The 49,178-nt window shown below is 42.1% G+C and carries 40 protein-coding genes and 1 tRNA gene; 25 read left to right on the top strand and 16 right to left on the bottom strand.

Annotated elements, in window-relative coordinates; genetic code table 11:
* Positions 1 to 124 precede the first annotated feature (124 nt).
* Positions 125 to 775, top strand: a complete 651-nt coding sequence (locus tag CHA01nite_RS17070; RefSeq protein ID WP_146943583.1) for a J domain-containing protein — start codon at positions 125 to 127, stop codon at positions 773 to 775.
* Positions 776 to 1,467: 692 nt separating this feature from the next.
* A complete protein-coding gene (gene gcvP / locus CHA01nite_RS17065) occupies positions 1,468 to 4,326 on the top strand; it encodes an aminomethyl-transferring glycine dehydrogenase (RefSeq protein WP_146943581.1) in 2,859 nt (952 codons plus the stop codon).
* 191 nt (positions 4,327 to 4,517) lie between these two features.
* Here the strand turns inward: gcvP and CHA01nite_RS17060 are convergent, their stop codons facing one another.
* From CHA01nite_RS17060 to CHA01nite_RS17030, 7 genes are all read right to left on the bottom strand, one after another.
* The gene (locus CHA01nite_RS17060; protein WP_146943579.1) at positions 4,518 to 5,159 is read right to left on the bottom strand and encodes a tetratricopeptide repeat protein; all 642 of its coding nucleotides are present in this window, start codon (positions 5,157 to 5,159) and stop codon (positions 4,518 to 4,520) included.
* 195 nt (positions 5,160 to 5,354) lie between these two features.
* Entirely contained in the window at positions 5,355 to 5,945 is a 591-nt protein-coding gene (locus CHA01nite_RS17055; RefSeq protein ID WP_307726000.1) for a contractile injection system tape measure protein, read from the bottom strand.
* Between the two features lie 45 nt (positions 5,946 to 5,990).
* A complete protein-coding gene (locus CHA01nite_RS17050; protein WP_146943575.1) occupies positions 5,991 to 6,398 on the bottom strand; it encodes a helix-turn-helix domain-containing protein in 408 nt (135 codons plus the stop codon).
* Between the two features lie 304 nt (positions 6,399 to 6,702).
* The gene (locus tag CHA01nite_RS17045) at positions 6,703 to 7,410 is read right to left on the bottom strand and encodes an AAA family ATPase (RefSeq protein WP_146943573.1); all 708 of its coding nucleotides are present in this window, start codon (positions 7,408 to 7,410) and stop codon (positions 6,703 to 6,705) included.
* Between the two features lie 1,043 nt (positions 7,411 to 8,453).
* Positions 8,454 to 9,536, bottom strand: coding sequence for a hypothetical protein (locus CHA01nite_RS17040; protein ID WP_146943571.1), 1,083 nt, complete (start codon positions 9,534 to 9,536; stop codon positions 8,454 to 8,456).
* A 13-nt stretch (positions 9,537 to 9,549) separates the two neighbouring features.
* Positions 9,550 to 10,284, bottom strand: a complete 735-nt coding sequence (locus tag CHA01nite_RS17035) for a DNA-formamidopyrimidine glycosylase family protein (RefSeq protein ID WP_146943569.1) — start codon at positions 10,282 to 10,284, stop codon at positions 9,550 to 9,552.
* 4 nt (positions 10,285 to 10,288) lie between these two features.
* Positions 10,289 to 11,347: a hypothetical protein gene (locus CHA01nite_RS17030; protein ID WP_146943567.1), complete on the bottom strand. Its 1,059-nt coding sequence runs from the start codon at positions 11,345 to 11,347 to the stop codon at positions 10,289 to 10,291.
* Positions 11,348 to 11,714: 367 nt separating this feature from the next.
* Here CHA01nite_RS17030 and dgt point away from each other — a divergent pair, with 367 nt between their 5' ends.
* The 3 genes from dgt (at position 11,715) to CHA01nite_RS17015 (ending at position 17,443) form a co-directional block, all read left to right on the top strand.
* Complete coding sequence (dgt, locus tag CHA01nite_RS17025) at positions 11,715 to 13,070, top strand: dGTP triphosphohydrolase (protein WP_146943589.1); 1,356 nt, start codon at positions 11,715 to 11,717, stop codon at positions 13,068 to 13,070.
* A 393-nt stretch (positions 13,071 to 13,463) separates the two neighbouring features.
* On the top strand, positions 13,464 to 14,390 hold the full coding sequence (locus tag CHA01nite_RS17020; protein ID WP_146943565.1) for an SPFH domain-containing protein: 927 nt from the start codon (positions 13,464 to 13,466) through the stop codon (positions 14,388 to 14,390).
* Positions 14,391 to 15,421: 1,031 nt separating this feature from the next.
* The gene (locus CHA01nite_RS17015; protein WP_146943563.1) at positions 15,422 to 17,443 is read left to right on the top strand and encodes a DUF3857 domain-containing protein; all 2,022 of its coding nucleotides are present in this window, start codon (positions 15,422 to 15,424) and stop codon (positions 17,441 to 17,443) included.
* A gap of 587 nt (positions 17,444 to 18,030) precedes the next feature.
* On the opposite strand, the gene CHA01nite_RS17010 is transcribed toward CHA01nite_RS17015, so the two are convergent.
* The 4 genes from CHA01nite_RS17010 to CHA01nite_RS16995 form a co-directional block, all read right to left on the bottom strand.
* Complete coding sequence (locus CHA01nite_RS17010) at positions 18,031 to 18,366, bottom strand: Mpo1-like protein (RefSeq protein WP_146943562.1); 336 nt, start codon at positions 18,364 to 18,366, stop codon at positions 18,031 to 18,033.
* Positions 18,367 to 18,368: 2 nt separating this feature from the next.
* The gene (locus CHA01nite_RS17005; protein WP_146943560.1) at positions 18,369 to 18,620 is read right to left on the bottom strand and encodes a hypothetical protein; all 252 of its coding nucleotides are present in this window, start codon (positions 18,618 to 18,620) and stop codon (positions 18,369 to 18,371) included.
* Positions 18,621 to 18,725: 105 nt separating this feature from the next.
* The gene (locus CHA01nite_RS17000; RefSeq protein ID WP_146943558.1) at positions 18,726 to 18,959 is read right to left on the bottom strand and encodes a hypothetical protein; all 234 of its coding nucleotides are present in this window, start codon (positions 18,957 to 18,959) and stop codon (positions 18,726 to 18,728) included.
* 5 nt (positions 18,960 to 18,964) lie between these two features.
* Positions 18,965 to 20,635 (bottom strand): APC family permease, encoded by a 1,671-nt coding sequence (locus tag CHA01nite_RS16995; RefSeq protein WP_146943556.1) that lies wholly within the window; start codon positions 20,633 to 20,635, stop codon positions 18,965 to 18,967.
* 251 nt (positions 20,636 to 20,886) lie between these two features.
* On the opposite strand from CHA01nite_RS16995, the gene CHA01nite_RS16990 reads away from it, so the two are divergent.
* From CHA01nite_RS16990 to CHA01nite_RS16980, 3 genes are all read left to right on the top strand, one after another.
* The gene (locus tag CHA01nite_RS16990) at positions 20,887 to 23,850 is read left to right on the top strand and encodes a tetratricopeptide repeat protein (protein WP_146943554.1); all 2,964 of its coding nucleotides are present in this window, start codon (positions 20,887 to 20,889) and stop codon (positions 23,848 to 23,850) included.
* A gap of 88 nt (positions 23,851 to 23,938) precedes the next feature.
* Positions 23,939 to 25,702: a TonB-dependent receptor gene (locus tag CHA01nite_RS16985; RefSeq protein ID WP_146943553.1), complete on the top strand. Its 1,764-nt coding sequence runs from the start codon at positions 23,939 to 23,941 to the stop codon at positions 25,700 to 25,702.
* A 71-nt stretch (positions 25,703 to 25,773) separates the two neighbouring features.
* A tRNA-Arg gene (locus CHA01nite_RS16980) sits at positions 25,774 to 25,847 on the top strand.
* Between the two features lie 256 nt (positions 25,848 to 26,103).
* Here the strand turns inward: CHA01nite_RS16980 and uraH are convergent.
* Positions 26,104 to 26,517, bottom strand: coding sequence for a hydroxyisourate hydrolase (uraH, locus tag CHA01nite_RS16975; protein WP_146943551.1), 414 nt, complete (start codon positions 26,515 to 26,517; stop codon positions 26,104 to 26,106).
* A gap of 255 nt (positions 26,518 to 26,772) precedes the next feature.
* Between uraH and CHA01nite_RS16970 the strand changes: the two genes are divergently transcribed.
* From CHA01nite_RS16970 to CHA01nite_RS16945, 6 genes are all read left to right on the top strand, one after another.
* Complete coding sequence (locus CHA01nite_RS16970; protein ID WP_146943549.1) at positions 26,773 to 27,537, top strand: TspO-related membrane protein; 765 nt, start codon at positions 26,773 to 26,775, stop codon at positions 27,535 to 27,537.
* Positions 27,538 to 27,603: 66 nt separating this feature from the next.
* Positions 27,604 to 28,230 carry a flavin reductase family protein gene (locus CHA01nite_RS16965; protein WP_146943547.1) on the top strand — a complete coding sequence of 209 codons (627 nt, stop codon included), beginning with the start codon at positions 27,604 to 27,606 and terminating at the stop codon, positions 28,228 to 28,230.
* 241 nt (positions 28,231 to 28,471) lie between these two features.
* A complete protein-coding gene (locus CHA01nite_RS16960; RefSeq protein ID WP_146943545.1) occupies positions 28,472 to 28,921 on the top strand; it encodes a hypothetical protein in 450 nt (149 codons plus the stop codon).
* Between the two features lie 10 nt (positions 28,922 to 28,931).
* Positions 28,932 to 29,339: a 5-fold beta-flower protein gene (locus tag CHA01nite_RS16955; RefSeq protein WP_146943544.1), complete on the top strand. Its 408-nt coding sequence runs from the start codon at positions 28,932 to 28,934 to the stop codon at positions 29,337 to 29,339.
* 429 nt (positions 29,340 to 29,768) lie between these two features.
* On the top strand, positions 29,769 to 32,252 hold the full coding sequence (locus CHA01nite_RS16950) for an AsmA family protein (protein WP_146943542.1): 2,484 nt from the start codon (positions 29,769 to 29,771) through the stop codon (positions 32,250 to 32,252).
* A 101-nt stretch (positions 32,253 to 32,353) separates the two neighbouring features.
* Positions 32,354 to 34,795 (top strand): DUF5686 family protein, encoded by a 2,442-nt coding sequence (locus CHA01nite_RS16945; protein WP_146943540.1) that lies wholly within the window; start codon positions 32,354 to 32,356, stop codon positions 34,793 to 34,795.
* A 667-nt stretch (positions 34,796 to 35,462) separates the two neighbouring features.
* Here CHA01nite_RS16945 and CHA01nite_RS16940 read toward each other — a convergent pair.
* Together CHA01nite_RS16940 and CHA01nite_RS16935 are read right to left on the bottom strand one after the other, a co-directional pair.
* Positions 35,463 to 36,710 carry an arsenic transporter gene (locus CHA01nite_RS16940; protein ID WP_146943538.1) on the bottom strand — a complete coding sequence of 416 codons (1,248 nt, stop codon included), beginning with the start codon at positions 36,708 to 36,710 and terminating at the stop codon, positions 35,463 to 35,465.
* Between the two features lie 396 nt (positions 36,711 to 37,106).
* Positions 37,107 to 38,348: an MFS transporter gene (locus CHA01nite_RS16935; RefSeq protein WP_146943536.1), complete on the bottom strand. Its 1,242-nt coding sequence runs from the start codon at positions 38,346 to 38,348 to the stop codon at positions 37,107 to 37,109.
* 341 nt (positions 38,349 to 38,689) lie between these two features.
* Here CHA01nite_RS16935 and CHA01nite_RS16930 point away from each other — a divergent pair, with 341 nt between their 5' ends.
* The 10 genes from CHA01nite_RS16930 (at position 38,690) to CHA01nite_RS16885 (ending at position 46,835) form a co-directional block, all read left to right on the top strand.
* Positions 38,690 to 39,097 (top strand): hypothetical protein, encoded by a 408-nt coding sequence (locus CHA01nite_RS16930; RefSeq protein ID WP_146943534.1) that lies wholly within the window; start codon positions 38,690 to 38,692, stop codon positions 39,095 to 39,097.
* 58 nt (positions 39,098 to 39,155) lie between these two features.
* Entirely contained in the window at positions 39,156 to 39,602 is a 447-nt protein-coding gene (locus tag CHA01nite_RS16925; protein ID WP_146943532.1) for a thioredoxin family protein, read from the top strand.
* Between the two features lie 3 nt (positions 39,603 to 39,605).
* Positions 39,606 to 40,532 carry an FAD:protein FMN transferase gene (locus tag CHA01nite_RS16920; protein WP_146943530.1) on the top strand — a complete coding sequence of 309 codons (927 nt, stop codon included), beginning with the start codon at positions 39,606 to 39,608 and terminating at the stop codon, positions 40,530 to 40,532.
* Positions 40,529 to 40,915, top strand: a complete 387-nt coding sequence (locus CHA01nite_RS21135) for a DUF4266 domain-containing protein (protein ID WP_444979416.1) — start codon at positions 40,529 to 40,531, stop codon at positions 40,913 to 40,915. Before CHA01nite_RS16920 ends, CHA01nite_RS21135 begins: the two co-directional genes overlap by 4 nt.
* Before the next feature lie 35 nt (positions 40,916 to 40,950).
* A complete protein-coding gene (locus tag CHA01nite_RS16910) occupies positions 40,951 to 42,141 on the top strand; it encodes a DUF3570 domain-containing protein (RefSeq protein WP_146943528.1) in 1,191 nt (396 codons plus the stop codon).
* 6 nt (positions 42,142 to 42,147) lie between these two features.
* Complete coding sequence (locus CHA01nite_RS16905) at positions 42,148 to 42,912, top strand: phosphatase PAP2 family protein (RefSeq protein WP_146943526.1); 765 nt, start codon at positions 42,148 to 42,150, stop codon at positions 42,910 to 42,912.
* A gap of 160 nt (positions 42,913 to 43,072) precedes the next feature.
* Positions 43,073 to 43,768, top strand: a complete 696-nt coding sequence (locus CHA01nite_RS16900; RefSeq protein ID WP_146943524.1) for a VIT1/CCC1 transporter family protein — start codon at positions 43,073 to 43,075, stop codon at positions 43,766 to 43,768.
* A 757-nt stretch (positions 43,769 to 44,525) separates the two neighbouring features.
* Positions 44,526 to 46,037, top strand: coding sequence for a PAS domain-containing sensor histidine kinase (locus CHA01nite_RS16895; protein ID WP_146943522.1), 1,512 nt, complete (start codon positions 44,526 to 44,528; stop codon positions 46,035 to 46,037).
* Complete coding sequence (locus CHA01nite_RS16890; RefSeq protein WP_146943520.1) at positions 46,034 to 46,396, top strand: response regulator; 363 nt, start codon at positions 46,034 to 46,036, stop codon at positions 46,394 to 46,396. Before CHA01nite_RS16895 ends, CHA01nite_RS16890 begins: the two co-directional genes overlap by 4 nt.
* Before the next feature lie 58 nt (positions 46,397 to 46,454).
* The gene (locus CHA01nite_RS16885) at positions 46,455 to 46,835 is read left to right on the top strand and encodes a response regulator (RefSeq protein ID WP_146943518.1); all 381 of its coding nucleotides are present in this window, start codon (positions 46,455 to 46,457) and stop codon (positions 46,833 to 46,835) included.
* A 17-nt stretch (positions 46,836 to 46,852) separates the two neighbouring features.
* Here CHA01nite_RS16885 and CHA01nite_RS16880 read toward each other — a convergent pair whose 3' ends face one another.
* Positions 46,853 to 47,338, bottom strand: coding sequence for a DUF4385 domain-containing protein (locus CHA01nite_RS16880; protein WP_146943516.1), 486 nt, complete (start codon positions 47,336 to 47,338; stop codon positions 46,853 to 46,855).
* Positions 47,339 to 47,606: 268 nt separating this feature from the next.
* On the opposite strand from CHA01nite_RS16880, the gene CHA01nite_RS16875 reads away from it, so the two are divergent.
* Positions 47,607 to 47,867: a SemiSWEET family transporter gene (locus CHA01nite_RS16875; protein ID WP_146943514.1), complete on the top strand. Its 261-nt coding sequence runs from the start codon at positions 47,607 to 47,609 to the stop codon at positions 47,865 to 47,867.
* A gap of 125 nt (positions 47,868 to 47,992) precedes the next feature.
* On the opposite strand, the gene CHA01nite_RS20865 is transcribed toward CHA01nite_RS16875, so the two are convergent.
* A complete protein-coding gene (locus CHA01nite_RS20865; protein ID WP_228458441.1) occupies positions 47,993 to 48,943 on the bottom strand; it encodes a ferritin-like domain-containing protein in 951 nt (316 codons plus the stop codon).
* Positions 48,944 to 49,178 lie beyond the last annotated feature (235 nt).

Raw genomic sequence — 49,178 nt, 5'->3', positions numbered from 1 at the left:
AAATACCTTTACCAACGAAAAATATGCTCAATGTTTTAAACAAAGCTCTTTGCGGACGTCGCGTTAAAAATACAACATCCCATTACCGGCAAAGAAAATAAATTCCTTATTTTTGTAAGGTTCAATGAAAGATTACTACTATTTTCTCGGGATTTCAAACGATGCTTCGGATGAGGACATCAAAAAGGCGTATCGGAAGCTGTCTTTAAAATACCATCCGGACAAAAATGAAAATGACTCCTTCTTTGCCGACCGGTTCCGGGAAATCCAGGAAGCCTATGAAACATTGAGTGACAAAAGCAGCCGGTACACCTACGACCAGAATCTGGAGAGCCATCAGAAAAGCTTCCGGTATACGGTTCCGCCTTCCATCAAGAACTTTTCGGCCAATAAGATCCACGCGAAAAAAGGGGAGGAGATCATCATCACCTGGCAGACCCAGAATGCGGATGTGGTAAAGGTATTGCCTTTCGGGCTTGAAAAGGCGTATGGAGAAAGGACTTTCAGGATTACAGAATTCAGGGACGGAAAATTCCAGATCCTGCTTCATGCGACCAATTCGCTGCTGCACAAAACGGCGGTTCAGGGCATTACCATCACTGAGGTTTTTGAGAATAATACGGAAAAATTCAAAGACAAAGCGGAAGAACTATTCAAATCCCAGCCGCGGACGGCAGCCAATCCGGCCGGGCAGTCCAAAATAGCGAGACTCATCATAGGGATTGTAATGCTGATTATAGCGGTTTACTTCCTCATTAAAAATTTCGGACATTAACAGAAGCCTGATTTTATTTTCAGTCAGTTAATATAAAATCAAACAATAGGATAGATCACTGTCCAGATAAAAACAGTAGATTTTATTATTCAGCACCACTGGTATTATTTGGACTAAAAACATCCAGCCTCCAGCTTCCTTCTTCCAGCCTGTAACTAAGCTAGCTTCTTATTTCCCGGGCACTTTTTGCATCTTTTGCCTTTTTTGAATTTCTTGCAGCAGGATTTCTTTTCGCCACAATACATTTCTTCAGTATTTACTGTAAAAGCAGGAGCCAATGGCGGTACTTTGAAAGGAACGATCATATTCATGATGCAAATATATTAATTTAGAATAAATACAGATAATAAAAGCCGGAAATATTTATCCTTTTAACACTTAATGGCTTATGTCATCATTTTTTAATGATCTTTTGAACGGTTATAAAGTCTTAACCGTTTTTAGTATTCTCCGGAATAGAAAAAATGAATGGCTGATTTTGTGAAATTTTCAACAGCTGGTTGTGAATTATTTTTGATGATATAATTCATTTCAGGCTATTTCTTATTCAAAAAAGCAATAAAAACGGGTTAATTTTAAATAAGATAGAATACTTTGCGTTATTTATTTATGATTCCGATTTAGTTGTACAATTTTCCAAAAAATCGTAATTTTACCCATCTTTTTTTACAAACAAAATCTAATAAATAAAAATGAATACAGAACAGTTTGTGAGCCGTCACATTTCCATGAATGAAGCCGATAAACAGGCCATGCTGGAAAAAATTGGCGTTTCAAGTGTCGAAGAGCTTATCTCTCAAACCATCCCTTCCTCGATCCGTTTAGAAAAGGATCTCAACATCTCGGCCCCGCTTTCCGAGTATGAGATGATGAACCACTCCAAGGAATTGGCGTCTAAAAATACGGATTACACCAGCTACATCGGTTTCGGATATCACAATACCCTGTTGCCGTCGGCTATTCAGAGAAACATTTTCGAAAACCCGAGCTGGTACACGGCTTATACGCCTTACCAGGCGGAGATTGCCCAGGGAAGACTGGAGGCACTTCTTAATTTCCAGACGGTGGTGTGCGACCTTACCGGTTTTGCACTGGCCAACGCTTCATTGCTTGATGAATCCACGGCAGCAGCTGAAGCGATGCACATGTTCTTCAACAACCGGACAAAAGACCAGAAGAAAGGCGGAGCGAACAAGTTCTTCGTTTCGGACCTGGTACTGCCTCAGACGATTTCCGTTTTGAAAACAAAAGCGGAAGGTCTTGAAATTGAGATTGTGGAAGGCGATCACAAAACGCATGAGCTTGACGGTTCCTACTTCGGGGTACTGTTGCAGTATCCGGGGAAAAATGGGATTGTTCTGGATTATACGGAAGATATTACCGAATATAAGAAATCAGACCTTCAGGTGGTGGTTGCCTGCGACCCGATGGCTTTGGTGAAGCTGAAGTCTCCTGCATCAATGGGTGCCGACTGTGCCGTAGGAACGACGCAGAGATTCGGGATTCCTTTGGGTTACGGAGGGCCTCACGCTGCCTTTTTTTCCTGTAAGGAAGATTACAAAAGGGATATTCCGGGAAGAATCATCGGGGTTTCCCAGGATGCTTACGGAAAGCGTGCCCTGAGAATGGCATTGCAGACCAGGGAGCAGCACATCAAAAGAGAGAGAGCAACGTCCAACATCTGTACCGCTCAGGTTTTACTGGCGGTAATGGCCGGAATGTATGCCGTTTACCACGGTCCGAAAGGATTGAATTATATTGCCGACCAGATCCACTTCAAAGCCAATGCCTTAAAAGGCGGACTGAAAGCATTAGGATACGACATCGTTGAAGAACCGATTTTCGATACGGTAAAAATCACGATCAATGAAGACGACAAGAAAAGGCTGATGAGAATGATGCTGGACCACAAGCTGAACCTGAATTATTTCACGGAAGGGGTGGTAAGCATCGCGATCAACGAAAGTACGACTCTGGAGAAGCTGAATTACCTGATGGCTTCGTTCGCCCAGTTCAAAGACAAGCAGACTTTCAAACTGGAAATTAAAGAAGGATACAGCATCCCGGAAGAGAATTTAAGAAAAGACGAAATCCTTACCGAAGAAGTATTCAACAGATACCATACGGAAACGGAACTGATGCGTTATATCAAGCGTCTGGAAAGAAAAGATTTATCGCTGACGCATTCCATGATTTCTCTGGGATCATGTACAATGAAGCTGAATGCGGCTACCCAGATGCTTCCGCTTTCATGGGACAACTGGGGAGCGATCCACCCGTTTGTACCGGTAGACCAGGCAGGAGGATATCAGGAAATGATCCGTGAGCTGGAAAAAGACTTGGCGGAAATTACCGGTTTTGCAGGAACTTCCCTTCAGCCGAATTCAGGAGCCCAGGGGGAATATGCAGGACTGATGGTAATCAGGGAATATCATATTTCAAGAAACGAAGGCCACAGAAACGTTGTATTGATCCCGCAGTCGGCACACGGAACCAACCCGGCTTCTGCTGCCATGGCGGGAATGAAGATCGTTGTCGTGAAAAATATGGAAAACGGGGAAATCGATTTCGAAGACCTGAAAGCCAAAGCCGAACAGCATTCCGAAAATCTTTCGTGTGTAATGATTACCTATCCGTCCACTTACGGATTCTTCGATGCGAACATTAAAGAAATTACGTCTCTGATCCACGAACATGGCGGTCAGGTCTATATGGACGGAGCCAACATGAACGCTCAGGTTGGTTACACCAGCCCGGGGAACATCGGGGCAGACGTTTGTCACCTGAACCTTCACAAGACTTTCGCGATTCCTCACGGTGGAGGAGGTCCTGGAGTTGGTCCGATCTGTGTGGCGAAACACCTGGTTCCTTTCTTACCTTCCAACGCAAACATCAAAGTAGGAGGGAATGAATCCATCGACGGGATTTCGGCAGCGCCTTACGGTTCCGGGCTGATCCTGAACATTTCTTATGCGTACATCAAGATGCTGGGAACTTCAGGATTGAAAAAAGCAACAGAACACGCGATCTTAAACGCGAACTATTTAAAGGAAATCTTAGCGGAACATTTCCCGATCTTATATTCCAACGAAAACGGAAAAGTAGCCCACGAATGTATCGTGGATTTCAGACAGTTCAAGTCTTTAGGCATTGAAGTAGCTGATGTTGCGAAAAGATTGATGGACTATGGATTCCACGCACCGACGGTTTCTTTCCCGGTAGCCGGAACCCTGATGATCGAGCCGACCGAATCCGAAAGCAAAGCAGAAATCGACCGTTTTGCGGAGGCCTTAATCGCCATCAAACACGAGATCGATGAAATCGCCAACGGGGAAGCCGATGCTGCCAACAACGTATTGAAAAATGCACCGCACACCGAGCAGATCGTGATCTCCGATTCATGGGATAAACCATACAGCAGAGAAAAAGCCGCTTATCCATTAGAGTGGGTAAGAGACCACAAATTCTTCGCTACCGTTTCCAGAGTAGACGAAGCCTACGGAGACCGGAACCTGGTTTGTACCTGCGAGCCGATTGAAGCCTATATGTAATTCAATCTGATCTATAAAATAAATCCCTCCCGTGACTGAGAGGGATTTTTTTGTTTTTAGATTTTATTTTATCAATAAATAATCAGACAATCTTATTCGTTTATTCAATTTGGCAAAATACATCAGATTGATTCCTGGAGTTTTTAATGATTCAGGTTAAATACGACTTAAAAGGATTTAATTGATTCATTTCATGAGATCGATTTTAAGGTAAATTTTGCCATTTCAACAGTAGCTGTAGTGGCATCTGCTGAAAAAATAAGATTTCCTAAAAGATTTTTAGCTTCTTCACTTTTCCCGGCATTGTTCAGGAGTATCGCTTTATTTATTTTTAGCATTCCGGCTGTATCGGCATCAGGATTTTTTAAAAGACCTTGTTCGATAGCTTTCAGCCTTTCTGCATCACCATTTAAAAGATTAGAAAGTTCTTTCCAGGCAGGCGCAAAATCGGGAACCTTATCCGTTAAAGTTTTTGCGATCTCTAACTTCTGTTCTTTATTATCTGTCCATTCAATTTGTAAATAGGCAAGATATAAACCTTTTGGAAATTTCCCAGACTGTTCTCCTTCTAAAGTATATAAAGCAGCTTTAGTTGTAAAAAATCCTTTTGGAGCTAATTCATCTGTTCTTTTATAAAACTTTAAAGCACTTTCGAAATCTCCTTTCAATAGATACGTAAATGCTAAATCATAGGTAGGATATGCCCAATCCGGTTGGATTTTTATAGCTTCTTGGAGTTTAGCAATTGCCAAATCATATTTTCCCGACTGGCCCAACTGTCTGGCTTCCTTGTGTAACTGGTCAGCAGTTGCATTTATATTTTGATTGTCCATAATTTACTTTTCCCGTTATATTTAGCAGATCTTTCTTTGATAGGCTATGGCCCAATTTGTCTCTAAAGACAATAACATTTTCTGGAGATCTGTTTTGTTATGATTTTTTCTGGCAAGAGTTGAAGATTGAAAAGATATATAGTAAAATAAGTTCAGGTTTCTTTATCATGATTGAAGTAGTGTTATATGTTGTTTTTATTGAGAACTCCACTCCACCACAAGCGTTTTCTCCATCCACGGATATTTAATCATAGAAAAAGAAAAAGGGCATCTGTCGAGGAGTATATCAAAAGGTCCAGGCTTTACCGTAAGTTTCCATTGTTCAGGAGATTCAGAAAGTACGCCTTCTCTCATCAGGAAAGTTTCCCGGAGTGCTGGTATGGAAATGCTGCCGAGCGCAGGCCAATTAGAAATTAAGGCATTTAAAACCTGATCGCTGAAGGTTGCATCTTCGGCTGTGATTTTGATATGTTCGGATAATATGACTTCGGGAGAAAGACCGCAAATGATCTTGTTTAACGCTAAATCATTATTTGGTGTATCTTGCTTTCCGGTTACTACAAATTGCAGCAATAAGGCTGCCGTTTCCCTGTTTTGCTGACTGGTAAAGTGATCGTCAGCGGTGAAGTTCAGGCGTTCCAGCAGTCGGGGAATGAATGGACTTAACAGGACTATTCCGGCATTCCGGACGGGGATATTTTGTTGGTCTGTCATTTTTATGGTATTAGTTTTTATTTTCATCGTATTCCTCTCAGCGCTGCCGCGGGCATCACGCTCGTCGCTCACCAGAGTAGAAATACCCTGAATTTAATAAAAGTTTTATCTGAGCTTTTATTTGGACCTGATCAGGTTCTCCAGTCTTACCATCATGTCATCCTTTTCCTTCAGCATTCTTTCGTAAAGCGCAATTTTTTCTTCGTGAAGCTTAATTAATTGATCTAATTGATTGACTGTGGAATTATAAAATACAGATGCCGGCTGCTGACAATTGTCAAAGGTATTAGAGATAATATTAATAGCCTGTTCCTCATCAAAATTCTGAAAAGCTTCTACCGGGATTTTCAGGACTTCGGATATTTTCTGCAACAAAGCTTCTTCTACGACTGCTTTCTGTTCCAGTATCGAAATTTTCTTCTGGTTCCAGTCTTCGCCGAGATCAAAGGCCAGGGCTTCCTGCTTGATGCCGAGCATTTCCCTGAACCGTTTTACATTCCGTCCCTGATGTATTTTCTGTTCCATTTGTTGTTTTTACGTTTTGTATAAGAAAAATTGAAAGTAAAGATAAAAAAATATGGATGAGGATGAAAATTTCTTTGGGAATAAAACATCCTTCTCGTATTAATGATTCAGGAGTACATAATATTACCGTTAAATTGCAAAGGTCGGCACAGATAGGAGCGTGGCTTCGGCTCCGCTCAGCCACCGGGATTTTAAGTTGAGCGCCAGCCAAAAATCTCAGATTTTTGAGAACTTAGGTGACCTTATTCAAATTCCGGCATTTAACTTTATTATCCGGCATGAATATCTTTTGATCCTTTTGTGGTTAAACATTCATCTCCAGCTTCCTGATTAAATTCCCCTTCACCACCGTAAACGCATGGTCTTTTGCTTCGGCAAAGGAGATGCCGTATTGCCGTTCGATGTTGCGGAGATCTTCCGGGAATGCCGCCAGGATACGGTCGTAGAAGGTGTCGAGAAATTCTTTGGAAGGCATTTCATATCGGACTTTCAGCTGGAACCGTCTGATCAAAGCCGTGTCGATGATTTCCGGGTGGTTGGTGGCACAGAGCAGCAGGGCGTTTTCGGGATAATAGTCGATAAGCTGGAGCAGGGTATTCACCAGCCTTCTCATTTCGCCCACATCTTTATCGTCGCTGCCTCTGGCTTTCCCGATCTGGTCGAGCTCATCCAGGAAAAGGACCGACCGTTCCCGTGCGGCTTTGTCGAAAATCATTTTGATGTTCTGTGAAGTTTCGCCGATCCGTGAGGAGACGATGTTGCTGAGATTAAGGATGATGATGTTTTTCCCCAGGGCATGGGCAACCGCTTTGGCCGTCATGGTTTTCCCGCAGCCGGAACTTCCTTCCAGAAGCACCTTGTTGTTCACCGGAAGCCCGTATTCCTGCAGTTCCTTCGCGTAGGTATTTTCTTTGATGAGCTGTACAAACTGTTCTTTGTTTTGGGGTGACAGGAATACGTCGTCAAGCGTTATTTCTTCCCTGTCCTGGATGATGAGGTTGTACAGATTCATTGCTACAAATTTATGGCAGCAAAGATAAAGCTTATCCAGCAAAAAAGCCGAACAATCAATGTTCGACTCTATCGGCTATTATAAAAATTAAAAGTTGTCTTCCTTAGTGTAAAATCTTTGCCCTGCATTCGGTGCCCTTTCACCCGGGCCGGGCAAAAGAGCGGTCAATCTTTCTGACGGATTGAAAACATAGGCAATATCATTCATTTGTGTTTTCCAAAACTGGCAGCCAGTTCCGGAAAATCTGATTAGTTTCTCTCTTCTCTCTTAACAGTTGCAAAATAAGAAGCAAAAACTACTAAACATGTTGCGATTCCGATGTAAGTGATCATATTGTTGAATTTTTAATTATTTGATTTATTATTGTCGATTTTACATTTGCAATATTACGACTTTCAAATCAGGTTCCAAAACAAATAATCATGATGTATATCAGTGTTTTAAGTGGTTTTTGTTTACGATTTAGATAAAAATAGTTTACATTAATTTAATATAAAATTAGAAATTTACAAAGGCTTTTATTGTGTTTTGTGTAAAAAATTATTGATCTGTTAATTATTTCGACGCTTGCATTTAAAAGTTGATAATCCAAAAAAGAAAAAATGCCATACATAATAACATTTTTTGAGACAATATTATATCACTTATTTTGGACTTGTATTGATATGTAGTATTACAAAAACTTATTATTGGGATATTTTAAGATGCGGCTTTTGCGGTCCTGTTTTCAGCAGCAGCATCAGAAGATCCGGATAATTTTGATGGAAGACTTATTTTAAAGGATGATTTTTGGTCTGTTAATCAGATGTTTAAGAGTATGTTTTTATTGAATGCATCTTGAAAGACTGAAGATCTTTATTTTAGGCAGAAGTAAAATGAATTGAGAAAAATCGGATTTCCATCAATGAAGATCTTCTTATTGATCGGGGATCAATGATTTTTACTGCTTTAAAAACTGTACATGATCAGACCCGGCGGATGGATGCCGGAAACGGCAATACAGATCGGATGCTGTATGGAAAGCTGAGAGGAAAAGAAAATGTTTATATGTCGTAAGTGGATTGCTTTGTTAAGTTCCACTTCCCGTTTTTGAAAAGCGCTTCGATATAACCGCCACCGGATCCGCTTCCGTAATCGATATAAAATCTGTTTTTGTCTTTGTCTTTCCTGATTTTCCCGATGTGTTCCGGAAACATACCCAGCCGGTAATCGGATTGAAGCTCGGAACTTTTGTTCTCAGGATAAATGAGGACTTTTACCTGGGTAGGATTAATGTGATGGAAATAATCACAGTCTGAAAAATAGCCGGTAAAAAAATAAGAGCCCTTTGAAAAACCGGATTGCTCATATTCACGATCGATAATCAGGGTGTACAAATCCGTGAATTTTGATTTTTCAGAGCGGTACAGCGGATTGCTGTCGGTAAAATCAGGAATACCGTCTTTATCGGTGTCTGCTGAATCCGGATTCAATAAAACCAGCTTTTCAAACAGGTCGTTGAACCGGTCCTTATCCGAATCCTTTTTTACGGTTTGAAGATCGATTTCAAAAACCAGACGGTCTTTAACAGCTTCTTTTTGCGGACCGAACGGATAACCCCAGCTTTTACTGATCCGGACGAAACTGCCGTAAGCCAACAGTTTGTTGCCTGAGATAAAATGTTCCGGTTGCTTTTTGCTGAAATGCGTAAATTGGCTTAATCCTAAATAATAGGCAGCAACAGTATTATTTTTCGTTTCAAGCAGCCAGTAGCCGAACATATTCTGCCCGATGCCATATACAATGCCATCTACCTTTTCCGTATTGATATAATAAAACTGGTTACCGAAATTTTTGATGAGTTCCGCATACTTATCGTCATATACTTTGAAGCGTTTCTTATCTTCTGCTTCCGAATAAGATTTCCGGGCATCTTCTGTTTCTTCTTTATAAGTCTTTAGTTTATTATCGACAGTAAATTTTACATGAGAAGGGTTGGCCCGCAGAATTTCCTGTGGGGTATCGATCCTGAATTCCTGGTACGCTGTTTTTTCTTTTTTATCATTTTCAAAACAGGCATCTTCTTTACGGTCGGTGATACAGGAAATCAGAATAAAAACAGACAATGGTAAATAAATAAGTTTCATGGTTAGGGTAGTTTCAGTATAGTTTCTGGTCGTTTTTGCAGAAGAAACTGGTACGTTTCCCGTGTCCGGTTTCTTTCTTGATGATTTCTTCACCGCAGTTCGGGCATTTTTTCTGTTGATAAACTTCAAAACGTTTCCGTAATACATTTTCCTTTCGCCATTTCTTGAAATCAAAGCTGTAGATGCGGGCTTCATTAATCATCGCTTTCAGCCTGGCCGGCGGAAGATGGCCGATCAATGTTTCCGGATGGATGCCCACCCTGAAAAGGGCTTCATTTTTAATGATATTGCCGACTCCGGGGAAAATCTCCTGGTCCATCAATGCATCGCAGACCATCATTTCAGGATTGGCCTTCAGTTTCTTTTCCGCTTTTTCAGGATCCCATGCATCGCTCATCACATCGGCCTCCCAGTCGAGGCCGGATATAAATTCAGGCTTCACAGGCTTTACGTTGCAGGTGTAAAAATACATGCCTCCGTCTTTGAATTCCAGTCCGAGTTTCAGGGTATGGGCCTGGGCTTTATTCTCCGTCAGGCTGTAGGAACCGAACATCAATAAGTGGATCCGGATGTTGGCTTTGTCGAAAATAAGGAAGGTCTGTTTCCCGTGGGTCCTTATTTCCCTCAAAATATGGCCTTTGATCTGAGAGATTTCCGTGATGGAGCTTCCTTTCACATCAACTACTTTTTCACCTGCAAACTTCTGCAGGTCTTCTTTCATCAGAACAACCGGTGGACCTTCGGGCATAGCTTTATGTTTTATATTCCTGGTCTTCAAGAACAGACCATTTTCCGTCCTTATATTCAGCAATTATTCTGCCACCACTCGAACTTTTGAAGTAAGGGATGTAAAAGGTTGTTTCATCCGGACCTTTTTTGATCCTTCCGTAAAAAGTACCGAACGGCGAAGACCGGGAATTATTTTCCAGCTGATAAGCCTGCGAACCGGAGAGCACCAGTATTCTTGTATCCTTAGGGTGGATTCGCTGAAAAAAATTACAGTCGGACTCATAGATTTTAAAGGAATAATAATCCCGGGTTGCATCTTCATTTTCGCCCAAGTCTGATTCGATAATGCTTTCAAAGAGTTCGGTGAACCTGTTTCTTTCCGAAGCATGAAGCGGATTTAAATCCTCAAAGTCTGAAATGCCGTCCCCATCGGTATCGCGGGAATCAGAATTCAGGAAAATAAGGTGTTCAAAGAGATCATTGTATCCGTCACCGTCGGAATCCTTTTTTATATCATCAAGACTGATTTCAAAGGTCAGGAAATCTTTTACGGCTGTCCATTCATCAAACCGTATTCCCTTTTTGATGCTGATAAAACTGCCGTCGAGGAACAGGGTATTATTCCTGATAAATCCGTTCTTTTGCCTTCTGTTGACATAGGTATTTTTACTGAATCCGATATAATAGGCCTTCGGCTTCCGTCCCTTTATTTCCAGCAGCCAGTGTCCGAATTGATTTTCAGCAACTGCATACAAGGATTTTCCTGCTTTTTGAAGTCTGATATAATGGAATTGGTGATTAAAATATTTGTAGAAAATTTCAAACCTTTTATAATCCTCCGACATCCTCTGTTCATAAGGCATGCCTGAATATTCATCCATCCTTTCATCTTCTTCATAACTCAGGTTTGCCCTGTTTTCTTTGTACTTAATATGTTTCGGATTATTCAGCAGGATAAATTCTGTCATTTGGGTGTAATGGGAGAGTTTTCCTTTAGCGGAATAATGTTTCTGGCCATCATCGAAACAATTTTCCTGGGAAAACAGGTATACCGGAAACAGCAATACGAGAAGACTTTTCATATTTGAAATTTGTAACAATACTACTGAAATTTTTTTAAGCTGTAAATTTTTTTATTTATAATGAATGACAATTGGAACTAATAATTTTTGTTATCTCTAATAAATGAAATGGCTTTGTGAACCTGGAAGCGACGAGTAAAAAAATCTCTGTGCCTTTCGTGTTCAACAATATGTCCAATAATTTTAATCTTTGATAATTATTACTGACAGTCTCTGTTGTCTTTTATAAATGAAATGGCTTGGTGAACCTTAAAACAGCTGGTATTTTAAAAAACTCCGTGCGCTTAGTGTTCCAACACCAACAATTCACTCCATATTGCAATATTTTATCAGAAAGAAATAAAAATTAAAGTATTTTTGAAGCATGATGAACTTAAACCAGATTTTCACGAACCAGCGTACAGGCAACAACCCGCACACCAAAGCGTCGCGAACGGATTTCCAGAGGGATTTCGACCGGATTATTTTCTCCTCGGCTTTCCGTAGACTGCAGAACAAGACGCAGGTGTTTCCACTGCCAGGAAGCGTTTTCGTGCATAACCGCCTGACGCATTCGCTGGAAGTTTCATCCGTAGGCAGAAGCCTCGGGAGCGTGATGGGAGAGTTTATCTATGACGAATTTAAAAGTGACCTGACCGAAGAGGCAAAAAGCTTTTACCTTCACAGCCTTGGAAACGTCATAGCCGCGGGATGCCTGTGCCATGACGTTGGAAATCCGGCTTTCGGACATTCGGGTGAAGATGCCATTGCCAGCTACTTTGAAAGGAATGAATCGGATCTGAAGCCGAAATTCAATGAAAAGGAATGGGCCGACCTTGTAAACTTTGAAGGAAATGCCAATGCGATCCGCGTGTTGGCGCAACAGCAACAGGGAAAAGATGCAGGAGGGATCCAGCTTACTTTTTCTACTTTAGCCAGTATTGCAAAATATCCCTGTGAGGCTATCGCCAAAACAAAGGGGGTGGTACACCGGAAAAAATTCGGTTTCTTCCAGAATGAAAAAGAGATTTTCCTTGAGATTGCCAGCAAAACACAACTGATCTGCGAAAACGAGGAACCGTATATCTTCAAAAGACATCCTTTCGTATGGCTGGTGGAAGCAGCGGATGATATCTGCTACAACATCATCGATATGGAAGATGCGCACCGCCTGGGCATTGTTTCCACGGCCGACTGTAAAAACCTGTTTTTTGAACTGGTAAAATCCGAAACGGATGATGTGAAAAGAATCGAAAGCAAGCTCAGTTCCATCTCCAACGAAAACGAGCAGATTTCGTATCTGCGGGCCAAGGTCATCAATGCCCTCATCAACACCTCAATGGAAAGATACAAACAGGATTTTGAAAAGATCCTGAACGGCAATCTCGATAAAGCCCTGCTGGATCTTTACAAAGATAAAAACAAAGCCCTGCAGGACATCGAAAGCTTTTCCATCGAAAAAATATACAACCACAAGGCCGTGGTAGAAATCGAAAATGCCGGCTATAATGTCATGTACGAATTGCTTGACCACTTTATTCCTTCCATTCTTAAACCTGAAGAAAAAAGAAAATCCTACGATACCAAAGCGCTGAAGCTGATTCCGAAACAGTTCATTTACAACAGCGGAACCGATTACCAGAAAGTACTGGGCGTCATCGATTTTGTTTCCGGCATGACGGACAATTACGCCACCGATCTGTATCGTAAAATCAAAGGAATCGATATCGGAATGACCGTGTAGGATGGTGAATTTTACTCTGCAGGTGAATAGTGAATTGTCATTCGTTATTACAGCTCGTGCTTGTTGGAATGCGTAAAGGCCTTTAAATGCTTTGCGTGGAAAAATACGCTGGAATTTTATCTTTGATAAAATTGTATACCGCTTATTTGATAACAAAGCAATCATTGTTAATTTAAATATCCATTGCTGTCATTTGCTGAGTGAAACACCTTTGCGCCCGGAAAATATTCTCAAGGTCATCAAAAAATCCTTGCGGTCATAGCGTTAATAAAACCAATAGTCCAAAAAATTAACAGGCACAGCGAATTCACCATTCACCTTTGAAACCCGCCTTTCATTTGATTTTTCAGGTAAAAATCCCTATCTTACAGCAAATCACTAAAATAAAACATTATGGCGTATGCAGGAATACTGGCCTTTATCGGTCTTATTATTTTATTTGCTTCATTCTTTACCGTTAAACAGGAATCTGCTGCAATCGTAGAGCGGTTAGGGAAATTTTTAAAAGTAAGCCATGCAGGGCTGCACCTGAAAATCCCGTTTCTGGACCAGATTGCCAAACGGCTGAACCTCAGGATCCAGCAGCTGGATGTCATTATTGATACCAAAACCCTCGATAATGTATTTATCAAAATGAAAGTTTCCGTACAGTACCAGGTGATCAGGGAAAATGTAAAGGATGCCTATTACCGGCTGGAAAATCCGGAAAACCAGATCACGTCTTATGTATTTGACGTCGTGCGTGCCGAAGTGCCGAAAACAAAACTGGATGACGTATTCGTACGCAAAGATGACATTGCCATTGCCGTAAAAAGCGAGCTTCAGGAGGCCATGCAGAGTTACGGGTATGATATCATCAAAGCGCTGGTCACCGATATCGATCCCGATGAGCAGGTGAAGCATGCGATGAACCGGATCAATGCCGCCGAAAGGGAAAAAACGGCTGCCGAATACGAATCGGAAGCCCAGAGAATACGGATCGTAGCCGTAGCCAAAGCCGAAGCGGAATCCAAAAAGCTGCAGGGACAGGGGATTGCCGACCAGAGAAGGGAAATCGCGAAAGGACTGGAAGAATCGGTGAAAATGCTGAATGCCGCCAACATCAACGCGCAGGAAGCTTCAGCACTGATTGTGGTTACCCAGCATTACGATACCCTGAGTTCCATTGGCGGAAACAACCGGAGCAATCTCGTGCTTCTTCCCAATTCGCCTACCGCGGCCAGTACCATGCTGAATGACCTGGTGGTTTCCATGGCGGCGACCCAGAAAATGGACGAATATGTGCCGGCAACGGATCCCGCAAAGAAAAAAGATCTCTAAATTGCTTCGGTGATAAAACCGACTTGGAGATCATCGGATGATTATGATAAAAAAGAATGATATCCCATAAAACAATAGGGAAATGATTGTTTTTAAAGAACGAACTGATCCTTTCCGGCATGCCGGAAAGGATTTTTTGTAAAGAGATGATTCTTTAGCAAATCATGGGATTTGATTCAATTAATTTATTTTTAATGGGTTAAATTAAGTAGGAGAGAAAAGAGAATGTATATGTATTTTAATAACGTGAACCCGAAGAAGAACATGGATTAAGCGGCTGGAAGAGGGATGCCGGATGCCGGAAGTTTCTCTTGTCAAATAAAGGATCAAAGGTCCTGATCATCAAATTGAGGTTACCACTTTATCAGAGGAGTTTTTATTTAATCCTAATAACCGGTTCTGGTTATTTTCAATCAGAGACGAATCAATACCGTATTAAAGTCTGAAGCGACGGCTTGGTAAAGGATAGGATAAAGCCTGTCAGAAGCGTAAACCGTTTATTGGTTCTGCCAGGATGAGTGGTATCCAAAATCCCGACTGAATCATTCTAATTTTTATGTTTGATTTAAGAGCCTGTTTAAAATTTTAATTCATCAAACTTTCCGTCATTTCTCTTAATTTTCTGAATTAAATAAACTTTGTTTATTCTTCACTTTAATACGATGATTTCAATTGACTTAATTGAATATTGCCGGGCAACCGACATATTGATTTTTTAAGCTAAAATGCCTTAAATTCTTAATGTTAAAATATAAAAGGTAAATTTAAACAGGCTCTAAATAATCGATTGAATATGATGTCAATACGGTCGAATTCACGTTAAATAAGGTTCGTTAAAACGGAATAGCAAACAATACGGTTTGACAATTAAATTCCTGTTAGTATTAGATCGCAAGAGAAAAACTTCCCGCATCCGGCATCCAAACCGTTAAGGAAATTTCTTCAATTTTTTACTCTTGTTTTTTTACCATTAAATCCCTAATTTGATTTTTCTTTTTAAAAAACCAAATTGTACAATCAGCAATAAGAATATGGATAATCAACTTGAAATTGAAAATTACAGGATCGGAAAAACGGAAGCATGGGCAGGAAATATAGAGGATCACGAACTTCTGGAACGGATCAGGGAGTCTGAGTTTGCCAAACACCAGATTGATCAGGGAAAAGATTTCTGCTACTTTTTAGATAAAAAATACCGCTCCGACAATACCGAAAACAGTGAGTATGTCTGCATGGCCTATACCCTCAATGAGCCGGCTAATCTGGAAAGGGCATCCGTCTCCGATATCATCGTGGAAGAAAATGAAATCTACCATATCCACCGCATCAGCGTAGTGCGGGACGGAGTTCTGATTGATAAGATCCCCGACACCAAAATTAAGGTCCTCGACAGTGAGAGCCAAAGCAGCGGCGGAATCCTGAGCAGCAACAAAAAAATCAACATCACCATAAAAGACCTCCGGCTTAACGATATCCTGATCATGGAAGATTCCAGGGTGAAGGAGTTTACCGAGCGTGATTTCCTACGAAAGGAATTTGCAAAATACGTCTGGGTAAGTCCGGATAGCTATTGGGCTTACGGAAACTATACCTTTACCTTTATCAACGACCGCCAACAGAGGATTGCCTGTAAAAAAACATTCTTCCGTGATGAAGCGGGGAACGTGCTGGATCCGGAAATTCATTACCTGAATAAAGGGGAAGCATTTGTCTTTAAACTGGAAAACTACATCAATCCCGTCGACGCCAGCCGCGAGATCTTTCCGTACATCGACTTTGCAACGGACAGCAGCTGGAAAGAGCTTTCCAACTACATAGCGCCGATTTACGGCGAAATATCCGGTCAGGCCTCTTTGCAGGATTTTGCGCCTAATGTCGTAGAAAAGCTGGATGCCATAACAGATCAGGAGGAAAAGATCCGGTTTGCCATTGAATACGTACAGAATAACATTTACTACATTTTCAATGCTAATGAAATGAACGGCCATAAGCCGCAGGAACCGGCTGTTACCTATGAAAACAAGCAGGGCGACTGTAAGGCCAAATCCGTTCTGCTGAAAGTGATCCTGGATTACATCGGCGTGGATTCCTCTATCGTGCTGGTCAACTTTCATACTGATTTTTATATCAAATATTATCTGCCGTCACTGCTGACCTTCAACCACGCGATTGTAAAGATTAACCATAAAGGGGAAGAATATTTCATTGACGCAACGGTACGGGATGAGTTCGGGCTGCTGGAAAACCGCGGGTTTATCTACTTTATGCATTACCTTGAAGTAAAGCCTGACCAGGAACTGAAACAGAGAAAGCCTTACCGATATCCGTATTTCTGCATCGATGAAAAAGTGGATTTCAACGTACAGGATAAAACCGGGAAACTGGTTCTTACCACGACTTATAAAGGCAACAGGGCCAACGCGATGAGGCGGTATTTCAAAAATACCAATAAGCGGGAGGTCATCGACAGCTGGAACAATTTCCTGTTCTACAGCCTGAATTACTCCGGCGACCGCAACGGCACCGACGTCCGGAATATCTTTACGGATGCAGCTATTGAAATGGTAAGCGACGACAGGAAATTAAATGAATTTACAGTACAGTATAAGGCCTCCGTCCATAATCCGTATTACACCGATCCGAAAGGAAACCGCTTCCTGATGTATTTTGACCGGAATGTCATAAAATCCGGTGCGAGGGATTTTATTCACAAAGATCTTCCCTTCTGGCATAATTTCGACAGCGAAAAGTATGAGATCAACCTTTATACGGATCAGAAAATCGATACCGAAGAGAAATATACCACCCAGGAAAGCACCATACATAATCCGTACTTTGATTTTTCAAGCCGTAAGAAAGTGACTAAAAACGGAGCAACGGTGAATATTGAATGTAAGCCACTGGTCAATCTGGAAATCCCGCAGGAGGCATTCGAGAAGTTCAGGGCCGACCATCATACGATTGCCGACAGCAATTTCGGACTGGGTATCGATATCATCGAACCCGGATTCATGAATATGCTGAAGTACAGTTTTAAGATGAAGTTTAAATAACAACAGGCTGGATGGCGGAAGCTGGAAGCGGGATGATGGGAGAATCTAAATTTAGCTAATGATTATAGAAAGGGAAATATTTTAATATTAATGAGGATTGGTAAATGATCATGGATATTTAATAAAAAGTTTCGGCGGGTTTGCAGGCAAACCCGCCGAAACTTTTTATTGGTTAATTTAAAATTCAATATTATTTAACGTGAATTCGGCCATTTTAATACCATATTCAGACATTTATTCAATTCAAAAATAAATTAAGGCTGATCCGGTCAGGATGATGAACAGAATTCCTCGAGGTAATAAGCCGTCCCTTCAGGATTTTAAAACAATATAAATCAGACCTTGTTTTTAGGCTGTTATTCGGTATTTAATAAAATTTCTCCTGATACAGCTTAGTTTGATGATCAAGACCTCCGAATCTATTTTTAACAGGAGAGACTTCCGGCATCCGTCATCCCTCTTCCAGCCTGCTAACTCCGTTTCTTCTTCGAGTTTACGTTATTTAATGATGGATCAGTAGACACCTGGTAATCAATTTTGACAAAAGGAAACTTCCATCTTCCAGCACCCATCTTCCTGCCAATGATTTACTCAGAATCTTTAGGTGTTGTAATTCCCCGGAATTTCTGTTTCCCGATCAGCAGCTCAAAGAACAGGCGGAAATCCGAAATCAGCGACCATAGCGGATATCTGAAAGTGGCGGGTTTGTTCTTTTCAACAACCGCATGGCTGAACCAGGCAAATCCGTAGCCGAAGATCGGCACATACCAGAGGAAGCGTTCTTTTCCTGAGACAATCACATATCCGATCACAAAAAAGACCAGCAGGGTTCCGATAAAATGCAGCACCCGGGTTCCTGTTTTACTATGCTCAGTTAAATAAAACTGATAAAATTCCTTAAATGTTTTTATTCTTTCAGCCATGATTATCTGTAATTTAAAGTTCCAATCATAAACGTCTTAGAAGCATTCAATGCCTTTGAATTTTTAGTCGGCTCCTTAATTACCCCTTCATTGTGGATGTAATTGGAATGAATAAAATAAGTGTCCTTATTTTGGCGGGTATGGAAATCCAGCCCGACAATATATACCTGATTTTTCTTTTTTCCTAAAATATATTTTTCCAGATCCTGTCTTTTGGTAAAATACCGAATGTCCGTACACAGCTTTGTAATCATCACCGAAGACGCTTGCTGGGCAAGAAATGTCCGGTTGAGGCCAAAACCGTAATCGGACAGCGTATTGGTTACAAAATAGCTGCAGGCTATGCTTCCTTTCCGGGGTTACCGTGATGTTCCTGCAAATGACCAGGTTGTGCCATGCCAGTATTGAGGAACATCGTTATTGATAAATCTGAAAAGATAAGTGCTCTTTTGTCTTCTATCTTTCTTACCAATGGTTTCTAAAAACTCCTTATACTCCAATTTTTTTCCTGTAGGATTACTTTCGGAAATAAGTCCATCCGTTTTCTTACAACTGATTAAAAACAGCAGCAGGCAAAGCCAGAGGTATTTCATTGAAATTAAGCATTTCTCAGCTTGCTGTTCCGGTATCCGTAGCAGAAATAGATTACCAGACCTACTGCAAACCACAGTCCAAACCAGAACCAGTTGTCATGGCTCATTCCCGTTAAAAGATAGAGGCATGAGCTTAACCCGATCAGAGGGATCAGTGACAGGTTTTTAATGAATGCCACGGCAGACAGAACGATGTTGATCAGGATAAAAAAGAAAATAGAAGCCCTGAATTCACCTTCTTTCGGATCTTTCCAGTCCATCAGCGTATGGAAGAAATCAGGCTGCCAGAAGTAGAAGAAGACGAGTCCTCCGATGAAGATCATGGGGAAAATCAATTTACCGTTGATGTAGGGAAGATGAAACCGGCCTTTGATCTTTTCTTTGGGCGGCAGCATCAGAACCCCTGCACAGACCAGCACGAAGGCGAAAATCGTCCCGATGCTCGTAAAGTCCAGAATGAAGCTTTTATCGGTAAACAGGATCGGAATCCCTACTACAATTCCGGTAACCACCGTAGCGAAAGCCGGGGTCTTATATTTCGGATGCACATCCTGGAATTTCTGTGGCATCAGTCCGTCGCGGCTCATGGCATACCAGATTCTCGGCTGCCCCATCTGGAAAACCAGGAGAACCGTAGTAATGGCGACAATGGCGACAAAAGAGACCACCAGCTCCATCCAGGCGACATTGGTGTTTGATTTTTCAAAAATAAAGGAAAGCGGATCTCCAACCCCGTCGAATTTTCGGTAATCCACCATTCCGGTCAGTACCAGGGTGAGGGCAATATAAATAACGGTACACAGTACCAGGGAAATGATCATTCCTTTCGGCAGTGTTTTCTGTGGATCTTTGGTTTCTTCCGAAAGCACGCTCAGTGCATCAAAGCCGATATAAGCAAAGAATACGCCGGAAACTGCACTCATCACGCCTGCAAAACCATTTGGCATGAACGATGAAACGTGGGTTTCCGGATTTACCGGGGTCCAGTTATCGGTATTGATATAAGCGAATCCCACCAGGATCACCAGAATAATCACGGCCAGTTTAAGGATCACCAGCACATTGTTGAAATTCTTGCTTTCTTTCACCCCTATATAACACAGCCAGGTAATCAGTCCGTTGATTACCAGAGCCGGAATATCCACAATGAATTTGAGGCTCCCGATCAGTGGGGCATTTGTCCATGCATTGATCAGTTCTTTATTTTCGGAACCATTCATAAAGGCTTTTTTCGCTTCAGTGTAGCTGCAGGTCAGGTAATCCGGGATATGCATGCCCAGGCGGTGGAGGAAGCTGGTAAAATAATCGGACCAGGAAAAGGCTACGTAAATATTTCCGAAAGAATATTCCATGATCAGGGCCCAGCCGATAATCCAGGCAATGAGTTCCCCGAAGCTGGCATAGGCATACGTATAGGCAGAACCTGCCGTCGGGATCCTGCTCGCAAATTCAGCGTAACAAAGGGCCGTAAACCCGCAGGCAAAACCACAGATCAAATATAGCAGGATCACGCCGGGACCTCCTCTGAACACGGCTTCTCCCAAGCTGCTGAAACTTCCTGCCCCTATAATTGCCGCAATACCAAAAAATACGATGTCCCAGACGCCCAGCACCCTCAGCAAATGCGTGGATGTATCGGTTTCTGAATAGTTTTTCCTTCTAAAAAGTTGATTCATTCAATTCTATATTTGATTCAAGAAAAGCAAATGTAATTATTTCCCGGAAATAATTTTTATTTTCTTAAGGTTTCTTTCCCCAAAAAGTTAAGAAGTCTTAAAAAAATATACAGTTATTAACAATGTGTTAAAAGGCTTGTTTATACAATTTCTTTTCAATATTTTCGTTGATAAATTGTGGATAAAAATTCCCGTAATTTTAAATATTTGAACCTGAACATCAGGCTTTTCCATGTTAAAATTTAAAATTAATGAAATCTAAAAAAATACTTTTAGCGGCTGCTGTCATGTATTTCGGGGTCTCCGATGCGCAACAGTCTCAGTACTTTACCCAAAAAGACAATTACCGGTTCAATTTAGCTGAAAACCTTTACCAGACCAAAATATACAACGCTTCCCAGTACGAATATGCCCGACAGTATTTTTACAACGAGCATCTTTCGCGTTCCAGAAAGGAGGCGGCGCAGTTTTTTGACAATGTGATCGGCGTGATCCTGCAGAAAAACCATTCGGAAGAGGGACTGGCCGCTTTTATGAAAGAATACCCGAATTCAGCTTATTTTGCCCAGGCAAGCTTACCGCTGGCGGATTACTATCTGGCTAAAAAAGATTTCGAAAAGGCATTGGAAACCCTGAAAATGGTCAACCAGTACCAGCTTTCAAAAGAAGAAAATACCCAGTACATCCTGAAACTGGGGTATGCCAAATTTATGATGGGCGATTCCAAGGGGGCGACCGATGCCCTGGAGGAAGTCTACAAAACGGCAGACCAGTCGCAAAGAGGGGATATTGCTTATATGCTGGGCCACCTCTATTATTCAAACCGACAGAATGATAAAGCTTTCCGGTATTTCGATTCCGTAAAGGAAGAAGCGAAATATTCGAAACTGGTCCGTCCTTATTATGTGCAGATGTACTACAATGACAAGGATTACGATAAGGCCATTACCGAAGGAACGGCGCTCCTGAACGAAGATATTTCGGAGGCTTACAAAGCGGAAGTCCACAAGATCATCGGGGAAAGTTATTTCATGAAGAATGATTATCCTTCGGCTTACCCGAACCTGAAGGATTATCTGAGCGTCCAGCAGAACCCGTCGGAGAATGATCTTTATGAGATGGGATTTGTGGCTGCACAGCTTAAAAAATATGACGAAGCGGTTTCTTACTACAACCAGTTGCTCAACAGCAATTCGGCACTGGCCCAGAATGCTTATTACCAGCTGGGGAATGCTTACCTGGCAGTAGGGAAGAAACAGGAAGCTTTATCGGCGTTCCGTTCGGCTTATCAGATGAATTATGACAAGAATGTAAAAAAGCTGGCCCATGAACAGTATGCCAAACTGAGTTACGATATCGGGAATCCGTTTGAAAGTGCTTCGACGGTGATCCAGAATTATATCAACGAAAACAGGAACGGAGCCAATGCTTCTGAAATGCAGTCGCTTCTTATCAAATCCTATTTATATTCCGGAAATTACAAGGAAACCCTGAATGCCATCGACAGGCTGCAGAATTCCACACCGGAAATCAACAAGATCGATCAGGAGGTCTCTTACCTGCTGGGGACGGAAGAATTCAATAAAGGCAATTACGACCAGGCGGAACAGTATCTCTTAAGAAGCTTAGGTTTTAATATCAATAAGGAATTCAACAACCGGGCACTGTACTGGCTGGGGCAGGTGTATTACCAGAAAGGAAATTATCCTTCGGCGATTGCCCGGTACGAAAAGCTGCTTAACGAAAATTTCCCTGAAAAGCAGCAGCTGCCGTACGATCTCGGCTATGCTTATTTTAAGTCTAAAAAATTCGATGAAGCCGAAAAGTATTTCAGGCAGTATTTAGCCAATCCGAAACCTGAATTCAGGAATGATGCGGAACTCCGTCTGGCCGATATCAATTATGCCAACAACAACCTGAATGAAGCAATTGCCATCTACGATAAAAATGAAGATGCCACCGATTATACCCTGTACCAGAAAGCAATGGCTTTAGGTTTCAAAGGGGATACCCAGGCAAAAATCACCAACCTGAAAAACCTGTTGTCCAGATATCCGGATTCGGATTATTACGACGATGCGCAGTATGAAATCGGAACGGCGTATGCGGCACAGGACGATTTCAGCAATGCCAATGACTATTTCAATAAAGTCATCAAAACTTCTTCCGATAAGGATCTGGTTGCCAATGCGTCCATCTACAGGGCACAGAATTACATCGACCAGAACCAGAGCGATAAAGCACTATCTGAACTGAGATCGCTTGCAGAGCAGTATAAGAATACGGCTTACGCAGAGAAAATTGTTCAGGCAGCGAAACCTATTTTTACGAAAAACGGGGACGTTTCAGGTTATGAAACCTTTGCCCGGAATGCGGGCGTGAATATCGATGCTTCGGAAATCGATGAGATCAACCTGTCTACCGCCAAACAGCTTTTCACGAAGAAAGATTACAAAAATGCCATTTCCTACTATGAAAAATATTTAACCCAGAATCCTACCGGAGAAGGGCTTTACCAGGCAAAATACGAATTGGGGGAAAGCTATTACCAGACCAAGAATACCACAAAATCCCTGCTGGTTCTGCAGGAGGTAGCCGGGGTCCCGAACGATTACCAGGATGATGCCCAGACCCGTCTGGCGCAGATCTACATCGCTCAGGATGATAAGCAGGAAGCCAAAAAGTATCTTGAAAACCTTATCAGTTCATCTGATATTAACATTAAAAACTATGCGAACGTAGAACTGATGAAGATCTACGCGGATGAAAAGAATTTCAACCAGGCAGAAAAACTGGCAGATGCCGTGATTGCCAATAGCAAAAACTCATCGGCGGTAATTGAAACGGCTAAGGTCATCAAAGCCCGGAGCCTGATGAATTCAGGGAAAGATAAAGATGCACAGTCGGCTTACGCGGTGCTTGAGAAGTCTTCCAATACATCGGTAGCAGCGGAATCGCTTTATGCAAAAGCCTATTATCAGAATAAAGGCAAAGCGTACAAATCATCCAATGAAACCATCTTTAAGCTGGCCAACAATTATGCGTCCGAAGAATTCTGGGGGGCAAAAGCCCTGGTGCTGATGGCGAAAAACTACATCGGCCTGAAAGACAATTACCAGGCCAGTTATACCTGCGACCAGATCATCGAGAATTATAAAGATTTCCCGGAGATCGTGGCGGAAGCGAAGGACGTTAAAAAGCAGATTAAAAAGTAAAAGTATAGAATGTACAGCGTAGAATGTAAAAAGTAAAATGTAGCAATACATGATACATCCGACATTATACATTAATACCTATAAAAAAATGAACAAAAGAATTCAAATATTATCCCTGTTATTGGTAGGAATTTCGTCGGTGGCGTTTTCCCAGATCAAAGAAGAAAAGCTGATCCTCAATAAAAAAAGGGAGCCGGAGGTAAGGAAGATCGAAAAAAAGAAAACTTCGGTAGAAACGATCAAGAATTATCCGCCGGAAGAGAAATCACAGAATCCGGTACAATATACCATTACCGATGTACCTGCCGTTTCGGATTTCAAGACCTCTACCATCCAGGGGCAGGACGTGACGCCTAAGTTTGATGGCTCCGCGCAGAACAACTACCTCCAGTTCGGAATGGGAAATTACGGGAAAATCCTGGGCGACGCCAACATTTCGAAAACACTGGAAAACAAAATTGAAGTCGGCATTGATGCCCATTTCCTTTCGACCCAGGGTCTGAAAAAAGAATACGACTGGGATTCCAAACAGAGCTCGACAACTTTGGGAGCTTACCTGAATTCCTACGGCGATAAAGGCAAATTCAATCTGAACGCGGAATACGGGCTGAACAGCTACAACTACTACGGGATTTATGCTTTAAATCCGGGCGATGTGGATCTGGACCAGCGGGTAAACCAGTTCAAGGTAAACGGATACTACGATTTCTACTCGAATGAAATTTTAAACGACGTACGGGTAAAATCTTCCTTCCTGAAAGACCATTTCGACGCACAGGAGAACCAGGCTTCCATACTGGCTAATTTCTCGAAGCATGGGGTAGAAATAGGGAAATCGGGCATCGACCTGAATGCTGACCTGGGCATAGGACTGGAAACCGTAAAAAGTGAGTTTACGATCCGCGATAAGAACAACTCAAATTTTTTCAATACCAATCTGAATCCGAAAGTGACTTTCCGTAAGGGGGATTCGTATTTACGTTTAGGTTCCCAGTTTTCGTTCCTGAACAGCAAGAACAACAATGACCTGATGGCAGAGCAGATGAAGAACAACAAAGCTTACTGGTTCCCGGAAGCGGAGTTCCAGTTTGCAGCGGCTGAGGAGTTCAAATTTTACGGTGGGGTAGACGGAGGCCTGAAGATCAATACCTACGCCGATTTGCTGCAGCAGAACCCGTTTCTGCTATCCGACCAGTATCTTAGACCAACGGAAACAAAATATCACTTTTATGTAGGGTTAAGAGGGGATATCGATGAAACATTCAAGTATGATGTTGCGGCAGGCTATGGAAAGATGAGAGACATTATGTTCTTTAAAGGCAACAGCCTTTTCGACAACAATTATACCCTCAACCGCTCGGCTTACGACTATGCCAATACTTTTTCGGCAATCTACGATGACGGAAATGTAAGCGATATCAAGGGAAGCTTACAATATTTCCCTTTAGCCAATTTAATCCTGGACGGAGAGGTGAAATTTACCAAGTTCGACCTTAAAAATTACGAAAATATCTACAATGTTCCGTTGCTGACAGCTACAATCGGTGCAAAATACACGATGTTGGATAAAAAATTATTACTCGGTTTCAAGGGGCTTTTTGCCAGCGACAGAACGACGAATTCCTTTATGATTGAGGGAGTTGGCAGTCCGATGATGTACCGGTCTACCGAGGATACCAACGACAAAGTTGGGGGGTATGCCGATATAAATTTGTCTGCAGAGTATAAAGTTCACAAAAATTTTAGTATTTTTGCACTCGGAAATAATCTTCTAAGCTCCAAATACCAGACGTACAAAGGATACAAGGTTCTCGGTGCCCAGGTTTTGGGAGGGGTGAAGATTACGTTCTAAAATATAATTGATCGATGATGATTAATGAGTGATGACATCATTTATAATTTATCAATTATCATTTATAAAATGGCTCCGTAGTTCAACTGGATAGAATATTGGATTTCGGCTCCAACGGTTGGGGGTTCGAATCCCTCCGGGGTCACAGAAAAGCTTCTTTTTTAAGGAGCTTTTTTTTTTTTATACCCTTTTGCTTTTAAAAGTATTCTTGATATGTTTTCAAAAGAGCCGCTTTCAGTCGGTAATTCGTATGGATATATAAACCTGACGGGTTTTGAAAACCCGTCAGGTTGTTGCACAATTTTTATTTCGCGTCATCTGAAAAACGGAGATCAGATAATATTGCTTAGCATCGCTCATATTTTTAGATTGAATAAAAATCAAACCTTAATCACGGGATTTTAGCTTCCCCGATACGTAGAATAGCCGTAAGCCGAAAGGGTGATGGGAACATGATAATGATTCTGGTCTTTTATTTCAAAAACGACCTCGATGAATGGGTAAAAGCTTTCTATTTTGTCTCTTTTGAAATAATCGTTCGTATAATAGATTAATCTGAAAATTCCCGTATTGGCATTTCCTTTTTCTGCAGGTAAGAAATCCGGGATCCTGCCGTTTGAATCCGTCTTCTTTTCATCCACAAAGGTCCAGAGCTTCGATGGTTCATTGTATTTTTCCAGTCTGATGCTGACACCCGCCGCGGGCATACCTTTGGATACATCAAGAATATGGGTCGACAGCTGAAAAGTTTTATTCTGTGCAGAAACACTTACTGAAAAAAGTGTGAAGAGGAGTGTGACAAAAATTGATTTCATTGATATTTCAGGTTTTAAATTATTCTGATAGGATGGTTTATTCTTTCATTAAATAAAGTAGGAATTAAAAATTTTTCGGCCTTCGCAGAATGATAATCATCTTTATGGAAATACACCACACGGAAAAAATATATTCAAAAAATATACCTTCGACATTCACTAAAATAAACCCTCGTTATTTTCTTTATCACATTTTCGGGCTTCAGAAAAATTGATTAATTTAACGGTAGAATAAGGATTAAAAAAAATTAAGCTATGGCAAAACGTTTCCAGATTTTAAATATCTTGGTACTGATGGCAACCATCTGCGTCAACTACCTTTCAAATACCGGATTGATCAACAATGAAACGATGGCGAGCATTTCTGCAAAATACCAGAACCTGTTTACCCCGGCCGGATATGCTTTTTCCATCTGGGGCTTGATTTATCTCGGCCTGTTGGGATTTGTCATTTATTACGGTCCGTTTATCAGACAAACGGAAGCCAAAGAAAAAACGGTGTTACATACCGGATGGTGGTTTGCGGTTTCATGTGTGGCCAACAGCCTCTGGATTTTTACGTGGCTGCATGAATATACTCTGATCACGATTCCGATTATGATTCTGCTGTTGGTTTCCCTGTTGAAAATTATAGGGAACAACCGCGATATGATCGGATCCCGGGATTTCAAAACAACCGTTTTCCTGAGACTGCCTTTCTACATTTATTCGGGATGGGTATCGGTGGCATTAATTGCGGATGTTGCAGCTTATCTGAAAAAGATACAGTGGTCGGGATTCGGCATTCCGGAGACCGGCTGGACGGTCCTGATGTTTATCATAGCGGCTGCCATTCATCTGTATATGATCTGGAAAAAGAACATGAGCGCCTTTGGTCTTGTAGCGGTCTGGGCGTTGATCGCCATCGCGGTGGCCAACCGATATTCCAATCAGACGGTGTATGTTTCAGCTATTGTGACGGCTCTGTTTATTTTGGTCAATATTGTTTTTAAACGGTCAAAGAAAAAAGCTTTGCTTTAAACGGCTGAGGTCTCAGAAGAATGATATCTTCATTTAATTAATTTAAAATTTAAATTGCATTTACTCATGTTAACCCATTTTACCAATCAACATATAGCCGGTCTGGAGAAAAGGACAAGAACAGCGCTTGTAAATTCACTGAGCGGCTTTAAAAGCCTTAACCTGATCGGAACCGTCAATACATCCGGGCAAACCAACCTGGCCATTTTTAATTCGGTGATGCATATCGGTGCCGATCCTGCTTTGATGGGCTTTATTTCCCGTCCGGATTCCGTTGACCGCCATACGCTTGAAAACATAAAAGAAACCGGCTTTTACACCATCAATCATGTTCACACGGAGATCTTTGAGAAAGCACATCAGACATCAGCACGATATGGAAGGGAGGAATCGGAATTCGATGCTGCCGGGCTGAAAGTCGATTATAAAGATGGTTTTCCGGCGCCTTTTGTGCAGGAATCGCGTATCCGGATAGGTTTGAGTTTAAAGGAAATTGTTCCGGTCCGAGTCAACAACACCCTGCTGATAGTCGGCGAGATCACGGATCTCTATTTCCCCGGTGAAATCTGGGATGCCGGTCAGGGCATTTTTGATTTTGAAAAAGCCGGTACGGTTGCAGGTTCCTCGCTCGAAGGGTATCATACTACGCAGCTGATTAAAAGGCTGAAATATGCGAAACCTTGGAGTGGATAAATTAAATCTGGATTAATCATTTATAAACCGGAATAAGGATCTTGTAATTCACGATATTACATTTGAATCAGCCTGATTTTAAAGAATAATCCTTTACAGACAAGGCTTCTGAAAGAATTTTCAAATGCACATTGGTGACAAAAGAAGAAGAAAATGTATCTTTGGATATCAGGACTTTTTAAAAATCGGCATAATTGAACGGAGGTCGGTTTACTGAGAGATAATACATTATTTAATCCGGATGGCAAGCGAACACTACATTTTCAGCATATACGGAATGCCCTGCGACAGGAGCCGGTATTTTATATTGCGTACGGTCCGGTCCGATTTTAATAATGCCTCTCAGACGCAGGAAGACAAATGCCGGGAAACCGAATCAGCTTCGAGACTGAGGCTTCTGGAAATGATCGGAAGGCAAAACAACACAGGAGAATTGGAACTGGTCGGTGAGTTTCACGGCTATCCCGAAGGCGATATTTTTTATTCGGAGTCCGGGGCATCCGATATTTCGGTTTATTATATGGCAACCGGTTTCGGGAAACCCTGGATTATTTTCGGTACTGCCGCCTCGGAGGAAGATTTTTTAACAGGAGTAGAAAATGATGAAGATCTCCGCACACTGGCTCCTGCAGGAGAACCTGTAAAAATCAGTGCCCGTTTTGTAACTGAAAACGAACTTAATTTTAATTAATATAAATTTTATGAAAAAACTAGTAACCTTCGCTGCGGTTTTGGCCGGCGTTTCTTTCGCAACAGCCCAGACCATTGAATCGGGAAGCCGCAATACGGCAGGCTATATCAAATCAGACGGTACCATCGAAAACAGCAGCCATTCTACGGTTGGTTATATCAAAAGCGACGGCACCATTGAAGATAAAAGCCACAGCACCATCGGCCGTATCAAAAGCGACGGAACCATTGAGAACAGAAGCGGTTCTACCGTAGGCTACGTTAAGAGCGACGGAACCGTAGAAAACAGCAGCCACAGTACTTTAGGCTATGTCAAAGACAACGGAACCGTGGAAAACAGCAGCCACAGTACATTAGGCTATGCCAGCGGCATCAGGAAATCATGGGCTGCCGTGGCATTTTTCTTTTTTAAACTTTAATTCGCAAAAATTTCATATTGATACATGCCTACAAGAGATCATGGATCGATCATGAGGGATCTGACGAATAAATCAATCAATAAGGCTGTCCGTGCGGACGGCCTTTATCTTTTCTAAAATTCCGGGAATTTTAATCTGATGTAAAAGGTCTTATTTAACATGAATTCGACTGTATTTAGCTTATATTCAGATATTTGATTGATTCAAACGGAATTAAGGATCATTCAGTCGGGATTTTAAATAGAATGAATTTTGGCAGGATGATAAAAGATGCGGTTAATCATCAGGAAACTTAATCCTATTTTAACGGGAGAAACCTCCGGCATCCGGCATCCCTCTTCCAGCCTTTTTATCCGGATTCTACTTCGGGATCACTTTATTTAACAACTTGGAATATGTTTTGTTTATCCCGAGATAGAACTTTTACTGATGAATGATAAATCTTTACCTCTTCAATCCCGGCGCCGTAAATGGCTGATTTACACAATTGCCGTTATTATTGTGCTGGCAGTGGCTTTTCCCTTCGCCCTCGAATTTTACCTGCAGCGTAAACTGCCGGATCTGGTGAATGATAAAACGCCGTATACCGTTAAAATCTCAGGTTTTAAACTCAGTCTCATGTCCGGGGATATTACGGTCAACCAGTTGAAAATTTCAACGAAAGATCCGAAAAACAAGAAGATTACCCAGATTCAGGGGAATGCAGGGCAGGTGAAAATCACTGACTTGGGGATTATGAAGGCTTTGTTTAAAAAATCGTATCACGCCGATCAGCTTTTGGTTTCGGACGGAAACATTAAAATAAAGACAGCCGTTCCTGATAAGAAAGAGAAAAAGGAAAAGAAAAAACTGGATATCAGCTTAAATGACCTTGCCATTAAAAATGTAACGGCAGACGTGGAAGATGCCGGCGGTAAACCGGTTTTCAAAGGGGAAAATATCAGGATCAGCCTGAAAAACATTACCCAGAGCAGCAACGGTGCGAAGATACCGATTGCATTTAAAAATCCTGAAATCGATGGATCGAATATTAAAATCGGGGTTAATGAATTTTATGAAATCCATTCGGAAAAGGTAAGGGCATCGAAAAATTCACTTAAATTGACGGCTTTCAGGCTGAAGCCCATTCAGGATCCCCGGAACTATAATTCTAAAAATATTTTTGATTTCTCCGCCAGGGAATTCACCGCTGATGATTTTAATATCAGTCAGGACTCGCTGATTGTTTCCAAAGTATTCTTTTCGGAACCCGACCTTAAAGTAACTTCTACCGGAAAGCAAACCGTGGAAAAAAATAAAAACCCAAAGGAGATCGAAATGAAAATCGGGATGAAAAATATTTTCTTCCGGAACGGCAAAATCACCGTCCTTCAGCAGGACCGGGAAAAAACAGCTTCGGTCGAGCATTTTAATTTTAAGCTTAATGATATTGTTTTTGATAAAAATACCGTGAAGGAAAAAATCCCTTTCCGTTTTACCAACCATGATATCGAAGCTGAAAATATCTATTTTAAATCCGATCCCGCACAGGCCATCAGGGTAGAAAAGATTACCTCCAGAAATTCCGATATCATCATCGACGGTTTCAGGATGCTGGCTTTACAGAAGAATGTTTCAAAGGACGTATTCACCGCATCAGCCCGTCAGATCAGGTTGCTGAAGAATAAAAGCCGCTACATCGGCCAGAAGCTGAACATCGATTTTTCCGGAATTGTTATCGACCGTCCGGACATTGGCGTCAGTTCCCCTGCAAAAAAATCGCCGGCCCGAAAGAAAAAAGTAACACCTCCCGACTTTGCTGCAAAAATCGGTTTTATTCACTTAACGGACGGAAAGCTTTCCCAAACCGTTCAGAATAAGAATAAAATGTCGGTAGGATCATTTGATGTTAAACTGGAGGGGATCTACAGCGATCAGAAAGTTCTGGAGCACAGCATTCCGTTTACCGTTCGGAAAAGGGATATCAAAGCGAAAAAGATTTATCTCGATGCCGGAAAATATTATACCTTTTCAGTAGCCGGACTAACGAATTCTGGAAAAAAGACGGAAATGTCGGATCTGCGTTTTACCCCGAAATATTCCCGTAAAGCGTTCAGCCGAGTAATTGCCAAAGAAACCGATCTTTACAACATCACTGTTGGAAAAGTTCGGATAGAAGACCATCAGTCATCCTTTGAAAGAAATACCGTGATCGACCTCGGCAGAATCGATATCGACCGTCTGAACTGCAACATTTACCATGATCTGGCACCGCCTGACGATAATGCCATCCGTTATTTCTTCAGCAAAAAACTCAGGGATGTAAAGGTGCCGCTCTTCATCAAAAATATCAACCTCAGAAACTCCGAGCTGACGTATGAAGAAAATGCGGAGAACAGCAATATCCCCGGGAAAATCACCTTTAATAAATTCAATGCACAGATCGCCAATGTAAACAACGCGAAAATCAAAGGCCGTCCGACCGTGATCAATACCGATGCCCAGTTTGATTTCTTCGGAACGGCGGATACGAAAGTGAACTGGAGATTCGATGTCCAAGACCGTTCGGACCGTTTTACCATCAAAGGCGATATCCGGAATCTCTCTGCTGAAAACGTAAACCTCTTTGTGCGACCGTATCTGAATGTAACACTGGACGGGCAGATTGATTATTTAAAATTCGACTATTACGGAACCTCTGCAGGCATCAACGGGAAATTCTATTTCAAATACAATGATATGTACGTCAACCTTCTCAATAAAAAAGGAAAAGAGCGTAAACTCCTGACGAAAATTGCCAACTGGTTTGTAAAGGACGATTCCAAAGGAGAGCCGGAGCATGTGGTGATCGAGAAAAAAAGGGATCCCGAAAGAAGCTTCTTCAATATGCTTTGGCAGGGAATTATGGAAGGTCTCAAGAAATACATTATTTAAAACAGATTAATCGGCATTCTTTTTGCCAGCCTACTAAACATTGATGAGGATAAGGACGATGAAAGGTGCTTATCCTCATTTTAATTAATACACCGCTTTTTATGAACAAATATTATCCGTTATTCTTGCTGCTGTTTTCAACTTTTCTTTTTTCCCAGTCGAAAATCATGATCAGAGACGCCGAAACTCATTTGCCTGTTACCAATGCTACCGTGAGCTGTGACCACACGGTGCTGGGTAAAAGCAACAGTTCCGGGATGCTCTATTTTACATCAGACTGTAAAAAAGTAACGGTAACCGCACCGGAATATAAAGAAGCAAGCTATCTTACCGATCAGGTGATCGAAGTGTTTCTGGTGAGAAGGGAGCCCAAAACAAAATCTATAGAAGGCGTGGTTTTATCTGATAAAAGTGACCCGAGAGCACTGGAAATTTTACAGAAAGTAAACGACAATTACAGTCAGAATTCACCGCAGAGCCTGGAGTCCTATGCTTACAAATCGTATGAAAAAATAGCCATGGATCTGGACCAGGACAGCATCGAAAGCTATAATCAGTACATCAGAAAAAGAATCGATTCGCTGGAGAAACTTCCGCAGAGGGCGATGAAGCCAAAAGATAAAAAAGACTCGCTACAGTCTGTGCAACTGGCTCAGTTGGCCGGCCAAAGCAAAATGTTTCTCTGGGAAAGGGCTTCTGAGGTAATGTATTCAAAGACCTATGGAGAGAAAATCAATATACTAGACAACCGGGTATCCGGGCTTAAGCAGCCTTTGTATGAGCTGATGGCCTTCCGGTCAAACCGCAACAAGATCCCTAAAGAAGTACAGGAAGAAAACAGAAACCTGTACCGGTTTTTCCTTACCGATTCCCTTGAGATCGAAGGCCGTGAAAATTATGTCATCCGGTTCAGACAGGTCAGTAACCGGGAAGCAAGGGACCGTAAAAAGTTTAACGGATACTTATACATTGACAAAGCTTCCTATGCCCTGAAAAAGATTGAGAGCGAAAGCAATGAAGCCAATGAAGGCACCATCACCAGCATCTGGGTTCCTGTAAATGAAAAATGGTTCCTGCTGAAAGAAGACTACAAACTGAAAGTAAACAGCAATGTCCTGGATATGAACATCAGCCTGAGAGGTGAAAAACCCGAAAGGAAAAAAGATAAGGGCAAGAAGTTCGGAACTTATGCCTATGCTACCGCTGATTATTTTGATATTAAAACACCCATTGAAGAAAATATCAGAGATTTCAAAGGCTATACCATTGAGGTTAAAAATTCCGACGGCCGTCTGTTGGATGAATACCGTACCGAAAAACTGAATGAAAGGGAGGTTAATACCTATGTAAAAATCGACAGCCTCAGCAGCGTCTACAAACTGGACCAGAAAGCGAAAGGCCTGGCCGGATTATTAAAAGGAAGGCTCCGTCTGGGTATGGTGGATTTCGATCTGGCGAAAGTATTCGGATACAACAAATACGAACACGTCCGTCTTGGTTTGGGCGTTAAGCTTAATGAAAGGTTTAATAAATATATTTCGCCGGATGCCTATTTTGCTTACGGGATTTACGATAAAAAATTCAAGTTCGGGGGCGGGATCGATTTCAAAACGACCCTTGAGAAAAATTCATTTTTCAGGATTGAATACTTTAATGATGTAAATGCCGCAGGCCGGTTCTCGGAAAACCTCTGGAATTTCAGGATGCAGATCATGAATTCGGGAGTAGCCATCAACAACAATATCTTCTATGGTTATGAAGGTTTTAAAGTAAGTTATGAAAACGATATCACCAACGGCCTGACCCTGAACATAGCGGCCAAAAGATCGCAGGAAGAAGCCCTGTTCGATTACAGCTACAAAGATCTGGGAAAACGTTTCGACATCACTTCTGCAACACTTACCCTAAAATATTCCCCGAATTCCAAAAATATCATGACACCCGAAGGCAAATACACCTATGAACAGAATTATCCGGAATTCTACTTCAATTATGAACAGGGGCTGAAAGCATGGGACGGTGATTTCAACTTCAGCAGGCTTGATGTATTGATCAGCCATAACCTTAAAACCAAATTAGGGGTTACCGGAATCCGTGCCTACGGAGGACTGATGTTTGGTGACGCGCCGATCTGGGAGAACTTTACCATGAATGGGCTGGCCAGCGGAAGGGGGAACTTCAACTTCAACCTCACGTCTTATCTGGGATTTGCCACGATGGAAGGCGGTAAATATTACAATGATAAATTTGCCGGCATCTACCTGACCCACAGGCTGCCGTGGTATTTCAAAAGCTTTGGTAAGAATGTTTCAAGCTTTGATGTCATTTATCGTGGAATTACAGGCAGTATGAAAAACCCTCAGGACCACCGGTTCCAATTTGAAACCCTGAACCACCTGTACAATGAAGTCGGATTGGAATGGAACAATTTCCTTTCTTCCCAGTTTAACCTCGGCTTCTTCTACCGGGTAGGCCATTACAACACCGGAAATTTTAAGGATAATTTTGCTATCCAGTTTAAATTGAGGTTATTAGGGTTTTAAGGATAAAAAAATAAATACAACGGAAGCAGTGGTTTTGAATCACTGCTTTTTATTTGATTTCCACTCAATAGTTGATGGCCAAACAGAATTGAATCACCTGATATCAACGTGAACCCGAAGAAGAACCTGGATGAAGCGGCTGGAAGAAGGGTGCCGGATGCCGGAAGTTCCTCTTATCAAATATAGAATCAAAGGTTCTGATCATCAAAATGATAGGTTATTACTTTATCAGGAAAAGCTTTTATGTAATCCTCAATAACCGGTTTTGGTTATTTTCAATCGGAAACGGATTAATTTCGTTCCAAGTCCTGCAGGCATAGCTTAGTACAGGATAGGATAAAATCCTGTCAGAAGCATGAACCGTTTATTCGCTCTATCATGATGATTGGTATTCAAAATACCGTATGAATCATTCTGATTTTTATTTTGAGTTAAATAATCGGTTGAATATGATGTCAATACGGTCGAATTCACGTTATTACTGAAAAGAAACCAGTTACAATCGGATTTGCATTAATTTTAACTGCCTGTAAATAAACGCAATTATTTGTGAAAATCCGGGGAATCCATAGTTTAAAAATTTCCGATTTTAATCCGATGTATCCTGAAATATATTCAGGGTGTCAAAACCTCCATGGACTCATGGGGTCCATTATCATCTTGAAACCTAAACCTTCAACACCAGCAATGCGGCGATCAGTGCAGGAACCATCACCACTGTTCCCAGTTTCAAAAATGCCCATCCGCCCATATCGTAACCGTTTTTTCTAAGTTCCTTCAGCCATAAAATCGTGGCCAGTGAACCCGTAACGGAAAGGTTAGGACCGAGATCAATCCCGACGAGGATAGCGCTTCTTACTGCTTCGGGCAGGTGAATGGCAGAAACCGTCGAACCGGCAATAAGTCCGGCCGGCAGATTGTTGATGAGGTTACTCCCGAAGGCCACTGCCAGACCGGCCAGCCAGGAAGTCGTTTCCGTGGCATGATGTGCTTGCTCTGCCAGTTTCTGCGACAGGGAATCGATAATGCCTGTCTGCTGGACTGCTTCTACCAGGACAAACAAGCCCGCCACCAAAGGGAGCACAGACCATGAAATATGCCGGGCAAATGCTACCGGATTTTTGCGTCCGGCGATTAAAACAAAAATAGAAATGCCTAACCCGGCAATCGCAGTCGGTAATCCGAGATCCCAATTCATGGCGGAAGACGCGAGTAAAAGCAGGGTCGTCACAATAATTCCGGCCAGCGCCATCTTTCCTCCCGGAAGTAAGGTTTCAACCTGAATATCGGAATCTATCGTTCCGGTGAGTCGTTTTCTCTGGGTCAGGAAAAGCATGAGAAAAGTGATTCCCACCGAAAACAGCGACGGCAGCAGATAAGTACTGAACCACACGCCTAACGATGGCATTTCCTTTCCATAAATCACCAGATTGGCCGGGTTGGAGATAGGGAGGATAAAGGATGCTGCATTGGCAATAAAAGCGCAGATCAGAAGATAGGGGAGGGCATTTTTTACCTTCGCCCGGCTTGCGGCAACGGCAACGGCCGGAGTCAGGACAACGGCAGTGGCATCGTTTGACATAAAAGCTGTTACAATAAGACCAACCAAGTAAATCAGCACAAAAAGCCTGAAAGAAGACCCTTTGGAAAAACGGATCGCGTAACCGGCCAGCCAGTCAAAAAGCCCTTCCCGGCGCGCTGTTTCAGCCAGGGTCATCATCCCGGTTAGGAAAAGATAGACATCGAGGCCTTTCCCGATGCCCGTCCAGGCGTCCTGCAAAGAAATCAGTCCGAAAGCAAGCAGCAGCAGAGCTCCGGCAACGGCCCAAACCGCTTCCTGAATTTTATAAGGTCGGACAATCACGCCGGCAATGGTAACAAAAGCGATAAAGTAGATGAAAAATTCACTGTTCATAACGAAGGGGAAATAATCTTGATTTAATGATAAAATAACCAGAAAGTTTAAATGGAGTTGAAGCTGTGATTCCCTGCAAAGGATGCTGAACCAATATATAGGAGTTCAGATAAAATCCGTTTAGTTGGTCTCAGGGTATAGTAATCAAAATAAAGGCCTGTTTAAGTTTTATTTTAGAAATTTTCCTCTGCCTCCCTTTATCTTAATTTTTTGGATTGAAATAAGCTTTGTTTATCCTTCGCTTTACGATTGCAGAACCCTTTGCTGATTCATTGAATCCAGTGAATAAAACTTTATTTATTAATTTCTAAGATAAAATGTGCTCATTACGTAATAGTAAAACACAGAGTTTAATTTTGATGAGATCTTAGACCAAAAAAATACAGAAATTAAATTTTAAGCAGGCTCAGAACAGGCTTCGGAAGGCGCACATTCTTTCTTCATGGTTTTCGCATTGATGATCCAGAGTGCAATGGAAATTACCGCAATACTTCCCAGAATCAGAAATGCGGAGCTGTAACCCATCTGCTGGGCAATCCATCCGCCGATCGCAGGGCTTAATGCGGCACCGACTCCCTGAACCGTCATCACTGCACCCTGCCCGATGTTTATCCGTCCGGTTCCGTTCAGGATATGGGCCACCAGTCCCGGTACGGCTACACTCTGCAATCCGGCACCAATGCCGTCAAGAATCTGTACGGGGTACAACCCAACTTCACTAATCATCTGGGAAGCTATGAACCCTCTTAATGGAAGCGACAGGAAAGAAACCAGCATAATCATCCAGTATCCGTTTTTTTCGGCAATCTTCATTCCAGCAATGGACGTAAGGATCATCACCAGCTGGGCAATAATAACCGTTAAGGCAACAAACATATAGGCATTTTCCTGCATTTTAGAAGCTGCGGCCATTCCGTACAGGGGAAGTAGAGCCCCGTTACCGAGATGGAAGCAGGCCAGCGCGCCGGCAAGGATCAGTAAAGGTTTACATTTCAGCAACACATCAAGGCCGCTGGCTTTTTCATTCTCTTCGGCATCCGCCTTCATTCCGCGCGCTGCTTTATTGTCGATGCTGTCCGCCGGAATCATCAGTACGCTGATGATGGTTAAAATACCGAAAAGAGCCGCGAGCAGAACAACAGCAGTCATTCCCCATTTCAGTCCGAGATAGCCGGATAAGGCAGCACCGACCACATTTCCAGCATGATTGAATGCCTGGTTGAGCCCGTTCTGCCTGTTAAAACCTTTCTGCTTTACGATACCCAGCGTAATGCCCACAACGGCAGGTCCGATGGCTGCACCTGCAACCGCTGTGGCTACCTGGGAAAGGCTTACTACCCAGAAGTTCTGGGAAAGCAGGATAAGGGCAGAAGCAATGACGGTAAAAATCCCGGGAATGATGACGAATCTCCGTTTATGCTTGGTGGAGTCGATCACGGCACCGGCCGGTGTCGTCATCAGCATTCCGGCAACGCCGCCAAGCGACATGACCGTCCCGATGGGGCCACTCTGCCATCCTTTGGATAACAGGAAGATCCCTAGGAAAGGACCAATACCGGCCTGCATATCGGCCATGAAGAAATTAAGTGCTTTCAGGGCGCCCAGTGTACGGTGCCCCGCAGAAGTCGTTTTTTTCATAGATACCTCAGTATTAATTGGTTTGGTGCAATCCGAAAACCGTTTCGGAAAATATCTGGATTTACTGATTAACCGGTCTTCAAATTAATTTTGTGTGTAAATGCTGATTTTTTAACCCTGCCAAAAAGTATTCCAATATGACCAGGATCATATTAATAATCTGAAATAAAATGACAGGCCTGCTGTAACACGGATGACATCATATCGCTTTTTCTTCCGTATTTTCATAATTTTATTTAACTCCAAGGTGCATGACAGCTTTATAATAAAAATAGATTTTTGCGATCGGAAAGACCCTAATTTAAACTTATTCTTAACAAAATATTTTATAGTTTTGAGATGTGAAAAAGCTGATTGCTATACTGTTATTATCCCTCTTTTTGGTATCGACCACCGAATTGTATCAGCTGCTGAAAATACCGGATCTTGCAGAACATTATTTCGAGCATAAGCAGATGAACCCGGATATGCCGGTGATCGCTTTTTTTAAGGCTCATTATGAACATCCGGTAAAGGACGGAGATTACGGAAAGGATCAGAAACTGCCTTTTATTACCCACACAAAAACGCTTAATTTTCTTTTTACAATTGGGAACCGGTTCCGGATTGATTTTGAAAAAGAGAATTCCAGAACATCATACGCCCATAAAATACCTTCCAGGGACGAGGATCACTGCTTCAAAGGCTTCGCAGGATCCGTCTGGGAACCTCCCAGATGTTTTTTCATCCGGCTCCCTATTATATTTTGATTTAAATCCTGGCCAAAAGGATATCACCTACTTTAAAATTATTCTAAACGTTAAAATAATGAAAGCACTGTTTTCAGCCATTATGATGGCTGTATTCTCTATAGCAGCCCATGCACAGACCCGCATGGAAACCGCCAGAAAAACTGCTGCGGAAAACAAAGAACTGATCCTGCTGAACTTTTCCGGATCAGACTGGTGCATTCCCTGCATCAAACTTCATAAAAACATTCTCGGAACAGAAGACTTCAGGAAGCTGGAATCTGACAATGTTATTGTGTACATCAATGCCGATTTCCCACGAAATAAAAAAAACCGGCTTTCAGAAGAACTGAAAAAGGAAAATGCCTCACTGGCAGATCAGTACAACCCAAAAGGTATTTTTCCGTACACTATCCTTCTGAATGCAGACGGTAAGATCCTGAAAACCTGGGAAGGGCTGCCTGCTGAGGATGTCCTGGCTTTTACCGGAGAAATAAAAGAAATCAGAGAAAAGCAAAAACCTTAGCCGATGCTGAAAGAGTTCAAAAGGCCTCAGAAACTGATGGGGAATGCTTTTGAAATAACCGTTGTAAATGATGATGAAAATGCTGCAAATGATCATATTGACGCTGCCATTGATGAAATCCGGAGAATTGAAAAACTTCTCACTACTTACAATGAAGAAAGCCAGACCAACCTGATTAACCGGTATGCCGGTATCAGACCTGTAAAGGTGGATTGGGAAATCTTCGGCCTCATTGAAAGAAGCCTCCGGATCAGCAGGATTACAGACGGCTATTTTGATATTTCTTATGGTGGAATCGATAAAAGTTTCTGGAATTTCGACCGTGAAATGACTGTGCTTCCCAATCCTGAACAGATCAGGGATCATCTGAAACTCGTCAATTACCAGAACATCATTCTCAATCGCGACCGGCAGACCGTTTTCCTGACAGACAAGGGAATGCGGATCGGTTTTGGCGGAATCGGGAAGGGATATGCGGCGGAAATGGCCAAAAGGCTGCTTCAGGAAAGAGGCGTTCATTCAGGAATCGTGAATGCTTCCGGTGATCTGACGACCTGGGGAAACCAGTCGGATGAAAAACCGTGGACGGTGGGAATTGCGGATCCCGACAACGCCGGACAACCTTTTTCCTATATGAATATCACGGATATGGCCGTCGCGACATCCGGGAATTACGAAAAATTCGTAATCATCGACGGCAAAAAGTATTCCCATACCATCAATCCGAAAACAGGCATGCCGGTTTCGGGGATAAAAAGTGTAACCGTCTTTTGTCCCAATGCGGAAATAGCCGACGCCATGGCAACTCCTGTAAGCATTATGGGAATCGGGACCGCACTTGATATGGTCAACCAGATCAACCATCTGGAATGCATCATCATTGATGATCAGGATAAAATATATTCATCTCAAAACATTAATCTAAAATGAAAAACCTTATAAAAAACAGTCAAAAGCGCCCATATTTATTTGGGCAGCTTAAAACTTCGTTCGTAAATACCTTCGTTTTTACCTCATCCAGGTCTTCCACTCCCGCTTGTAACCCGGAGTTTGTCAAAGAGGCTGCGCAGGTCGGGGGGAGAAGATCCAAGACTTTAAATTACAGAACAATTGCTGTTATTTCAATATTAACCATTCCGTTTCTTAACTCGTGTACCACGGTAAAGGAATATGAAAAAAACAGGCTCAACGATGCCGAAATGGTTCTCGGCAACAGGACCATTGAAAAAACGGAACTCAGTTTCCAGTCTTACCGGGAAGGTTCCTCAGGAGCCAACGCAGGAAAAGTAGGAGGGGGCTGCGGCTGCAATTAAGAAAGAGAAATTGTAAAATGTAATTGTGATTTAAAATGAAAAAAATAATCGTAAGCATTACGGCTCTTTTCGGGATCTTTAATGCCAGGGCACAGGAAAATACAAACACCGGGGCATCCAAAAAGCTGAGCCTCGACGAAGTTAATCTCGTATCAAGCTACTATAAACAGGATGGAAACAATTCGGCAGTAACCGGCGGGATCGGGACAGAGAAACTGACCGACATTTCCAATGCTATTGACGTGACGGTGGTAAAATACGATAAAAAGGAAAGGAAAAATAAATTCGGATTGAGTGCAGGAATTGATCATTATACCTCGGCTTCTTCGGATATGATCGACCTGAAAGCCAATTCATCAGCTTCCCATGCCGATACACGGATTTATCCGTCCCTGAGCTGGAGCCGGGAAAATGAAACCAAAGGCACTACGCTGATGGCCGGAGCGATGTTCTCTACGGAATTCGATTACCAGTCTGTAGGGGCCAATATCGGATTTTCAAAAAAAACCACCGACAGGATGGGCGAGTTTACGGCAAAATTCCAGGCATATATCGACCAGGTGAAACTGGTAACCCCGGTCGAGCTGAGGACAAACGGCAGCACAGGCAGCGAACATGAAGGATACGGAACCAGCGGAAGAAATACCTTTGCGCTCTCCCTGGCCTATTCTCAGATCATCAATCAGAATTTCCAGATCGAGCTTCTGGCAGACGGTGTTCAGCAGACCGGTTATTTAAGTCTGCCTTTCCATCGGGTGTATTTTACAGACGGAACGGTCCATCAGGAAACCCTGCCGGATCGCAGGTTTAAAATTCCTTTAGGTGTCCGCGCGAATTATTTCCTTGGAGATAAGGTGATATTAAGAGCTTATTACCGGTATTATACCGATGATTGGGGATTGAAATCCAATACGTTCAGCCTGGAAACACCGGTGAAAATTTCCCCGTTCCTTTCAGTAAGTCCGTTCTACCGGTATTATTCCCAGACCGGAGCGAAATACTTTGCCCCATATCAGCAGCATACCGCTTTTGACGATTACTACACCAGCAATTACGACCTGTCGAAATTCGACAGCCATTTTTACGGAGCCGGAATCCGCATCAGTCCGAAGAACGGATTGTTCGGAGTCGAGAGGCTGAATATGCTGGAAATCCGGTATGGACATTACACGAAATCCGTCGGGATGAAATCTGATATTATTTCCTTAAATTTAAGGTTCAAATAATAGCCTATGAAATTATTAACACTATCTGCTTTGATCTGTTCGAATATTATTTTCGGACAGGTTACGGCAGATTCTTCGGCAACGGTTCAACAGAAGGTAAAATATAAAGACCATGTTTATAAGCCCGGCTATAAAAAGCTGATCGTTCCGACGGTTTTTGTGGCTTTCGGTGTTACCAGCCTTACCTCCGATGCATTAAAGAATCTGAATAATTCGACCAAATACGAGATCGGGGAGCACCAGCCGAAACATATCACCCTGGATAATTATACCCAATATATCCCTGCTGCCATGGTCTACGGTTATAATCTGGCCGGAGTAAAAGGAAAACACAATTTAAAGGAGCGGACCATTATTTACGGAACCTCACAGCTTATTTCCGCGGCCATTGTTCTTCCACTGAAGCATCTGGTAAAAGAAGAACGTCCTGATGGCTCCAATCACCTCTCATTTCCTTCCGGACATACCGCCACGGCTTTCTCATCGGCACAGTTCCTGTTCCAGGAGTATCAGGATGAAAATATCTGGCTGGCCATTTCAGGATATCCGGTGGCCGTTTTTACCGGAATCTACAGAACACTGAATGACAAGCATTGGGTAGGCGATGTAGTTGCAGGGGCCGGATTCGGCATCCTGAGTACCGAGCTGGCCTACTGGCTGTTTCCGTTCATCAATAAGCATCTGAATAAAAAAAAATCCAAAAATTTCACCATGATCTATCCGGTATTTCAATCGAAAAGCGCCGGCGCCGGATTGGTTTTAAATTTCTGAAAATTATGGGAACCGGAATAGGTGGGAAGAGAAGGAAAGCCGGATATGGGGAGCTTGTTGTGGGTATCTCACGCAGTCAACTCTTCAGGTATTAAACAGTGCTTATTTTCTAAACCTTAAACCTCAAACCTTAAACTTTGAACCTTGAATTTTAAGTCCTATGCATCATCAGTTAGAAAAACATTATGTCAATAGGGTCGGCTGGCTCCGAGCGGCGGTGCTGGGCGCCAATGACGGCCTTTTATCCACTACGAGTATTGTGATCGGGGTGGCGGCAGCCTCACCTGAACGGAACACCATTATTCTCGCCGCTCTGGCCGGAATGATTGCCGGAGCCATGTCGATGGCAGCCGGCGAATATGTATCGGTAAGTTCACAGGAAGATACCGAAAAAGCCGATCTTCTCAGGGAACAGCGGGAACTTGAAGAAATGCCGGAAGTGGAACTGAAGGAGCTGGCCAAAATTTATGAACAGCGGGGAGTGAGCAAAGAAACCGCCTTGCGGGTAGCCACTGAGCTGACCCAACATGATGCTCTGGCAGCACATGCACATGATGAATTGGGCATCAATGAGATAACGCAGGCTAAACCGCTGCAGGCGGCATTGGCTTCATTCGGTTCATTTGCCTTGGGCGCATTGCTGCCGTTTATAGTTTCCCTGCTGGCGCCGATTCAGCAGATGGTGTATTTCCAGTATGGATGTTCCATTGTTTTCCTGATGATCCTGGGGGCTGTATCCGCACGAACCGGAGGTTCCAAAATAGGGATTGCCGTCCTGCGCATCTGTTTCTGGGGCACCATCGCCATGGGCGTAACGGCATTGATCGGGCATCTGTTCGGAACTACGGTTTCGTGATGAAGCCTTATCGTGATTTAAAAGTAATGAACTGGTCATTCAACGTGAAATTGCAGGGAAACACGTATCAACAGATTGGAAACTGGAAGTTCCTCTTATAAGAAATATAATCAAAAGTCTTGATTCTCAAACGAAATCTTTTGTTATTCTATCAAAAAAGGTTTCTGTCTAATGGGTAACAAACGATCCAACTGATACCTTCAACCGTAGTATTGACAAGTAAACTTCCAGTATCCGGCCTTTCTCTTCCTACCTGAAATCCGGTTCTATTTCGAGTTCACGTAAAGTAAAAGCAGCAAGGTGATCAGAGATTATTAAGCAGGATCAGCCTTTAAATACGATTATATAATTATTTCCATAGAAAACTGCCGACACTTGTTTTGGCAAAAGGAACCAATGGCACCCAGCTGCCTTCTTCCAGTCTTTAATCCGGCCGCTGCTTCGAGTTCACATGATCTTATAATTGAATTTAAAATTTTATCAGAGCATCCTGATTTATGATTTTCATCATCTGTCAATCAGCAATCCGATATCCTTTTCTGTGTTTTACCGTAGGGTAGAGCGTTATTGTTCCTTTAACAATAAATTTCAGGATTCTTTTTTCGCTTAAATGATCCGTAAATTTATCTTGAAAACCCTTTTATAAACTATATGGGCATAATATTTGGTCTGGTAGATATCATGAGTCGATAACCTCTTGAACAACGGGGTTCAATAGCTATTTCGATCATTATATGTGCAAGCAATTTTATACTTTATGGATAACAATAATCTCGGACTTTATTTAAAAGCACTGGACTCTGCAAATTCAGGAATTATCATCACGGACAACAGTCTGCCGGATAATCCTATTATTTACTGCAACAAGGCCTTTGAAAAAATTACAGGATACAGCCATAAAGAAATTATCGGTCACAACTGCCGTTTCCTGCAGATGAAAGACCGCAACCAGCCGGAACGTGCGATTTTAAAAAAGCATATTGAAGAAGGCACGGAAAGCAGGGTAGAAATCAGAAATTACAAAAAAAACGGAGATCTGTTCTGGAACGAACTTTATATTTCTCCGGTAAAAAATGAAAACGGGAAAATTACCAATTTCATCGGCGTCCAGAATGATATTACCGACCGCAAAAAAGCCGAACAGGATCTGAGGGAAGAAAAAGCCAGCGTAGAGAAGAAAGTGGATGAAAGAACACGGGAGTTGCAGGAAAATGAAGCCTTTCTTTCCAGTATCATTCAGACCGTTCGGGAAAGCCTGCTGGTGCTCGATCCGGATTTCAGGGTGATCAGTGTAAATTCCTATTTTCTGAAAACCTTTAAGGTAACTGAAGAGGAAACTGTCGGAAAAGTTTTATACGAGCTTGGAAATCACCAGTGGGATATCGAAGCTTTGCGGGAGATGCTGATTAAGATATTGCCAACTAATAATCCTGTTATCGATTTTGAAGTGGATCATGATTTTCCGTACATAGGTCGGAAATTAATGCTGCTTAATGCTTACAGAATTGAATTTGACGGGCAGTACAAAGACAATATCCTGCTGGCCATTGAGGATATTACGGATAAAAGAGATATTGATCGCCGTAAGGATGACTTCCTTTCCATTGCCAGCCATGAACTGAAAACCCCTTTGACCACGATAAAGACACTGGTACAGTTGCTCGAGAGGAGGCTTGATAAGGGAATCGATGAAAAATTCAAATCAACTCTTCATAAGGTTTCCGTGAATATTGAAAGACTGAATAACCTGATTAACGAATTGCTCGATACTTCTAAAATCCATTCAGGAAATATTGAAATCAACCGGCAGCCGTTTGATATCAATAAGTTAATCCACGAAACGGTAGACAACAGCTTATATAATGTGTCGTCTTCTCATCGTATTGAAATTAAGGGAAAGACCAATGCCATTGTGGAAGGAGACGAAATAAAAATATCCCAGGTCCTTAATAATATCGTCTCGAATGCCGTTAAATATTCACCGGGAGCCGATAAAATAGAGATTTTATTAGGTAACGTAGGAAACTTCGTTAAGATTTCAGTAAAAGATTTTGGCGTGGGAATTGATTATGATGACAAATCAAAAATCTTTGAAAGATTTTTCAGGGTAAAAGACGTACAGCAGAAATTCTCCGGACTGGGCATCGGTTTATATGTAAGCCAGGAAATTATTAAGATGCATGGCGGCACCATCTGGGTGGAAAGCGAACTGGGAAGCGGATCTGTTTTCAGCTTTACGTTACCGATTTTAAAAAATGAAGAAAAGTGAAAAATAAAATAATATTAGTTTGTGATGATGAAGAAGGAATACTGGATGTCGTCGAAATGATGCTTGATGCCGAGGGTTTTACGGTATATACCGAACTTGAAAGCGCGCATGTCCTTAACCGGATCAAAGAATATACGCCCGACCTTCTGATCGTTGATTTGTGGATGCCGGTAATGTCCGGAGACGAAGTTATCCGGAAAATAAGGGGGAGTGAAGAAATCAAGTCACTGCCGATTATGGTCATGTCAGCAAGCCGCGACGGTGAAGGGATTGCTTTTGATGCCGGTGCAGACCGCTTTATCTCAAAACCTTTCGATATCAGTGCATTTGTATCCAAGGTTGATGAACTGATCGGTTAACGGATACCGGTCTGTATGTTTTATCTATTGTGAAATTATATTGTTATTGACTATCAGCATGTTGATACGGAAAGACAAAAAGAGAAAGATTCTTATTTTTGATGATGATGTGATGACCCTCGAGGTGATTTCTCTTATTTTCAGCGAAAAAGGGTATGAGGTTTCAGTTTCTGAAACCACGTATAATATTCTGGGAATTGTTGATCAGGTAAAACCGGACCTGATTATCATGGACAATTGGATTCCCGACCGGGGTGGAGTAGAAGCAACGCTCCTCCTAAAAAACAATCAAAAATATTCGGCCATTCCTGTCCTGTTCATTAGTGCTAATCTTGATATCGAAAAATTAGCCGCCTATTCTTACGCAAATGATTATATAAAAAAACCGTTTGACCTGGATCATTTCGAATACAAGGTAAGTTTGTTACTGAACATTTAAAATTACGAAACCTTTATCTATCCATATTTCTCTTTCCAACCGGACTTCATCTTTTTATATTCCGGCAGTTCTTCTGCCGCCTGCCATTTCTTATAGAATACATTGGCAGATTTTGCCTTTTCAGGATCTCCTGATCCCCGCTCCAGCAGCTCATAGTTGTTTAAAGCATCGTATTTCTTACCGCCTTTGTAATTAAAATAACGTCTCGACCGCGTAAACCCCATCTGCAGGTATTTTCTGGCCAGATCCGCTCCTACAAAATCGTTTTCTTTTACATAATCAAGAAAAAGAGCAAAGATTTTTTCTGAACTCTCCAGAGCAACCTCTTCGTTTTTAAAACGCCAGTACGGTCCGATCTCACTCTTGTACGGTTCGCAGATCAGCACGCCCTGTTCGCCTTTTCCGACCCTGTACAACTCCGGATGTTTGCTGTAATCGATATCCGGTTTCCATTTATATTTTTCGGCATTAAAATTCACATAGCTGGGGGTGTCTTTTTTCATAAAAGAGAGGTTATGGTTAAATTTAAGGTCACGTGGCTGAATAAGTTGGAGATATGATAATTAATCTTTGATATAATTTTCAAAAATAAAGCCAATCTGTTAGTGATGGGAATTTAATATCGATTATGTTTTTGACGAAAAACATTTCCAGCATCAAACTTCACTTTTTCTGCTTTATTATCCCATTTCTATGTTGGATTCACATTACAGTAAAATGTAAGAATGGTGGCATAATAATTTCAGGGTTTTAGGCAAAATTAAAAGTACGATGAGTGAAAAGTTTATTAAAATCCTAGGTTGGGTGGCTACGGTAACTGCAATGGCTATGTATTTCTCTTATATTCCACAGATTTCAGGAAATCTGAACGGCCATAAAGGCGACTGGCTTCAGCCCCTGGTTGCAGGCATCAACTGCAGCCTGTGGGTTATTTACGGATTTATTCAAAAGCCTAAAAGAGATTGGCCTATCGTTGTTGCAAATTTCCCGGGTGTTTTCTTCGGACTTTTCGCATTTATGACCGCCCTGTAAATCGTTTTAAAGATTTTGATTTTAAGTCCAAAATTTAACAGCAGCTTTATACCGCCGAGCAGGCCAGTCGGAAACAGAGTACAAAAAAGCAGGCTCTCCGCCTGCTTTTATAAAATTGTTACATACTAATAAGGTCTGTAATCGTCGTCTTCATCATCTTCATCATTCTCATAGTCTTCGTCCTCGTCGTCATAATCTTCGTCTTCATCATCCCAGTCCTCTTCGGTATAGTTTTCTTCGTCATCCTCTTCATCTTCTTCAGAAGCATTGAAATTAATGGATGTTTCGGCAATATCGGTAAGGTCGCGGTCGGTCTGTTCTTCTTCATCGAGAGTAGTCTGCAGAAGATCAGCCGCTTTGTAAAGTTCTAAGGTCTCTGCGAGGGCAACCAGTCCGCCGTACGTGGCAATTTCATAATGTTCCACTTTCTGTGCGGCAATGATAAGGGCTGCGTCACGGGTCATGGTGCCTTCTTCGGTTTCTTTGATGATATTTTCGCTTTCTTTCACGATCCCGATGATGGCGTCACATTTTTTAGCTTCCGGTTTTTCATCAATGGATTTGAAAACTTTTTCCAGCCTTGAAATCTGCTTCTGCGTCATCAGGTGGTGGTCTTCAAAAGCTTCCTGAAGTTCTTCCGTAGTGGCGGTCTTCTGCATCTTTGGCAATGCTTCAAGAATATGTTTTTCAGCAAAATAAATATCCTTCAGGGCATCCATGAAAAATTTATACAGCGGTCCTTCCTTTGATGTTTCGGAAACCTGACTTTTTTCAGCAGACTGTACTCCATTTTTTTCTTCCTGCTTGTTTTCATCCTCTTTGTTTCCCTCTTTTTTATTCTGGTCTTCCTTTTTTACGGCAGAGGTCTTAGGAGCGGCTTTTGGTTTTGCAGCCGCTGTTTTTTTGGTAGCTGTTCCTTTCGGCGTCGCTGCTGAAGATTTGGCAGTTGCTTTTTTTGCCGGAAGAGGCGGCTGTTCCTGAGCCATGGTTTCAGGTCCTGCGTTTAAAAGATCGGAAGCTATTTTTTCGGTATTATCCGTTGATTTGGTTGTATTTGTTAAGTTATTGGTATCCATGATGTAAGATATTAAAGTTGAGTAAAAAGCCGGCTTAGGTAGCCGGCCTGTATAATAGGGGATTACGAATTTCTGCCTCTGCCATTGCTTCTGCTTCCGAAACCGCCTCTTTTTGAAGAAGTAAACCTTCCGTTTTCATCCCTTTGCTGATTGCCGTTTCCTCCGGAATTCCTGCCGGAACCTGATCTTGAAGAAGAACCGTTGGAGCTTCTGCCGTCACCGTTTCTGCTTCCTC

The sequence above is a fragment of the Chryseobacterium hagamense genome (assembly GCF_007991455.1).
Lineage (GTDB): Bacteria > Bacteroidota > Bacteroidia > Flavobacteriales > Weeksellaceae > Chryseobacterium > Chryseobacterium hagamense.
Note: the sequence above shows the minus strand (reverse complement) of the source record. Positions and strands in the feature narration are given on the sequence as shown.

Bases quoted from the DNA above. Each gene is read 5' to 3' on its own strand.
- CHA01nite_RS17070 (WP_146943583.1), top strand. From the start codon at position 125: ATGAAAGATTACTACTATTTTCTCGGGATTTCAAACGATGCTTCGGAT.
- gcvP (WP_146943581.1), top strand. From the start codon at position 1,468: ATGAATACAGAACAGTTTGTGAGCCGTCACATTTCCATGAATGAAGCC.
- CHA01nite_RS17060 (WP_146943579.1), bottom strand. From the start codon at position 5,159: ATGGACAATCAAAATATAAATGCAACTGCTGACCAGTTACACAAGGAA.
- CHA01nite_RS17050 (WP_146943575.1), bottom strand. From the start codon at position 6,398: ATGGAACAGAAAATACATCAGGGACGGAATGTAAAACGGTTCAGGGAA.
- CHA01nite_RS17045 (WP_146943573.1), bottom strand. From the start codon at position 7,410: ATGAATCTGTACAACCTCATCATCCAGGACAGGGAAGAAATAACGCTT.
- CHA01nite_RS17040 (WP_146943571.1), bottom strand. From the start codon at position 9,536: ATGAAACTTATTTATTTACCATTGTCTGTTTTTATTCTGATTTCCTGT.
- CHA01nite_RS17035 (WP_146943569.1), bottom strand. From the start codon at position 10,284: ATGCCCGAAGGTCCACCGGTTGTTCTGATGAAAGAAGACCTGCAGAAG.
- CHA01nite_RS17030 (WP_146943567.1), bottom strand. From the start codon at position 11,347: ATGAAAAGTCTTCTCGTATTGCTGTTTCCGGTATACCTGTTTTCCCAG.
- dgt (WP_146943589.1), top strand. From the start codon at position 11,715: ATGAACTTAAACCAGATTTTCACGAACCAGCGTACAGGCAACAACCCG.
- CHA01nite_RS17020 (WP_146943565.1), top strand. From the start codon at position 13,464: ATGGCGTATGCAGGAATACTGGCCTTTATCGGTCTTATTATTTTATTT.
- CHA01nite_RS17015 (WP_146943563.1), top strand. From the start codon at position 15,422: ATGGATAATCAACTTGAAATTGAAAATTACAGGATCGGAAAAACGGAA.
- CHA01nite_RS17010 (WP_146943562.1), bottom strand. From the start codon at position 18,366: ATGGCTGAAAGAATAAAAACATTTAAGGAATTTTATCAGTTTTATTTA.
- CHA01nite_RS17005 (WP_146943560.1), bottom strand. From the start codon at position 18,620: ATGATTACAAAGCTGTGTACGGACATTCGGTATTTTACCAAAAGACAG.
- CHA01nite_RS17000 (WP_146943558.1), bottom strand. From the start codon at position 18,959: ATGAAATACCTCTGGCTTTGCCTGCTGCTGTTTTTAATCAGTTGTAAG.
- CHA01nite_RS16995 (WP_146943556.1), bottom strand. From the start codon at position 20,635: ATGAATCAACTTTTTAGAAGGAAAAACTATTCAGAAACCGATACATCC.
- CHA01nite_RS16990 (WP_146943554.1), top strand. From the start codon at position 20,887: ATGAAATCTAAAAAAATACTTTTAGCGGCTGCTGTCATGTATTTCGGG.
- CHA01nite_RS16985 (WP_146943553.1), top strand. From the start codon at position 23,939: ATGAACAAAAGAATTCAAATATTATCCCTGTTATTGGTAGGAATTTCG.
- uraH (WP_146943551.1), bottom strand. From the start codon at position 26,517: ATGAAATCAATTTTTGTCACACTCCTCTTCACACTTTTTTCAGTAAGT.
- CHA01nite_RS16970 (WP_146943549.1), top strand. From the start codon at position 26,773: ATGGCAAAACGTTTCCAGATTTTAAATATCTTGGTACTGATGGCAACC.
- CHA01nite_RS16965 (WP_146943547.1), top strand. From the start codon at position 27,604: ATGTTAACCCATTTTACCAATCAACATATAGCCGGTCTGGAGAAAAGG.
- CHA01nite_RS16960 (WP_146943545.1), top strand. From the start codon at position 28,472: ATGGCAAGCGAACACTACATTTTCAGCATATACGGAATGCCCTGCGAC.
- CHA01nite_RS16955 (WP_146943544.1), top strand. From the start codon at position 28,932: ATGAAAAAACTAGTAACCTTCGCTGCGGTTTTGGCCGGCGTTTCTTTC.
- CHA01nite_RS16950 (WP_146943542.1), top strand. From the start codon at position 29,769: ATGAATGATAAATCTTTACCTCTTCAATCCCGGCGCCGTAAATGGCTG.
- CHA01nite_RS16945 (WP_146943540.1), top strand. From the start codon at position 32,354: ATGAACAAATATTATCCGTTATTCTTGCTGCTGTTTTCAACTTTTCTT.
- CHA01nite_RS16940 (WP_146943538.1), bottom strand. From the start codon at position 36,710: ATGAACAGTGAATTTTTCATCTACTTTATCGCTTTTGTTACCATTGCC.
- CHA01nite_RS16935 (WP_146943536.1), bottom strand. From the start codon at position 38,348: ATGAAAAAAACGACTTCTGCGGGGCACCGTACACTGGGCGCCCTGAAA.
- CHA01nite_RS16925 (WP_146943532.1), top strand. From the start codon at position 39,156: ATGAAAGCACTGTTTTCAGCCATTATGATGGCTGTATTCTCTATAGCA.
- CHA01nite_RS16920 (WP_146943530.1), top strand. From the start codon at position 39,606: ATGCTGAAAGAGTTCAAAAGGCCTCAGAAACTGATGGGGAATGCTTTT.
- CHA01nite_RS21135 (WP_444979416.1), top strand. From the start codon at position 40,529: ATGAAAAACCTTATAAAAAACAGTCAAAAGCGCCCATATTTATTTGGG.
- CHA01nite_RS16910 (WP_146943528.1), top strand. From the start codon at position 40,951: ATGAAAAAAATAATCGTAAGCATTACGGCTCTTTTCGGGATCTTTAAT.
- CHA01nite_RS16905 (WP_146943526.1), top strand. From the start codon at position 42,148: ATGAAATTATTAACACTATCTGCTTTGATCTGTTCGAATATTATTTTC.
- CHA01nite_RS16900 (WP_146943524.1), top strand. From the start codon at position 43,073: ATGCATCATCAGTTAGAAAAACATTATGTCAATAGGGTCGGCTGGCTC.
- CHA01nite_RS16895 (WP_146943522.1), top strand. From the start codon at position 44,526: ATGGATAACAATAATCTCGGACTTTATTTAAAAGCACTGGACTCTGCA.
- CHA01nite_RS16885 (WP_146943518.1), top strand. From the start codon at position 46,455: ATGTTGATACGGAAAGACAAAAAGAGAAAGATTCTTATTTTTGATGAT.
- CHA01nite_RS16880 (WP_146943516.1), bottom strand. From the start codon at position 47,338: ATGAAAAAAGACACCCCCAGCTATGTGAATTTTAATGCCGAAAAATAT.
- CHA01nite_RS16875 (WP_146943514.1), top strand. From the start codon at position 47,607: ATGAGTGAAAAGTTTATTAAAATCCTAGGTTGGGTGGCTACGGTAACT.
- CHA01nite_RS20865 (WP_228458441.1), bottom strand. From the start codon at position 48,943: ATGGATACCAATAACTTAACAAATACAACCAAATCAACGGATAATACC.